Raw genomic sequence first — 57,438 nt, 5'->3', positions numbered from 1 at the left:
TCCCGATCGATCGGCCATCATCGCCGACAACACGCCGACCCGCTACTTCGCGAAAGCGTTGATGGCCGCACGGCCGGCTGGCCGGACGATCCGCGAAGTCAATGCAGCCGTCGGCGGTTCATTCGACGACCAGACTCCCAACCAATATGCCGGCGTGGCAGGAAAGCCATACGACGTCGTTGTCCTCGGTCTCGGGATGAACAGCGGGTCGGCGTATGGCGTGCACGGCCGCGGACCAAATGCTGCTTATACCAAGGAGCGGCTTCGACCGCTTCTGCGCGAGATCAAGACGACGGGTGCCGTGCCGATCGTCTGCAACACGATGCATCCCTGGCCCGAAAGGACTACGCCAGCGTCAATTCGTAACGCGCTGAACGAAGGAATCGCATGGCCAGCCGAGCAGGAAACCCTGCGTTACGGGGGGACATTGGCGTTTGACCGAGAGGCCAATACGTTCGGCTCACCCCTTCTGGGTGTGGATGGGCAAGGGCTATTCGAGCGCGCCGGGGGGCAGGCAATACGCGCCGGTAGCAAATTACGTATCGACGACCGCACCGAGCAGAACGCTGGGCAAAACGCTGGACCAAATGCTGGGATCGTCATGACGGTGACCCGCAGGGTTGGCGGCAATACGGTGCAGGTCGAACCTGGATCGATCCAGGAAAGCGGTGTCTTCAATAGTGTCGTTCGCCACTTCGATCCGCCGATCGACGAATTCCTGGTCCCGCCTTCCACGCAGCAGGTTCAGAAGCGCGATTGGACTGGGGGCGGCGTGATCGTCGACGGCTTGGCAACCTATGCGACCTGGAACGGGATACTTGCGGACCTTGCCCGCGAGGAGGACGTCAAACTGATCGACTTCGAATATCGCGGGTTCAAATGGGTGGAGCGACGCGGCGGTTGGCCCAGCGTTTATACCTCCACCCATCAAGGCGTGGTGTTCGAGACCTATAATCACCCGCAGTTGGCCGCCCAAAGCGTCATCTACGGAGAAATGATGACGTGGCTGGCAGGCGTGCTCGATACGAATGGGCTGAGCGGCGGCTTCGAACGGCTTATAGGCCCGCCCATACCCTGAAAACGCGATCGGATCTGGTAGAGCATGGGTGGCCGATCAGGCAGCGGTTGTAATACCGCGCCCACCTGATTGGTCTCGTTCCAGGAACCCTTAACGGTTGCAATCGTTTGGGCGGGGCAGCCGAACTGGCTGATACCTGGGAGTGACCTATGATTAAGAAACTGACCCTGGCCGCATCGGCCATTGCCCTGACTGCATTGCCAGTCGCAGCAAGCGCCGCCCCTGTTGCAAGCTCGGCTGGGTCGCTCTCGTCGGTTCGTGCAGGCACGCCTACGTCGAAGTCCAGCAATCTCGCTGGTCTCCAGGATTCGAGCATCGCTCCGATCGTCATCGGTATCGGCATCCTCGCGGGTGTGACGTACCTGATCATCGATCATGAGAACGATGACGACTCGGACAGCAACTGATTGAAATGGGCCGGTAATTCCGGCCCATTTTTACAAGAGGCACAGTTTTCACAAAAGGCCTTGCGGCGTATCGCGACGATATGAACCCGCTTAGTTGAAGCGATCAACCGCCAACCGCATCCGGTTGCCGGGTTATAGCAAACCCGATTTAGAGGTTTGCTGTTTATCTGGCCTTGACCCGTCGGGCTTCGAACCCGATCGAGGGGTCTGGCTGGGCTCGGACGTTGTTTTTCCCAACGGCTTTCCCGGGGAAGATGCATCGCCGCCCACCTTCGCCTCCAATGCCTCCACACGATTGGTCAAAAGTTCGAGATCGAGCTTTTCCGGTGTCGCCTGCAACGCACCGACTTCTCGCTCTAGTTCATCGATCCGCTTGTTGGCAGCGGCGATACGTATCCCGGCTTCCATCCGGTCGACGTCGGCCGCTATCGGATCCTCCGCCGCCTTCGCCGCTTTGGGCGTGGGCGTCGATGCCTGATCGCAACCTGCCACAAGGATCAGGCATGCCAGCGACATGATGGTTTTACTGAAATTTGTCATGCTCTCTGCCTACGCCTTTGCCAGCGCGTAATCCTGCACCAACACCTTTTCGGGAACGTGCCACGCTCCGGCGATCTTGCGGATCATCGGTAGGGTAAGCGCACGGTGACGCGCCAGTATCTCGGTCGCACGCGACTGCCCGATCAGTGCGGCGAGTTCGGCGCGGGTGTAGCCGTTCATCTCCATCGCCGCCTCGATCGCGCGCACCGGATCCAGCGGCTCGATCGGCCAGCGCCGGCTTTCATAGGTCTCGACCAAGGTCGCTAGCACGTCGAGCCGATCGCCCGCCTCGGTGCCATCTTCCGCGCCCCACAGCGCCTCGATCTCGCGCAGCGCCGTTTCGTGATCCTGGTCGGTCCGGATAGGACGAATGTGCATCGCGCCACCTCCAATTGGCATACTCAAAACAGGCTCACCGTCAGCGCATCGATCTTGTCGTAGTCCGCATGCGTGCCGACGAACTTGATGAAAGCGATCGACCGCTTCCAGTCGAACGCGACCACCATCCGATAGTCCCCGCCGGCAACCTCGAACCGCACCCGCTCGCCGTCGAGCGACTTGGCTTTCGAAAAGTCCGCGACGACCTCCAGCGGACTCTTCCACGCAGCCGCGTTGGCGACCTCATGCCAATGCCGCAACGAGGCTTCGGTCGTCGGATGCCTCGCCCAGAACGCGATCAACCTGTTCCTGGCGATGATCCTCATGTCGGACGAGCTAGCATTTCCCATGATGGGAAGCAAGCCGTTTTCCCGCCATGGGAAGCATGGGGCTTCGTGCCTCGTATATATAGACATATATATAAGGCCGGATCGCTACCGCTTCGCCGCTACAAAAAGCGTTCGCCGGCATGGTCGCGGAACAGCTCGTGGTTGCGGACATAGTCGGACAGGATCTCGAGCGACTTGTGCCGGCTGACTTCCTTCATCTTGAACACCGTCGCGCCCTGCCGCGCCGCCTCGGTCAAAAAGCCGGCCCGTAGCGAGTGCCCGGCAACCTGCGCCGGGTCATAGCCCGCGGCCGCGGCGCGCGCCTTGACCACCAGCGCCACGCCGCGGTCGCTCATCGGCTTCGCCGTGATCCGCCCCTGCGGCGTCAGCTTGCGGAACACCGGGCCGTCACCGAACCCGGCGCAGGCGATCCACGCCAGCAACAACGCCTTGGGTCGGATCCGACGCCCTTCCGGCACCGCGATCGTCGCGCCTTCGCCCTCCTGGTCGGTCTTCGATTTGCGGATCGTGATCAACAGCCCGTCAGGCGTGATCGCGACATCGTCGATATCCAGCGCAACCAGCTCGGATCGCCGCAGGGCAGCAGCCATGCCGATCGCGAGCAGCGCGCGATCACGCACCGCACGCACGCTGTCGCCCTCGCAGCCACGCAGCATATCGCGCAGCATGTCGCCGTCCGCCGCCCGCTTCTGGACCTTCTTGATGCCGTGGGTGCGCCGGATCCCGGCGACGACATTGCGGATCGCGACCGCGCCCGGCTGCTGCTGCGGCGGATCATACCCGGCCTGCGCATGCATATAGCCGATCGCCGCCAGGCGCCGCCCGATCGTCGATGGTCGTACGCCGGCGTCCGCTTCGGCCGACAGGAAGATCGCCACCGCGCCGGGCGCGGCGGGCAAAGGCTCGATCGCCCGCGCCGCGCACCAGGCGAGGAATATCCGCCAGTCCGATTCATACGCACGTCGCGTCGCCGGCGCCCGCGCCGCAGCGACATAGGCGCGTGCCGCCTCGATCTCGTCGTCCAACAGCAACGGGATCAACGGTGTCGACGCAATCCGCGTGAGCGCGGTGTCGTCGAGGTCGTCGGTCATGGGTCGTTGCTCCAACAGTTCGGACGAGCCGAAATTCCCGCAATGGCCAAAATTCGATCGGACCAAATTCGACCGAACGGCCTGTGATGCACCGGACACCGCATGGCAATTCCACCACGCCGAACCGATGATTCTTTATTCCGAGAATAACATTTATCGGAATAAACCGTCGATCCCTATTATCGGAGCGAGCGCTCGCACATTCCAAAGCGCCTGCCGCGTCTTGATCGCGAAAATTATCGATGACGGACACGCTCCCACAAATCCGTTCAAACTCTTTTGCAGAGCGCTCGGCCATATTCTGTAATTAACGCAACTTGTCGTTACCTTGGTTGGCGGTAAGACCCCGATTTTGATGGAACGGGCAAAGGTGTCGCACATGGCCGGAAACACGCGCGTAATAGTGGTCGGGCTCGGCTATGTCGGGTTGCCGCTCGCTGTCGCGCTGGCCAAGTCGTTCGAGACCTGGGGGCTCGATGTCGATGCCGGCCGTATCGCCGAACTCGAACGCCGGCATGACCGCACCGGCGAAATCGACGCGGATCGTCTCACCGCATCGACCTTGCAGCTGACCACCGATCCCGCAGCCTGTCCGGATGCCGATTTCTATATCGTCACCGTGCCGACCCCGGTCGATGCCGACAACCGTCCCGATCTCGGCATCGTGATGGCCGCGACGCGCACCGTCGGCAGCATGCTGAAGCCGGGCCGGCGCTCGATCGTCGTCTATGAAAGCACCGTCTATCCCGGCGTCACCGAGGATCTGTGCGGTCCCGAGTTGGAGCGCGTCAGCGGGCTCGTCTGCGGCGAGGACTTCTTTCTCGGCTATTCGCCCGAACGGATCAATCCGGGCGACCGCGAGCATACCGTCGACCGGATCACCAAGGTGATCTCCGGCCAGACGCCCGAGGTCCTCGAGGCGATCGCAGACCTGTATAACAAGGTGACGACGGGCGGCGTGTTCCGCGCCGCTTCGATCAAGGCGGCCGAGGCGGCCAAGGTGATCGAGAACGCCCAGCGCGACATCAACATCGCCTTCGTCAACGAAATCACGCAGATCTTCGCGAAGATGAACCTCTCGGTGTGGGACGTGCTCGCCGCGGCAGGCACCAAGTGGAACTTCCTTAAGTTCGAGCCGGGGCTCGTCGGCGGGCACTGTATCGGCGTCGACCCCTATTATCTCGCCCACCGCGCGACCGAACTCGGCTGCGATCCGCGCATCATCCTGGCAGGTCGCGACATGAACGACGGCATGGCGGCTTGGGTGGCGAAGGACGTGCACGACTGGCACGCGGGTTCGGGCGACGCGCGCGCCTGCAAGGTGCTGATGCTCGGGCTGGCGTTCAAGCAGAACGTGCCCGACCTGCGCAACTCGAAAGTCGCCGATCTGGTCGCCGCGTTCCAGGGACTCGGCCACCATGTCGACGTCCATGATCCGCTCGTCTCAGCGCTCGAAGCCCTGCACGAGTACGGCCTGGAGATGGTTGCAGTACCCGACACCGCGTACGACCTGATCGTCCTTGCCGTGCCGCACCGTGAGCTGATCGAGGATTTCGCGCGCTTCGCGACGCTGCTGGCACCGGGCGGCGGGATCGTCGATCTGAAGAACGCACTGGCCGGTTCTGAACGGATGCCCATCGGAATGAAGCTATGGACGATGTAGCGAACGCGCCTACAGGCTGTCGGGACGGTCATCGTGCGGCCGCCTGGGTTTGCGTTCGAGGGTTTCGTGTTTTCCAAGCTGTTCCGCCGCATGTCGGCCAACCTATCATCGACGCGCAGCTTTGCCGGCCCCAGCGGCAAGCGGCTCTATGCGATCGGCGACGTCCATGGTCGCCTCGATCTCGTCGATGAACTCCTCGGCCGCATCGAGGACGACATCGCCGACCGCCCGGTCGAAACCGCGGCGGTCGTCTTCCTCGGCGACCTGATCGATCGTGGTCCCGATTCCGCAGGCGTCATCGAGCGGTTGCAGAGTCTCCGGCATTTTCCTGCCAAGACCTTGTTCCTGCTCGGCAATCACGAGGAATTCCTGCTGCGCGCGCTGGCCGGCGAACCCGGCATCGCGCATGACTGGCTCGGCTTCGGCGGCGATGCCTGCGCGGAAAGCTATGGTATTGCGCCGTCCGCATTGAAGGCGATAGACGAACGGCGGATCGCCGAGCTGCTGCATGCCGCGATCCCGGTCGCACATGTCGAGTTCCTGAAGACTTTCGGCGATACCTTCGCGTTCGGCGACTATCTCTTGGTCCATGCCGGTATCCGGCCGGGCGTGCCGATCGAACAGCAACAGCCCCGCGACCTGCGCTGGATCCGCCAGCCCTTCCTGTCCGATGCGCACGATCATGGCTGCATGGTGATCCATGGCCACACGATCAGCGACGGCGTCGATCAGAGGCTCAACCGCATCGGCATCGATACCGGCGCGTATCGGACCGGGATCCTCACTGCCGCGGTAATCGAGGAAGAGGATCTTCGCTTCTTGGCGACGGGAACTTCGCAGTAATATGATCCGATTTTCTATTTTCACCAATTTCACGGTTATTAAGATTTAATTCAACGCAAGAAAGACTTCCTCACCTTTCTACTTGCCACTCTTCTTGAAAAGAACACCATCGCCATCATTAGCGTAAAAGGAAATAGCCAGATATAATTTGAAAGAAACTTAGTTATATCTTGGAATAATAGTCCCCTGTAAGGGCCTCTTCCGTTTATATCGATAATCTTTATCTTACCCTGCTTAGCCAGGTCGTAAAATTCTTTACCGATCTTATTCGAGTCCCAACTCTTATCTTGGTATATGCTCAGAAATCTATCGGTTTCTATGAGTTGCCTGAACGGCACGCCTTGTTCGACCGCCTCGTATGACGCATCATAATACCGCCATACCCCATCCGGCCTTGCCGCCACTGCAGAGTGAGGCGGCGGCCCACCTACGTTAAATCTGACAGTGGCGTATTCTATGCCTTTTCTTCGAAATAATTCTTGGAGAATCAAAGATACCTGCGAACAATAGGCTATATTGTCCTTAATTAGATCCTCAGGTCGCATCCGGCCGGAAAATGATGAATTTGGAATACCAAATTTATCGATTAAGTTTGCTATCCAATTTTCTCTCCAACTCTGCCTCGAAATTCCATGGATCGTATGGAGCTGGACAACTTCGGCTAAAGCACGAGCATAATCTCTGTCGGGATTTCCAGTATCCTTTATATATTTCGGAACAGCTTTTTCAATTCCGTCCAAAGTATCTAATCGGCCGATCTCTTTATCGAATTTGTCGCCAATTAATCCAGTTGCTACAGAGCCGCCCTCGACAGGCAAGAATGGCATTAATAACAAAATAAATGCCGCTGCTCCCAGCAGCCAAATTAATAGTTTGTTAGCATTTAAGTTCATTTTTGTACGCCGCGAAATTTCGAAAGTATTGATTAGACACCGCACATCAAACGCGGCGAATTACCGAATGGGTAATTAGCGCAACCGCACGACCTGGGATGTAGTTTACCTTAACGACATATATTTTAACATTTGTCAAGTTTATCGGCGATGCGTAATTTACAATTCTGTCGGACCTACAGCTTCCCATTCAATGTCCGCATCTTGCACCTGTGCTCATCTCCGCCTGGGGGTAGGGGAAATTTCCGGACTGATGGCTATTAACTGGGGGAGCGATATATCGCCGCTTCGCATTAGACATTGTGTGAGACCGGAAGATGTACTTCGAGAATATCAGCCGAGCCTGCCCTAGCGCGCGTAGTTTACGCTACGGTGATAGCTAAAGCTTGCCGCGCTAGTTTTGGGAGATATGTCATTACGGCCAGCGCAATGGTCCTCTTATATCACGTCTGTAAGTAGCGGCCGGCTTGCGACAGTCCGGGGTTAATTGTAGATGAGCACATTGGCATCACAGCGATGCATTTCGGTTGCAGGGCGATGACATGATAAAAATCGGATCGACGAGCCGGATGGTTATCATCGGTCTAGCCTTGCTGCTGGCCGCCTGCGCCTCGACGCGGGGCGGCAAGATTTCCTATGACTCTAGCAATTTCGGTGCGCCGGACGCGCCGAAGATCGTTGCGGTCGACGATACCTACAAGCTGGCACCGCTCGATACGGTGAGCGTTATGGTATTCCAGGTCGCCGACCTCAGTCGTGATTACGATATCGACCAGAGCGGACGCCTCACCCTGCCGTTGATCGGTCGCGTCGATGCGGTCGGGCTCAGCACGACCGAACTCGGCACCATGATCGCGCGCCGGCTGGACGAGAAATATCTGCGCAACCCGAGCGTGACGGTCTCGCTGAAGGCGTCGGCCAGCCGTGTCGTCACGGTCGACGGATCGGTCCGTCAGCCCGGCATCTATCCTGCAACCGGTCCGCTTTCGCTCGTGCAGGTCGTCGCGCTCGCCCGCGGCACCGACGATCTGGCCAATCCCCGCCGGGTCGCCATTTTCCGGACGATCGGTGGAAAGCGCATGGCAGCTGCATTCGACCTGACCAGCATCCGTCGCGGTGAGGAACCGGATCCGCAAATCTATCCTGGCGATACGGTCGTCGTCGACGGTTCGGCCGTCAAGAAGACGCAGCGCGACCTGATGCAGAGCCTGCCGCTCGCTTCCATCTTCATGGCGCTTTGACGCCCCGCCTTTAGGACCTTTGTACATGGCAAGCCCAGGGGCCGCGGGTCCCACGAATCTGACCGTGCAACCGGATCAGCGCCGCGATCTCGCCCCGATGTCCCCGGAAAGCGGTTACGGCAGCTATGGGACTGTGGGTGGCGGACGTGAACTGTCGCTGTCGCTTCTGTGGCGGATCGCGTTCGAATGGCGATGGCTGATCCTCGCCGCGGTCGGCACCGGGATCGCGGCCGCAGTCCTCATCACGCTGCTGACGCCGCTCAAATACCGCTCCACCGCCTCGCTGGAACTCAATCCACCCGAGGTGGAGATCATGGTCGACGAGGGCAGCAAGGGGGGCAGGCAAAGCAGTTCGCGCGGCGATGCCAGCTTCGTCGGTACCCAGCTTGCGTTGCTCGGCAGCCGGGCCTTGGCAGAACGCGTCGCGCAGAATTTGAACCTAGCCGCGGATCCGACGATCGTCGGCGAGGGCACCGACCGCACCACCAACACCGCGACCGCGGCAAGCTTCGTGCAGGGCGGAACCCAGGTGCGCCTGCAACCGCAGAGCATGATCGTGACCGTATCGTTCGTCGCGCGCGACCCGCAGATCGCCGCGAAGATCGTCAACGGCATCACCGACGCCTATATCGCCACCAATCTCGAACGGCGTTACCAGTCCTCGTCCTACGCGCGCGACTTTCTCCAGCGGCAGATCGCCACCACGCGACGCGATCTCGAGCGCTCGGAACGCCAGCTGACCGCTTATGCGCAACAGGAACGCCTGATCAGCACGGGCAGCAGCGAGGAAGGCGGCGACACCAATTCGCTGACCGGCAGTTCGCTGGTATCGCTCAACACCGCGCTCGCCGCCACGCAGGCGCGTCGTATCGCGGCCGAGCAGAAGTATCGCGAAGCCGCCTTGGGCGGCGCCACGACCGAGGGCAGCAGCAACGCGGCGCCGTTGCGCGCACAGATCGCCGCGCTCGATGCCGAATACCAGCAGAAGCTCCAGGCCTTCCGCCCCGACTATCCCGAGATGGTCGCGCTGAAGGCGCGGATCGATGCCCTGCGCGCCTCCGTCGTCACCGAGACGCGCACCGCCAATTCGGATCGCATCGGCACGCTTCGCCAGGACTTCCAGGCGGCGCGCGCCGAGGAAGACCGGCTGCGCTCACAGGTGGCAGGGCTGAGCGGCACGGTGCTCGATCAGCGCGGTCGCCTGATCAAGTATAATATCCTCAAGCGCGACGTCGACACCAATCGAACACTCTACGACGCACTTCTGCAGCGCTACAAGGAGATCGGCGTCGCCGGCGGGATCGGCACTGCGGTCGCATCGGTGGTCGATCGCGGATTGGTGCCGAAGGGTGCGTTTTCGCCCAATCTCTACTTCAACCTCCTGATCGGAGCGCTGCTCGGTTTGGTGATGGGCATGCTCGCGGCGATCGCGCTCGAGTTCATCAACGACACGATCAAGTCGCCCGACGATATCCGCGACAAGCTGCAACTGCCGTTCCTGGGCGGCATCCCCACCGCCAAGACTGCCAAGCCGATCGACGAACTGCGCGATACGCTGTCGCCGGTCGCCGAAGCCTATCTGTCGACCGCCTCGGCGATGCAGTTCATCACCGAGGGCGGCGCGCCCAAGACTCTGCTGGTCACCAGCACGCGTCCCGCCGAGGGCAAGTCGACCTCGGCCTGGGCGCTGGCCTACAGCTTCACCCGCCTCGGCAAGTCGGTGCTGCTGATCGATGCCGACATGCGTCGCCCCGCCTTCGTCACCGGGCGCGAGAATGTCGGGCTGTCGCACATCCTCACCAACACCGGATCGCTCAGCGAGCATGTCCTGCAGACCGATATTGACGCCTTGTGGGTGATGCCATCGGGCACCATTCCGCCGAGCCCGCCAGAGCTGATCGCATCCGCGCGTTTCGCCGCGCTGCTCGCCGATGCGTCCGCGACGTTCGATGTCGTCGTCATCGACGGTCCGCCGATCCTCGGCCTTGCCGACTCTCCGTTGCTGTCGTCGATCGTGCAGGCGACGCTGATGGTAATCGAATCCGGTCGCACCCGGACACGCGCGGCGGTGGAGGCGCAGAACCGCATGCGGACCGCCGGCGCGCACATGGTCGGCGCCATCCTGACGCGCTACCAGCCACAGTCGTCCTACGGGTACGGTTATGGCTACGGCTATGGGCAGAACAAGGACCAGTATCGCTATGTCGCGGACGGCAACGAGAAGAAGCGCCGGATCATGCTGACGATGCATGACGAGCCCTGAACGATGAGCCCTGAACGATGAGCCGTAAGCGGCGCGAGCCCAGCCGCAGTGCAAGCCGCGCCGAGGGCCGTAGCGAACGCGGGACCCCACCCCGCGGGGGCCTGGGCAGCGTTCGCGGCTTTGCGTCCGCTGCGATCCTGGTGGTTGCCGGCGTGTCGGTGGGCTGGCTGTCCTTCCAGGCGGCGATGGTGCGGACGTTGCCGGCGACTGCGCCGGCAATCGTGCGGTTCGCGCCCGATTACCCCGACGCCGTGCTTGCCAGGACCGCGGCGATGCTCGTGGCGCAGCGCGGTCTGCTCGACGCCGCCACGCTCGACGCCGTCCGGCGCGCGGCTGCGGCTGCGCCGCTCGATGCCCGCGCCTATCTGATCCTCGGCCACCAGCAGTTGCTCGACCGCATGCCCGACCGTGCCGTCGCGACACTGGAGGCCGGACAGCGGCTCGATCCCCGCCAGCGGCTGATCCACCTGCTTCTGCTCGATCGCTATCTGCGCACCGCGCGCTACGCCGATGCCGCGGCGCAATTCTCGGTACTGGCGCGGATTCTCGGCGCAACCCAAGCCCCGATCGCGACCGCGATGGCGAAGATGACGATGGCGCCCGAAACGCGCGACGCGGTCCGCCATACGCTCGCCACCGATCCGGTGCTCGAACGTGGCGTGCTGACCGCGCTCGCCAAGTCCGACACCGCGCCCGCTGCGATCTTCGCGCTCGCTAGCCCCGCTGCGCGCGTCGATGCGCGCGCGAAGGATAGCTGGGGTCCGGTCCTGGTGAACCGCCTGGTCGCCCGCGGCCAATATCCGGTCGCGCGATCGGTATGGCAGCGCATCTACGGCGTCGCGCCGGCGCAGTCCGCAGCACTCATCACCAATGCCGGTTTCCGCAAGACCGCCGCGTCGCCCCCGTTCGACTGGACCCTGACCGCCAGCGGCCTCGGCGCAGCCGATATCCGCAACAATAGCCTGATGGTGGACTATTACGGCCGCGACAGCGGCGACCTCGCGCGCCAGTTGCTGGTCCTGCAACCGGGACGCTACCGGTTCGCGTTCACCGTCGACCCCGGCAAGACCGACGCGGCTGCCAAGCTATATTGGTCGCTCGCCTGCGGCACCGTGGCGTCGAGCGACCAAAACCAGCTGATGAACGTCGCCGTGACCGCGACAGCCAAGCCGCACCGCGTCGCGACCGAGATCGTCGTTCCGGCCAGCTGCCCGGCGCAGACGCTGACGCTGCGCGGCGAGGCCGGCGATTTCCCCTCCCCGCTGGGCGTGACGTTGCGCGACCTCGATCTCCGCACCCTGTCAGGTCCGGCATCGGTAGGCCCTCGGGAAACCACATCGGCTCCCGCATCGGAAACCACGCCATGATCCGCCATGCGGTCGTCCCCGTCTATCTGCTCGCCTGCCTGCTGCTCGGGGGTGCGAGTGCGGCGGGATTCATCGCCAATTTCATGCTCCAGATCGCCAGCCTGCCGCTGATCGGCTGGGCTTTGTGGCAGATGATGCAGGAACGCCCCTCGGCACAGATCCGGGCGCCGCTCGGCCTGCTCGCGATCTTCCTCGTCATCGCGCTGCTCCAGCTGGTGCCGCTGCCGCCCGAACTCTGGACCATGCTGCCCGGTCGCAGCGCGGTGGTCGAGGGCTATCGCCTGCTCGGCATACCCCTGCCCTGGCTGCCGCTGACGCTGGCGCCCGACGTCGCGCTGTCGAGCATCCTCTGGCTGCTGCCGGCGTTCGCCGTGCTGCTCGGTGTCGTCGTGCTCGGCGCGTTCCGTGGACGCGGTATCGCCACGGCGATCGTCGCGGTCACGCTCGCCTCGGTCGCGATCGGCGCGCTCCAGGTGATCGGCGGGACCGGCGCCTATCTCTACCGGATCACCAATTACGGCGTCGCGGTCGGATTCTTTGCCAACGCCAACCACAATGCGACGCTGCTGCTGGTCTGCATCCCGTTCCTTGCGGCGCTTCAGGCGACCCTGCTGCGACGCAGCGGATCGCAGCGCAGTGCCTCGGCGATCCGCCTGCTGGTCGGTGCCGCCTATGCGATCATCTTCGTCGGCCTGCTGATCAACTCGTCGCTGGCCGGCATCGGCCTCAGCGTGCCCGTGGCGCTCGGTTCCTGGCTGGCCTTCGGGCACCAGCGCCCCGCTCTCCGGCGCGGGATCGTCGTCGCGACCGTCGTCGTATCGCTCGCAGCGGTCGTCACGATCGTGATCGGCCCGTTCGGCAATAACCTGTTCGGCGCGCAGACGAGCAACGTCGAGCTGTCGCGCCAGACCTCGTTCGCGCTGACCCTGCGGGCTGCCCGCGACTATTTCCCGATCGGCTCGGGCACCGGCAGCTTCCAGCCGGTCTATCACATGCAGGAGCCGCTTGGGTCGGTCACCACCACCTTCATGAACCACGCGCACAGCGACTGGCTCGAACTGCTGCTGGAGACGGGCATCGTCGGGGTCGCGTTCGCCGCGCTGTTCCTGGCTTGGTGGGTCGTCCGCCTGCGCGCGATCTGGCGCGCCGAGGAGCCCGATCCGTTCGCGCAGGCGGCCGTCATCGCGACCGCGGCGATCATGCTGCACAGCGTGGTGGACTATCCGCTGCGTACCGCGGCGCTGTCGGCGGTGTTCGCGGCCTGTCTCGGCCTGATGTCCGGCGTCCGTCCCTATACGCAGCGCAGTCGCCAACCGTCCTCGGCGCGTCATCTGACGCTCTAGTTCTGGATAGCGTTGGGTAGCTCTCTGGGTAGCTTGGGCGCCCGCTACGCCGTCGCCCGCGCGATGGCGTCGAGATAGCGGGCCTCGACGACCGAGACGTCGAACTCGCGCTCAGCGATCTCCCGGCTGCGCCGCCCCATTGCCGCGCGTCCGTCCGCGCTCAGATCGAGCAGTCCGAGCATCGCGTCGGCCAGCGAACGCGCGTCGCGCGGCGCGCACAGGAAAGCGTTTTCGCCGGCGCGGGCGATCTCGGTGCAGCCGGGCACGTCGGTGGCGATCAGCGGGCGTCCCATCGCGGCCGCCTCGAGCAGCGACCGCGGCATGCCCTCGCGGTAGGACGGCAGCACCACCGCGGTCGCGCGCGCCAGATACGGCCGCACGTCGTCCGCCTCGCCGAGATAGTGCAGGATCCCCGCGCGCTCCCACCCCTCGACGGTGTCGCGGTCGATCGCGGTGCGGTTCTGGACGTCTAGGAAGCCGAGCAGTTGGAACCGGACGTCCGGCCGGATCTCGCGAACGATCCGCGCGGCGTCGGCGAACTCGACCACGCCCTTGTCGCGCAACAGCCGCGCGACCATCAGGAACACCGGCGTTGCAGCCTCGCTCGCGGGATCGGGCACGAACTGGCTGAGGTCGATCCCCGAACCGGGCAACAGCGCGGTGCGCGGTGCACGCACCAGCCGCTGCGCGACGAACAGGTCGCGATCGTGGCGGTTCTGGAAGAACACCGTCGCCGACCGTGCAAGCGCCGTACGATAGAGCATCCGCACGATCCGCGTCAGCAGACCGACCTTGATGAACGCGGTACCGAGCCCGGAGATGTTGTTGACGACCGGGATACCGAGGGCATGGGCGGCGAGCGAGCCATAGACGTTGGGCTTGATCGTCCAGCCGAGGAACGCGACCGGACGCAAGCGTTTCAGGATGCGATAATAGTGCGCGGCAAGCTTAAGGTCGCGAACCGGCGACAGGCCCTTGCTGTCGATGTCGATCGGAAAATAGCGCACCCCCATCGCGACCAGCGCGTCGCTATGCGCATCGCGCGGCGCCAGCGCGACGACGTCATACCCCTCGCGCTGCAACCGCACGATCAGGTTGCGACGGAAATTGACGATGTTCCAGCTGGTATTGATCGACAGGACAATCGTCTTGCTCATAAGCTTGGCAGACCCTCTCCGAGGTGAGCGGCGCTTTATGCGCTGGACCGGGCCATGGCGAGCGCTATATCGCCAACCTTCCGCAGACTAGCGGTACATTACGCGATAGGAATGTTTTTGCTACCGTATTGGCTGATGTTCATACTGTGGGCGGCCGGTGCCGCGCAGGCAGAACGGCGCAAAGCCAACGACGCAAGAATTTTCTTTTTCATTCCGTTGGTAATACTGACCACGCTAATGATTGGCCTCCGCTTCGAGGTAGGCGGAGACTGGGGTTCGTATATGATATTGTACAATTCCATATACTTCCTTTCTTTACCAGCATCCTTCTCGATAACCGATCCTGTTTATGCCATGTTCAATTGGCTATCAGCCGCCTTTGACTTAGGTATCTCCTTTGTTAACCTGTGTTGCGCTGCTTTATTTATGGGCGGACTTGCTCGGCTGGCATGGAAACAGCCAAATCCAGCCCTCGCCATTTTGGTCGCAGTACCGTATCTTATTATCGTGGTTGCAATGGGCTATACCCGGCAGGCCGCAGCGATCGGTGTGATATGTTTCGCGATTGCAGATGCCTCGGAACGCCATTTGATCAAGCTGGTGGTGCTGATCGGCATCGCCGCGTTGCTTCATAAAAGCGCGATCCTGATTTTGCCGATCGCGTTGGTTCCCATTTTTCGACGCAATACCCTTCTTGGCATTATCGGCGCATTATTGTTTGTTGTGCTGTTTGTTCTCGTTCTCCGAGACACCTCGGATATCCTCGTCAAAAATTATGTAACTGGTAATTACGATTCACAAGGGGCGACAATACGCGTCGCCATGAATGTCGTGGCTGCCGTGCTCTTCTTACTTCTCCGTAAGAGAATCGACCTACCGCCATTTCTCAAGAGCTTTTGGACAAGCTGCGCCGTCCTCGCCCTGGTATCGGTTTTTGCCTTGGCCGCGTCGTCGGCATCATCCGGCGTCGATAGGATATCGCTTTACCTCATACCTCTTCAAGTAATATGCTATTCCCGCCTACCCTATTTGCTGAGCAATACCAAAAAGGCACTGCCGTCCGTACTGATCGGCGTGATAGCTTATAGCTTTTTCGTTCAGTTCGTCTGGCTTAACTATGCAGACAATGCCAATTATTGGATTCCGTACAAAATTTCGCTGTAGTTTTAGCATTGCCGCTAATGACATGCAGTTTAGCTACAGGGATTAAATGGTTCTGCATGGATACGAGATGTGAGAGGCACGATATTCGTACAAATTTTCGCCGAATTCGAATGTTTGTGAGGAATTTACAATTACCTCTCGCATGCCCGCGTAACTGACGCTGATTGGACACAGTTGCAATTCCCACAATCGCTTGGGCAGGGATAAGGTTGGGTTGAGGTTACCGCGCGACTACTGCTAAGCGAACCCCCGGCAACGCCGATCCAGGCAAAGCCTCTCGATCAAGGGCAAAGATGAAAACGATCATTGACGAGGTGGCGGCGACCGTCACCGTGACCGATGCTGCAGGACGCGATGCCACCTATGCGATGGCAAGCGCCGAAGGTTTCAAGGCCGCGTCCGATGCTTGGTTACGCGTGGGTTGGGATGCGAAGCACGTCTACTCCTTCACGTGGATGGGCCGCCCGATCATCCAGTTGCCAGAAGACATGGTAAGGTTGCAGGAAGTAATCTGGTCTCTGAAACCCGATGTGGTGGTCGAGACCGGCGTCGCGCATGGCGGTTCGCTGATCTATTACGCGTCCCTGTTCGAAGCGATGGGCAATGGTCGCGTCATTGGCATCGACATCGAAATTCGTCCGCACAATCGGGAAGCGATCGAGGCGCATCCGATGTTCAAGCGGATCGATCTGGTCGAGGGATCGTCGACCGCGCCCGAGATCGTCGATCAGGTAAAGGCCTTGATCCGCCCGGACGAGCGCGTGCTGGTCATTCTGGATTCGAACCATAGCTACGATCACGTACTGAACGAACTCCGCGCTTACGCCGACCTTGTGCCCATCGGCAGCTATATCGTCTCCACCGACGGCATCATGCAGCAGGTCGTCGGCGCGCCGCGCAGCCAAGCTGACTGGGCCACCAACAATCCCCAAGAGGCGGCTCGCGATTTCGTCGTCGAAGATACCCGCTTCGTCATCGAAGAACCGGAATGGCTGTTCAATGAAAGCGTGGTAACCGAACGCGTGACCTATTGGCCGTCCTGCTTCGTCAAGCGGGTTCGCTAGACGCCAAGGGCTGATTGAGGGGACGGCACGTGAAAGTGGTGCTTCTGGCGGGCGGTCTCGGATCGCGCCTTTCCGAGGAGACGCATCTGCGTCCCAAGCCGATGGTCGAAATCGGTGGCAATCCGATCTTGTGGCACATCATGTCGATGTACGCCCGCCACGGCTTCGACGATTTCATCGTCTGCCTTGGCTACAAGGGCTATTACATCAAGGAGTATTTCACCAATTTCGTGCTGCATCGTTCCGATCTGACGGTCGATCTCGCGAGCGGCTCGATCACCTATTCGCGTGGCGAAGACGTCCCCAAGTGGAAGGTGACGCTGGTCGATACCGGCGCGGAGACGATGACCGGCGGACGACTGAAGCGTATCCGTCATTTGCTGCCGGACGACGAGCCGTTCTGCATGACGTATGGCGACGGCGTGTCCGATGTCGACATCGGCAAATTGGTAGCCTTCCACAAGGCGCATGATCTCGATGCCACCGTCACCGCCGTGCGCCCGCCCGGTCGCTACGGGGCGACGGTGATCGAGGACGACCGCGTGCTGCGTTTCGAAGAAAAACCGGCCGGCGACGGTGGTCGGATCAATGGCGGTTTCTTCGTGCTCGAACCCCACGTGCTCGACCGGATAGCGGGCGATGCCATGCCCTTCGAAGCCGAGCCGCTCACCGGGCTTGCTGCCGATGGCCAACTCGCGGCCTTCCTCCATAACGGGTTCTGGCAACCGATGGACACGCTGCGCGACCGGACCCAGCTCGAAGACCTATGGGCAGGCGGGCAGCCGCCCTGGAAAACATGGTGAGCGCAGACGGACAGCTCGATCCCGGGTTCTGGCGCGGTCGCCGCGTGTTCCTGACCGGGCATACTGGATTCAAGGGCGCATGGACTGCGCTGTGGCTGTCCCGCCTGGGAGCGCATGTTCATGGCTATGCGCTGTCGCCAGAGACCGATCCGGCGTTGTGGCCCTTGCTGAGCGACGATCTTCTGGCGGGTGAAACCATCGCCGACATCACCGACCGCAGCGCGCTTGCCGCGGCGATCGACGCAGCGCGGCCGGAGATCGTGCTCCACCTCGCGGCACAGGCTCTGGTCCGGCGCAGCTATGCCGACCCGCTGGCGACGATCGCGAGCAACACGATGGGCACCGCCTGCCTGCTCGATGTCTTGCGCCATGTGCAGGGGCTGGCAGCGGTCGTCATCGTCACCACCGACAAGGTCTATGCCAACAACGATGGCGGGCGCGACTTCGTCGAGGACGATCCGCTGGGCGGACACGATCCCTATTCGGCCTCCAAGGCCGCGGCCGAACTGCTGACCCGCAGCTTTGCCGCATCCTATTTCGACAAGGCCGGCGTTCCGGTCGCGACCGCGCGTGCGGGCAACGTCATCGGCGGGGGCGACTGGTCGGCGGATCGGCTGATCCCCGACATATGGCGCGCCATGCAGGCCGATCGCCCGCTATTGCTGCGCTATCCCGACGCGACCCGCCCTTGGCAGCACGTGCTCGAGCCGATCCGCGGATATCTGCTCCACGCGCAGGCTCTTGCGCGCAATCCCGTCGCGCCGCGTGCGATTAATTTCGGCCCCGTGCCGGGCACCGCGATGACCGTCGCGCAGGTTGCCGATACGATGACCGCTGCGATGCAGGTCACACGCGCCTGGCAACGCGACGATGGCGATCATCCGCCCGAGATGAAACTGCTGTCGCTCGATCCGGCGCTGGCCCGTCATGCGCTCGGCTGGCGCCCTCGGCTCGACGATGCCGCGGGCGTGGCATGGACTGCGCGCTGGTATTCCGACTTCGCCGGGGGCGCCGATGCCCGTGCGCTGTGCGAAGCGCAAATCGATCAATACGAGGCTCTTCCATGACGTCCGACACCCCGTCTTCCGGTCACCCGTCTCCCGGCCAAGCGGCCATCTGCCAGGGCTGCGGCGCGATGCTGACCCGCACCATGGTCGATCTGGGCCTGCAGCCCCTGGCCAACAGCTATATCCCGCCCGAACGCGCCGATGCACACGAGCCGGTCTATCCGCTGCACGCCCGGGTCTGCGATGCCTGCCTGCTGGTCCAGGTCGATGCGGTCGCGCCGCCCGAAGACATCTTCGTCGATTATGCCTATTTCTCGTCCTTCTCGGATAGCTGGCTGGCGCATTGCAAGCGCTATGCCGAGGATATGGCCGCGCGCTTCGCCCTCGATGCGCAGTCGCGCGTGGTCGAGATCGCCAGCAACGACGGCTACATGCTCCAGTATTTCGTCGCGATGGGCGTGCCCGTGATGGGCATCGAGCCCGCCGCCAACGTCGCGGCGACCGCGATCGCCAAGGGCGTACCGACCGAGGTCGCGTTCTTCGGCGAGGCGACCGCACGCCGGATGGTCGAGAGCGGCTGGGCGGCCGATCTGCTCGCCGCCAAGAACGTTCTTGCGCATGTTCCCGACATCAACGATTTCGTCGCCGGCGTCCGCGAGATGCTCAAGCCCGAAGGCGTCTTCACGGTCGAATTTCCGCATTTGCTCAACCTGATCCAGCAGGTCCAGTTCGACACCATCTATCACGAGCATTTCACCTATCTGTCGCTGCTCGCGGTCAGGACCATCGCCGAGCGCCAGGGCCTGCGCATCTTCGACGTCGAGAAGCAGCCGACGCATGGCGGCTCGCTGCGCGTGTTCATGGCTCGCCCCGACAGCGCACATGCGGTGACGCCCAACGTGCAGGTGGTGCTCGACGAGGAGATCGCGGCCGGACTCGATCGCCCCGAAGGCTATGAAGGTTTCGACGCACGCGTCCGCGCGGTACGCGAGGGACTGCTCGGCTTCCTCGCAGGGGCGAAGGACAAAGGCGAACGCGTGGTCGCCTACGGGGCGGCCGCCAAGGGCAACACGCTGCTCAACTATTGCGGTGCTACCGCAGCCGACATCGACTTCGTGGTCGATCGCAATCCTGCCAAGCAGGACCGCCTGCTGCCGGGTAGCCGCATCCCCGTGCGCGCGGTCGAGGCGCTGGTCGAGGCGCGTCCCGACCATGTCCTGATCCTGCCGTGGAACATCAAGGACGAGGTGATCCGCCAACTGCCGGAGGTCCACGCATGGGGCGGCGACTTCGTGATCGCGGTACCCGAAATCCGGGTCGTGACCGGTGCAGTTTGAACGTACGCGGATCGACGGCGTCGTCCTGATCAGACTCGACGTGAAGAAGGACGGACGGGGGGCTTTCGCCCGGACATTCTGCACGAACGAGATGGCGGCAGCGGGGCTGCGGTTTGTGGTTGTTCAGACCAACATATCGCGCAACATCGCACGCCACACGTTGCGCGGGCTTCATTATCAACGTGCACCGCACGGCGAACCCAAGATCGTGTCTTGCCCGCGAGGCCGGATATGGGACGTCGCGGTCGATCTGCGCGAGGACTCGCCGACCTATCGCCAGTGGCAGGCGTTCGAACTCTCCCAGGACAGCGACAGCGCGGTGCATCTGCCGGCAGGCGTCGCCCACGGCTTCATCACGCTGGAAGCCGACAGCGAGGTCCATTACCTGATGGGTGCCGCCTATGTGCCGGGCGCCGCTACCGGCGTGCGCTGGGACGATCCGGCGATCGGCATCGACTGGCCGGCGGCGCCTGCGGTCATGTCCGACGCGGACCAGGGCTATCCGTTGTTGCTCTGAACGTCCCGCGCGCGCGCAGGCATGCCGATCACGGTCGCGCCGTTCGCGACGTTACGCGTAACGAGCGCTCCAGCGCCGATCATGGCACCATCGCCGATCCGTATACGCGGCAAGATAATGCTTCCCATGCCCACAAAGACGTTCCGGCCGACAACGACTTCGCCCGCGATTGTAGCGCCCGGCGCAATGTGGCTGCCTTCACCCACGATCGTATCATGATCGACCGACGCGCCTGTGTTGACGATTACGTTCGCGCCGACCTGCACTCCGGCACAGATGCGCGCGTGCGCCAGCACTTGGCAGCCTCTTTCGAGCGTCGCATTGCGTGCAATCCATGCCGTGTCGTGAACGAGCGTCACAAGCTCGACACCCAAATCCTCGAGCATGCGGCCTAGCGCAAGCCGCGCATCCGAAACCCAACCGATGGCCAAGGTTCCCGCTGCACCGCTGGAGCGAGGATCACGTCTCATCCAGTCGGCAAGTTCGCTCGCATCGCGCAGCATCGCCGCACCAGTAACCGGCGGCTCCGATACAGTCCGATCCACGAACGCGACGGGATCGTAATCCTGTCCCATAACCAGTTCGCATAGAACGCGCGCCTGCCCGGAAGCGCCCCACATGATAAGCCCGCGCCTCTCGGTCATGATACTCAGGAGTGCGAAAGGTAACTGCGCACCACGCCGCAGACCCGTTCGACCTCATCATCGGTCATACCCGCGAAACTCGGTAGATTGATCGCCCGCGGATAGACGGAATAGGCAATCTTGTTCTCCGGCCTTGCTTCGAACATGTCGAGCATCGAAAGCGGCCAGAACACTATTCGACTCTCAATATCGGCGTCGGCAAACGATCGCAGCAAGTCGTCGCGGTCGAATGGAACGCCTTCATCGACGATCATGGACGGCATCCAAAATCCGTTCTGCGTTCCCTCGGGTTCCGGATTGAGTTGCAACGGCAAACCAGCCAACCCCCGTTTATATGCAGCGAACACCCGTCGCTTGCCGTCGACCAACTCGTCGATCCGGTCGAGCTGACCACAACCAATGGCAGCCTGAACATTGGATATCTTGTATTTGTAGCCAATGACTGCAGGCCAGAACTGCCGGTTCTCGCCCTGTTCCCGCCCATGATTCGAGAGCGTGCGCATGCGTGCATACAGTTCGGCGTCGGAGGTAACGAACATGCCGCCCTCCCCCGTGGTCATCGTCTTGCTACCGTGAAACGAGTACACGCCGAATACGCCCAATGTTCCTGCCCGTTTACCGTGCCAGATCGATCCGATCGCTTCGGCCGCGTCCTCGATCACCGGTATGCCATGGCGCTCACCGATTCGTAGCAAGGCATCGATGTCCGCGAGATTGCCGTACAGGTGCACCGCGATGATCGCCTTTGTCCGCGGCGTGATCGCCGCCTCGACTGCTGCGGGATCAAGGCACCAGGATACCGGATCGATATCCACCAGAACGGGCTTGGCGCCCAAGTACGTCACCGGGGCAACCGAGGCGATCCAGTTCATATCACCCAGAATCACCTCATCGTCGACGCCGATTCCGAGCGCTGCCATTCCCATGTGAAGCGCGCCGGTCGCGCTGCTTGTCGCGATCACATAGGGCGCACCGATAAATTGTGCGAACCGCTCTTCGAAGAGGTCGATATACTTGTAGCAGTTCGTTCCCCAACCGTGCCGGACCGCGTCGATGGCATAATCGACTTCGTGTTCCCCGACATTCGCTTTGACATAGGCAATACGCGACATTTCAATCCTCAAAAGGCTGCAATCGACGTCCGAGTACTAGTTAGGATGTTTTCCGTGCAGCTATATCGTGCCGAATGTAAAATTCAGACACTAATAATTGCAGTTATAAAACATGATCATGCCGACTTGTTCTCTACTCATACGGTCCTAACCGCTACGACCTAATTATGTATAGGCCTTGAGAAGTTTTTTCGATACGCGCCTGGTTCCCTTCCCGCAGGACCGAAATTCCATGAGTGCCCGCCCAATCCGGCCGTCCAGTATGTCCCGCGACGTCATCGCCACCTATGGGACCCAAGCCTGGACCGCGATCATGGGTATCGCATTCGTGCCGGTTTATATCCGTTATCTGGGGATCGAGGCTTATGGCATCATCGGTCTGTTCGCGACCCTGCAAAGTATGCTGGTCATTCTCGACTTGGGCATGACGCCGACGCTGACGCGGGAGATTGCCCGATTTTCCGGCGGGGAACGTGACTCGGCTGAACTGCGCGATCTTCTTCGCAGCGTAGAAATTTCTGCCTCGCTGATCGGCCTTACCGCAGCGGTGGGCATCTGGGCCGCCTCTGATTGGCTAGCACATTCATGGTTGCAGTCGCAGTCGATACCGCCGGCCGAAGTTGCGCAGGCACTTGCCATTATGGGGGCTGTTTCGGCGCTTCGCTTCGTCGAGGGGATATTTCGAGGCGCGATCCTGGGGCTTCACCGGCAAGTTCTGTACAACGGCATCGTCGTCGTAACATCGACGTTGCGCGGCATCGGCGCGATCATCATTCTCGCGAAGATTTCACCGACGCTCGAAGCCTTTTTCGTTTGGCAAGGATTGATCTCGATAACGACGGTAGCCGCGCTGGCATGGGCAACCTATGGCGCGCTGCCCTTTAGCGAACGCCCCGGGCGTTTTTCCTGGTTGGCATTGAAATCGGTGTGGCGGTTCGCCGCAGGCATGCTGGGCATCTCTCTTTTAGCGCTTTTGCTGACTCAAACCGACAAAATCCTGCTTTCTCGCCTTCTGAGCCTGTCGGACTTTGCCGGATACATGCTGGCGACCGTCGTGGCAGGGGCCCTCGAACTGGTCATCTCCCCTTTGTTTCAGGCAATCACGCCAAGAATGTCGAGACTACATGCCGCTGGCGACGGAGCGGGCTTCGTCAATCTTTATCATCTGGGCGCACAAATCGTCACCGTGACGGGTGGCGTCGCGGGGTTGATGCTGTTCGCCTTTCCAGATTGGGTCATACTGGCCTGGACTGCGGATACCGCATTGGCAGCACGTGTTGCACCCATTTTGCGGTGGCTTGCATTGGGATACGTCTTCAATCTTCTCATGTGGATGCCTTATCAGGCACAGTTGGCCTATCGGTGGACCGGCCTCGCGCTTCGGATAAACCTGGTTGCCGTCATCGTTCTCGTGCCGGTGCTTCTATGGACAGTCCCTAGATTTGGACCGACGAGCGCGGCAATGATATGGGCGGCCCTGAATGCATCTTACGTGCTGATCGGGCTCCATCTGATGCACCGACGCATCCTGCATGCCGAGAAGTGGCGCTGGTACATACAGGACGTGACCATTCCCCTAGCCTACGCCGGCGCCTGGATCGGCACGATACGCTGGCTGGTCACTACCCCGCCATCCAGCAGGATAGGACTTGCCGTCCTGTTGGCTGGGATCGCTGCCCTTGCATTTGCAATGGCCTGTGCGGCAGCGTCGCTTCTACGGCCCGAGGTGCTTGCGTTCTGGCGCAAGCGCATGCTGTCGTTGCAATGAAACCGCGTCCGGCCGACACGCGATTTTCACCTGCTCGCCTCGCATGGTCAATTCCCGTGCCTCGCAATGTGCCGGCAATCGCGCATCGCGAGGTGGTTTTGGTTTCATCGCTCGCCAAGCCGTAATCCACCGCCGGATAACGGAACCATTGGCGATCCGCCTGAGAGTACGACGCCGATCAGCTTGTCGCATCATACCGACTTCGTTCGCATATACGCTGGCGGCAAGGCGACTGGCCTCCTGCGCGTCCAGGCCGATCACCTCGACCAGGAAGGAGCGTGTACACCGATCCAGTTCGACGATCGCCGATTCATGGTCCGCCAAGCTCATCGGATCCACGCGCCAGCTCTGTTGTGCCGGATCTATATCCTCTTGCCGCGCCAAGAAGATATGTGGCGAGAAAAGTGTCCGACCGAAAGCTGCCTGGGCTACCGCATAATATCTTTCGAACAGAAGAAGTGGTAAATCGAACCGAGCGCTATGATCGAGGATACGGGTCAAAACATGGGTACGATGCAACGCATACCACGTCATGATCTGAATACCGTTTGGATTAGCGCCCAGCTCGCCCAATCGATCGGCCGGCGTCTTGCCACCCAACCAGGGTATCTGGAATTTTTCGGGACCGCCATCGGCAACAGTAACGGTGTCGGAAAACGCGGCAAAGCCACCCAATCCAAAAGTTAGATAGTTACCTATCGCCGCAACAAGATCGTCTTCACTATCGAACTCGGCAACGATATTCGACACCCAGTCCAGGAAGTAAAAGTCATCGTCGGCTGCCAGCATGACGAATTCCGTCTCGACGGCTGCGCAAGCTTTTCGCAACCGCGTCAGAAAACTGACATCGGACGGGCTCGTGTCGATTTGGTATTCGACGGAAAACTGCGCATTGCGCATCATCGAATCGAAAACATCACGGTTCTCGGGTGTACTACCGTCCGCAATCACAAGCGTGCAGGCATCTATTCCCGGCGCTTCGGAATAATAGCGCAATAGTCGATAAAGCTGATCTGGGCGATTGGCCGAATGCACCAAGATGGTGACGCGGGACAGCGGACTATTGGACCCCGCCAGAGGCGATGCAAGATACGGAATAATCGCGTCGGACATGATACCAGTTTTCAGAAAAATATGGTGATAGCCGCCTATGATATGCACCAGATCGATGCAAGCCGCCCAATCTGGTGAACTGAGGATTGATGCACTAAGAAGCGCCGAAGTTCATCAAGGAGTTTGGCATGTTGAAGCCGATCATCAAAAGAGCGCTGCGTAAGGCGGGGTATCAGCTTTCGGCCCGCAAACCCGGGTTTGCCGATCTCATGCGGCATCATGGCATTGCAACCGTTCTGGATGTCGGTGCGAACGAAGGCCAATATGCCGCAGAATTGCGCGAACATCGGTTTGCGGGCGATATCATCTCGTTCGAACCAATTGCCGCGGTGTATGATCGTCTCAAGTCACGCGCGGCCCGCGATCCACGGTGGACAACAGTGCACAAAGGCGTTGGCGACCGGGACGAGCGGCGGTCGATCAATGTCTCGGACGCAACCGTCTTCAGCTCGTTCCTAGGCCTCTCCACATATTCCGCAGACAAGTTCGAAACGGCGCGCACCCTGCGTACCGAGGATGTCGATGTCGTTCGTCTCGATACCTATCTCGCGCAGGCCCCGCTGCCACCTGGCCCGGCCTATCTCAAAATCGACACGCAAGGCTTCGAAAAGGAGGTCCTCTTCGGAGCAGGCGACAGCCTTGGCCAGTTCAAGCTCGTTCAGGCCGAACTCGCGGTGCGACAGCTCTACCAGGATCAGGACGACTGGCTGTTCATCATACGCTGGATGGAGGAACGCGGCTTCCGCGTCGTGGCGGCGAAGGAAAACGGCTTCGATCACGACCGTGTCGAGCTGCTCGAGCTCGACATCGTTTTTCTCAACGCTCGCTAGCGTTACAATCATACTATGCGCCTGATATTCGTCACGCCTACCGACATCGCCGATCCACAGGGCGGTCGTGCGATGCTGGCGCGCCTGCACCGCGATGCGTTGCAGGCGCTGCTCGGCGATGATCTGCGTGAATACCGAGTGACGGGTACGGCAGGCATGCTGGCGAGCCTCGCCGGGCAGGTCGACGGCGCCACGCCCGCGCAGGCCGAGGCGATCGTCGCGGCGATCGACGCGCATGGCGCGGACGCGCTTTGGCTGGACGGCTCCAACCTCGGCCATATCGCGCGTGCGGTAAGCCGGGCTCGGCCCAACGTGCGCATCGTCACCTTCTTCCACAATGTCGAGGCGCGTTTCTTTTGGGGAGCGATGCGTGCGCGGCGCAGCTTGAAATCGGTGGCGGTGCTCGCGGCGAACTGGCTGGCCGAGCGGATGGCGGTGCGACGTAGCGACGTACTCGTGACGCTCAGCGATCGTGACTCAGCAGGGTTGCGCCGCCTCTACGGCCGCGGTGCCGACACGGTCGCGCCGATGGTGCTGGAGGACCGGGCACCGCCCGCGCCTGCCCCCGCCCCGCCCCACGACCCTGCCCACGCGCCCGCAGTCTCTGGCGGCTATCTTCTGTTCGTCGGCGGCGGCTTCTACGCCAACATCGCCGGCATCCGCTGGTTCGCGCAGCAGGTGGCACCACGGATCGCTCTTCCCGTGAAGGTCATCGGACGCGCCATGGACGAACTCGCCGGCGAGTTCGCCCCGACTGATAACGGGACTGATAACGCGGCTGGTAACGTCGAACTGATCGGCGCGGTCGACGACCTCGCGCCGTGGTATGCCGGCGCGACGCTGGTGATCGCACCGATCTTCGACGGGTCGGGGATGAAGACCAAGGTCGCCGAGGCGCTGATGCATGGCAAGCGGATCGCCGCCACGCCCGAGGCCTTGTCGGGTTATGCCGACGATGTTGTCGCCGCGAGCTGGTGCTGCGCGGACGCCGATGCCTTCGTCCGTGCCGTGGCCGAGGCGGCAGCCGCGCCGCCATTACCCTATGATCCGGCGATGCGCGCGCTGTACGAACGCGACCATTCGCCAGCGGCGGGTGCTGCCCGGCTCGCGCGGATCATGGCGCGATAGATCGACACGACACTTGCACAATGTTCGACCGTCACGCACTGTTCTTGCATGCTCTTCGCCGTAATTACGAACGGCCGGGCGGCAAAGCAGTTTGCAAAGAGTAAAAACAAGAAGATGAAAATCTGCGTCGTCACCCCGGTCTGGGGCATTGCCGGGGTGCCGCTGGCACAGCGACGTCTAGCGCTAGCGCTCGTCGCGCGCGGGCATCAGGTCGACTTCATCATCGGCTGGCGTGATCCTGCGCTGACCATCCCCGATACGCCGGGGGTGAACGTCATCGCGTGGAACGTCTCGGGTATCCGCTATATCATCCCGCCGCTGATCCGCTACCTCAAGACCGCAAAGCCCGACGTGGTGTTCTCCGCCGAGGATCACCTCAACGGCGCAGTGCTGGTCGCAGCGATGCTGGCGAGGTCGAAGGCCAAGATCAGCGGCTCGTCCCGGGTACCGCCCAAGGACAGCTACTCGAACACCCCCTTTACCAAGGGTTGGCTGCGCAAACAGACGATGCGCCTTGCGATGCGTCGCGCCGACGCACTGACCTGCGTGTCCGAGGACATGGTGACCAACTATCGCACCTATTTCCCGGACGGACCCCACGTCGCCGTCCACAACATCATCGACGACACGACCACGCGCGCGCGTGCGGCACAGCCGGTCGACCATCCCTGGTTCACGCAGCGCGATCTGCCGCTGGTGGTGGCGGCAGGGACACTTACCGGGCGCAAGAACTTCAAAATGCTGGTCGCGGTCATGGGCGAACTTAAGCGTCGTGGCCGTGACGTACGGCTGGCGCTGTTCGGCGAGGGCTATCGCCGGCCCGAACTGGAGGCGCAGATCGCCGAACTCGACATCGTCGACCGATGCTGGTTGCCTGGGCGGGTCGACAATCCACTCGCGTATTTCGCACATGCCGACGTGCTGGCGCTGACCTCCTATGCCGAAGGACTGCCCAACGTGCTGGTCGAGGGGATGGTCGCCGGCTGCACGCCGGTAGCGACCGACTGCCCGACAGGTCCGCGCGAGGTGATCGAGGGCGGCGGGGTCGGCTATCTGGTGGCAATGGACGATGTGCCGGCGATGGCCGACGCGATCGAGCGTGCCCTCGCGGCCCCGGCGACCCGCGCCGCACTCGACCGCGCCATCGCCTCGTTCCGCGAGGAGGTGGTGATCGCTCGGCACTTCGACATTCTGGGCATCAGCGGACCATAGAGTTTTACTTTGGGCAGCTTCGATCCATGATGACGCTAGCACCCACAATGTATCGGTGATCAGGCAGGAGAATGTAGTGGGTATAGCGTATCACGAGCTCAAGTTCTTGCAGATGGTTGCCGCGACCAGGGGGTTGGGTGCCGTGGTGACGTTCGCGCGTCAGAACCTCAACATGTCCCGTTCCGAACTGCGCCGGGAATATGGCGACGAGCCCGAATTACCTGGTAATTCGGAATTCATCGAAGACCTGCTTACCCATAGGATGGGTGCGACATCCGTGGCGTCGATCGACCGGTCGAACTTCGAAGGCGCGACGCACATTCATGACCTGAATGACGCGGTGACGACGATGCCGCAGTACGACACCGTGCTGGATTTTGGGACATCCGAGCATATCTTCGATATCGCGCAGGCTTTCCGTAACGCGATCGCCCTGTGCAAGGTCGGTGGCCGGATCGTTCACGCATTGCCCTCGAACAGCGAATGCGGCCACGGCTTCTATCAGATTTCGCCCGAGCTGCTCCTCTCCCTCTACAGCGAGGGTAACGGCTTCAGGAATACGGAAGTCTACATAGCCAAGATCATGGACGAGAAAACATGGTATCGGGTCGTCCCCGATACGGCCGGGGGGCGGATCACAGCGAACTCACTGTCGGCCACCTACGTGTTGAGCGTCACCGAGAAAGTGGCGGAAGTCGACCACCTGCAGGTACAGCAATCCGACTATGTCGCGGCATGGAATGCGGGGGTGGCGACGCGCCAAGGCCCTAGCCGCCTGAAGGACAAGGTCCGGTCGATGCTGAAAGGCTCAATCGCGGCGGGGGCGGCAACGACCGTCTACCGGAGTTTGTTGGCGCCAACCGGTCTCACGCCGATGAACCGGAACCTCCGCAAGGTCCTCATCCGGGACAAAGCTCGGCCCGCCGGTCGCTAAACCGACGGGGAAATGCCGAGGGGGGGGATGCCGCGACCTTACCTCCAGCGCATCCGCTGGAGCGTCGTCCCGCCCCACTTCACCAGCCGGACTCATGAGTCGCTCATGGACACCAATGAAAGCGTGTGATCCGTCATGCGCTTGATGGAGTAATCAGGAAAATCTCTCATATCGGGCCTCGCCTCGACCGAGAGAATTTGCGAACTCCAGTCCGCTGGATCGAATGTCTCGAAACCCAAATCTATGAATTCTTCTGGAACCTCAAGGTTTGCGAGGGCGCAAGTCGTCAAGCCAGCCAGCTTTGCCTCCAGTAAGGCAAAGGAGAACGATTCCTTCAAAGCCGTATGGATATAGATATTATGCTTGGGAAGTTCCTTGAGAACCTGCTCATGGGACAGTCGGCCCAAGAATGTGACGTTTAAGTTATGCTCCGCAGAGTATCGTTTCAATCCTTCACGATCGGGACCATCTCCGACAATCGTAAGGGCTGCCATAGGATCCGCAGCCAGGATACGGGCGAATACCTCGAACATGAAATATACGTTTTTTCGAGCTTCCAAAGACCCACAGTATATCAGTGAACGAATGCCATTCATTTCAATCTGCGCAGCCCGCAGACTCTCAATATTCACATCAAGACCTAGCTCTACTACCTTTAGGTCCCTGATCCCCATATTATGCAAGTGCACCTTTTCTATGAAGTTCTTGTAACGGCTTGATACCGTTATAACTTCATGCGATATATTTTTTATTGCAGCGACTTCTTTACGCTTCAACCTGTCTATCTTGTGATCGGTCAAATTATATGCCTGAAGATTGTCGCTCCAAACTGCATGCAAAATACTGACCGATGGATTTTTTGAGTTCCATGCCAGATAGATATCTTCAAAAACTAGCAAATCATTCGGTTTGCGCTCGATAAAATGCTTATACAATAACTTAGTAACGCGGCCCTTGTAGTAAAAACCAAGGGGAGGGAATAGGACGTTTATCAGCTTCTCTACGATGTGAGGCAGATAACGGACAAGCAAAGGTAGGCATTCCAGTGTAATCGTGGTGACCGACCACCCACGAGCGCGAAGCCCTGCCGAAAAGGTCGTCGTATGCATGAAGGCGCCGCCCGCCTGGGATGCGAAACCGCCATAAAACAAGATCGCGCTCTTAGGACTTACCGTACTAGCCATCATTACGAACAATCACCGTCATTACGTGCACGTGCCTCTTTATAGTATGTCCGAACCGGAAATTTCGTCGTGCATCGGCCGAGCCATTGAGCGGGATCGATGTGCCGAATGCCTTGAAAACCCCGGCAGCGACCGATGAATCGTTCGGCGCGACGGCCTGGCATGGCCAATTCATTACGAGCCGAGCGCCGGATTCGAGCGACACGGCACGAAGCCCTGGCTGAAAATCCCTAGCGGATCGCCATGTCATGCCGATGTCACGCCTTGCGCCCGCAGGCGACCCAATACGGCACGCCATCGCGGAAGCCGATGTCGATCAGCCCGCTGCGCTCCATCATCCCCTTGATCTCGGACCGGGTAAACCGCTGTTCCAGCCGCGTGCCAAACCGGTCGAGCGCATCGGTACGCATCGTGTAGAAGCTGTAATGCCGATAGGGGGCAAGCGGCAGGTTGTCGACATTGACGCCAAGCCGCTCAGCCCCCAGCGCGACGCGCGTAAGCGGCCAGTATACCGTAGCGGCAAGCGCGGTGGTACAGGCCTTGCGCGCGCCGAACGGCAGGCGCGCAACGACCTTGCGGATTTGATCGCTCGCCTTCCAGACGCCGCGGAACCACAGCGGCTTGTTGTCGAAACGATAGTAGAGATAGACGAGGAAGGGTGCCCCCGGCTTTAGCTTGGCGACGCAGTCCTTGAGCGCTGCCTCGGTATCCGGGATGTGGTGCAGCACGCCTAGCGAGTAGCCGAAATCCTGACTGCCGTCGGCTAGCGGAATGCTGTCCACCCCCGACAGGTGAAAAGTGACGTTGCCGCGCGCGGCCAGACGGCGGCGTGCAACGCCCAGCGCCTTTTCCGACGGATCGATGCAGTGAAGCCTGCCGACATGTTCCGCCATCAGGTCCGCCCAACGGCCCGACCCGCAGCCAAGATCGAAGCCTTCGGCGTTTGCAGGGAGTTCGGCAAAGGGAAAGACCGAGAAATAATCGTTGAAGATGCGGCGTTGTTCGTCCGCCGGCAAGTCGGTCTGGTCAAACGCGGCCCATTCCTCGCCGAACCCGTCGACAGTCTTGCGATCGATATTGCCCGTGTCAGTCATGCGCTTTTCTCCGGCCTGTTCGGGCGTCCGCCCCTTTACCTTGGGCACGCAATCGCACAACAGCGTGTACTAGGCACGCGTCTTAGAAGAGCAAGTATAGTATGTGCGGAATAGCCGGTTTTTGGAGTAAGGCGGGCGGGCTGCTCGACGCGACCCCGATGGCCGATGCCCTGCTGCATCGCGGGCCCGACGCGGGCGGCGCGTGGAGCGATCCGGAGGGAGGTATCGCGCTGTCGCATCGACGGCTTGCGATCATCGACCTGTCGCCGGCGGGTGCGCAGCCGATGGCCTCACCCGACGGGCGCTTCGTGATCGTGTTCAACGGCGAGATCTACAATCACCTCGATCTGCGCACCGAACTCGAACAGGCGGGGCCGATCCCGTGGCAGGGGCATTCGGATACCGAGACGCTGGTGCACGGCATCGTCCGCTGGGGGCTGGAGGCAACGTTGCAACGCGCCGTCGGCATGTTCGCGCTGGCCGTGTGGGACCGGCAGGAGCGCACGCTCGCCCTCGCCCGCGACCGGATCGGCGAGAAGCCGCTATTCTACGGCTGGGGCCGCGATGGGCTGATCTTTGGGTCGGAACTCAAGGCGCTGCGCCAGGCACCTGGATTCGACAATGTGGTGAACCCGGACACGCTGTCGCTCTATCTACGCTTCAACTACGTGCCCGCGCCCTGGTCGATCCTGACCGATATCTACAAGCTGGAACCCGGCGTGATCGCGACGTTCGCACGCGACGCGCTCGACGGCGCGCCCCCTGCCCCGCCGGTCGCCGACGGCGTGGCGTATCGGGGGATCACGGTGCGGCGCTACTGGTCGCTGGCCGAGGTCGTCGCGGGCGGTGCCGACGACAGGATGACCGAGGCAGAGGCGCTGTCCGGCCTCGAGACGCGCCTGTCGGAAGCCGTGCGGCAACAGGCGATCGCCGACGTCCCGGTCGGCGCGTTCCTGTCGGGCGGCGTCGATTCCTCGGCGATCGTCGCGCTGATGCGCAACGTCACGCAGGCGCACGTAAAAACATTCACGATTGGTTTCGCCGAGACCGGGTTCGACGAGGCCCCCTATGCGCGCGCGGTCGCCGAGCATCTTGGTACCGATCACCACGAGATGTACGTGGGTGCCGAAGACGTCCGCGACGTGATCCCCGATCTTGCGCGGATCTACGATGAGCCGTTCGCGGATTCGTCGCAGATCCCGACTGTTCTGCTCAGTCGCCTGACGCGCCAGTCGGTGACGGTCGCCTTGTCGGGTGACGCCGGGGATGAGTTGTTCTGCGGCTACAACCGCTATCTCATTTCGCGCCGCACCTGGGACAGAGCAGCGCGTATCCCGGGGCCGGTCCGCCGCAGGCTAGGCAAGGCACTCACGTCGGTGTCGCCATCGCGCTGGGACAGCCTGACCACGCTCCCTGCGGTACCGAACATTTCTCAACTTGGCGACAAGATCCACAAGGTCGGGCGGATGCTGCAGACCCCATTGGGCATCGCCGACATCTACCGCGCCTCAAGCGAGGAATGGGCCGGCAGGCTGCCGCTGGCATCAGCCGCGCGGCTTGCGGCCGGAATCGATACCCCGCCCATGCTGCGCGACACCGCGCAGGAGCAGATGATGCACTGGGACATGATGTCGTACCTGCCCAACGACATCTTGGTGAAGGTCGACCGCGCGGCGATGTCGGCGAGCCTCGAGACGCGCGTGCCCTTGCTGGATCACCGCGTGGTGGAACAGGCATGGGCGACCCCGCTCGAGTTCAAGATGCGTGGCGGGCAGGGCAAATGGGCGCTGCGGCAGATATTGTACCGTTATGTGCCCAAGGCGTTGATCGAGCGCCCCAAAGCGGGGTTCGCGATCCCGATCGGCACCTGGTTGCGCGGGCCTTTGCACGACTGGGCAGAAGACCTGCTGTCGGCCCGGGCGCTGGCCGAGCAGCCTGCGCTCGATGCCGCGGCGATCCGGCAGCGCTGGGCCGAGCATCAGGCCGGCACGCACGACCGCACCGCATCCTTGTGGGGCGTACTGATGTTCCAGGCGTGGGCCAGGGAATGGGAGCGGCCGTTATCGGCCTGACCATGGGGTCGGGCACCATGCACTCCGCTGCGTAGCCGACAGCGACTATCGGACTGACAATGGCAAACCTCGACCTTATGTACAGGCCGAGGCCAGAGCGGGCCAACCGAGAAACGGCGCTTACCGATCCTTGCGCCGAGCTCTCAATTCGCAACGAATTTTAGGAAGTTGAACATGCGCGTTCTCGTTACCGGCGCGGCCGGGTTCATCGGCTTCAACGTCAGCCGCCATCTGCTAGCCCGCGGCGACACGGTGCTCGGCATCGACAGTCTCAACGACTATTACGACGTCACACTGAAGCATGCGCGCCTTGCCGAGCTCGAAAAGCTGGGGGCCGGCTTCGCGTTCAAGCAGGTCGATTTCTCCGACCATGTCACGCTCGATGCGGCACTCGACGGCGAGCAGTTCGACCGGATCGTACACCTGGGCGCGCAGGCCGGCGTGCGCTATTCGATCGAGAACCCGCGCGCGTATCTGCAGGCCAATCTCGCCGGCCACCTCAACATGATCGAGATCGCCCGGCACCGGAAGGTCGAGCATATGGTCTATGCCTCGTCCTCGTCGGTCTATGGCGGCAACGACACGCTGCCGTTCCGCGTCGAGGACCGCGTCGACCAGCCGCTGTCGCTCTATGCCGCCACCAAGAAGGCGGACGAGCTGATGAGCGAGACCTATGCACATCTGTACCGGATCCCGCTGACCGGGCTGCGCTTCTTCACCGTCTATGGCCCTTGGGGTCGTCCCGACATGGCGATGTGGCTGTTTACCAAAGCGATCTTCGAGGGCCGACCGATCGACGTGTTCGGCGAGGGCCGGATGCGCCGCGACTTCACCTATATCGACGACATCGTCGCCGGTATCGTCGCCTGCGTGGACAACCCGCCCGCCGACGACGGCGCGCTCAAGGCAGGCGGCAGCGTCAGCCCGCACCGCATCTACAATATCGGCAACAGCCAGTCGGAAGATCTCGGCGAGATGATCTCGCTGATCGAGCAGGCCTGCGGTCGTCCCGCCGAGCGCCGTCTGCTGCCGATGCAGCCCGGCGACGTCCGCGATACCTTCGCCGACATCAGCGCGATCCAGCGCGACCTGGGTTTCGCGCCGCGCACCACCATCGCCGACGGCGTGCCGCGTTTCGTACAATGGTACCGCGAGTATCACGGACTCTGAGGCCGCGGACGGGCAGAATCGATTGGCGCAAACCTACGCCGAATACTGTCGAGGTGGCGACGAGGCGGTCGTTTTACCTCGGTGGAGGCGGATGGGAACTTGGTTACGGAAGTCCCGGGTTACGCGGTTGCGTGTCGAAGATTTCCAATACCGTGATGTCGCGGTGATTTTTCGTGACAATGCAACCTATTCCGGTTTATGCCGTTCGCGATATTAGGTTCTCTGGATCCTAAAAAGGGGATGACGGCGTGAAATTGAAGAGTCTTTATACGGCTATGGCGGCGCTTTCGCTCGTCGCAGCGCCAACCATCGCAGCCGCGGCACCCGTTGCCACGCCGCTGACCCAGCCTGCGACCGAGTCGGTCGATGGCGATAACGCACTTGCCGGTGGCGGCTTCCTGATTGCTGCGCTCGCAGTCGTCGCGATCGGCCTCGGCATCTATGTCGCTGCAGATTCGGACGATTCGCCCAACAGCCCGTAAGCCTTCTGGTCATCGGTATAGAAACGGCTCGGATGGTATGCCATTCCGAGCCTTTTTTATGATCTGTCCACGCCCCCAACGATCGGCCGACAGCTATGGCTGACGCTCTGCTTGCATTCGGTTTGCTGGCACAGATCATGCTCGGTTCGACGGGTTCGATGGCCACGACCGGCAAGCTGCAAGCTGAGAGCAGCACCGCTGCGCGCGTCGTACCGGTCACGACCGCTCTGCCTGGTCGCGAAGAGGATGGCCGGGTCGCGGACATCGCATTTCGTCTCGCGGTAGCCGGCAGCAAATGGTGCGAAGTGACCGAACCCACGCTCGGGCTCGTGCTGCAGCATCTGTCGCAATTCGAGCCGGGCGACCGTGCCGGGCTGGTGACGGGCTATGCACTCGACCGCGGACCGGGCGTCATCGTCGTCGTGCCAGCCGGCCCAACGGCCGGGATCGTAGAGCCCGGCGACGTGCTGCTCGCGATCGACGGCACTGCGCTGCCACCTGAAGTCGACCTGCCCGCACGCTTCGATGCGCGTATCGCGCATGCCCGTGCCGATGCGATCGCCGATCCGCTCGCCGCCAAGACCGCCCCCTTCACGATAACGCTGCTGCGGCGGGGCGTCGTATCCACCGTTCGAGTCACGCCCGTGTCCGGCTGCCCGTCGTATGTCCACTTGGCGCGTTCGAGACAGCGCAACGCCTATGCGGACGGACGGCATGTCTTTCTTACCACCGGACTGGTTGCGAGGATGCGCGACGACGACGAGCTTGCCTTCGTCGTCGCGCACGAAATGGCGCACAACATCCTGCGCCACGCGACCCTCATGCGCAGCGACAGCGTTAAGCATGGCCTCGGCCATACCCTTGGGACCAGTGGCCGGATCGTGCGCCAAGCCGAACGCGACGCCGACACTTTGGCCGGCGCACTGATGATCGACGCCGGTTTCGATCCGGTCAGGGGAGCGGCCGTGCTCGCGCGGCTCGGCAACGATCTCGGTCTGTTCGCCGCGCACGATTCCGCCGGTCGGCGGATCGCGGCGATGCAGGCGCTCGTAGCGGCGCAACGCATGCCATGACACAACGCGATTTCTATCAGGTGCTCGGCGTCGTTCGCGAGGCGACGCCCGCCGACATCCGCGCGGCGTTCGTCCGGCTGGTCCGGCATCATCATCCAGATCATGCGCCGACCGTCAGCGACCTTACGAACCGTCTGGCCGACGTTCAGGAAGCCTATCGCTGCCTGTCCGATCCGGACGCGCGCGAACGGCACGACCGCGCCTTGGAGGACAATGAACGACGGCATTTCGCGCGGCAACGCAGCGTCCAGCGCCGCCTGCGCAGGTACGATATGCGACATCCCCGCCTGCAGCCGACTTCTTATCGCCGGTTTCGCTGGGGGCCCCTGCTGATCGCACTGGTAAGCGCCGCGATCGTTACGCGAATAACTCTGACATTCATCGGCTAAGGCCGGTCACGCAATCAAGGATCTCACCCGATGCGCGTTCTTTCAGTATTCGGAACCCGTCCGGAGGCCATCAAGATGGCCCCCGTCGTCAACGCGCTGGCCGGTGCGGACGGCGTAGAGGCGCGCGTGTGTGTCACCGCCCAACACCGCGAGATGCTCGACCAGGTTCTTGGACTGTTCGACATCCGACCCGACTATGATCTCGACTTGATGAAACCCGGTCAGGACTTGACCGATATCACTGCCAACGTGTTGCACGGCCTGAAACCGATCCTGCTCGATTTCCGACCCGACCTTGTGCTGGTCCATGGCGATACCACCACCACGCTCGCGGCCACGCTTGCGGCCTATTACCAGCGCATCCCTGTCGGCCATGTAGAGGCGGGCCTGCGCACGGGAAATATCCTGTCCCCCTGGCCCGAGGAGGTAAACCGCAAGGTCGCTGGTGCGATTGCCTCGCTCCATTTCGCTCCTACCGAACGTTCGCGTGCGAACCTGGTCGCCGAGAATGTGGCGGTCGACAATATTCATGTTACCGGCAACACCGTGATCGACGCGCTTCAGCAGGCGGTCTCCCTCATTGGTGCCGACGCAACGCTGGAGCGCGATCTGGCGAACAGGTTCGCGCTCGATCCCACCAAGCGCATTATCTTGGTGACGGGGCACCGCCGGGAAAGCTTCGGTGACGGGTTCAATCGGATTTGCGCAGCGCTCGCCCGCCTCGCCGCGCGCGACGATGTCGAGATCGTCTATCCGGTGCATCTCAACCCTAACGTCAAGGGCCCGGTTTCCGACACGCTAGGCGACCTCGGCAACGTCCATTTGCTTGAGCCACAGGATTATCTACCGTTTGTCTATCTGATGAACCGGTCGCATCTCATCCTAACGGATTCGGGCGGTGTCCAGGAGGAAGCGCCGTCGCTCGGCAAGCCGGTGTTGGTAATGCGCGAAACGACCGAGCGGCCGGAAGCGGTCGAGGCGGGAACCGTCCGCCTAGTAGGAACCGACACCGACCTGATCGTCGCGACCGCAAACACGCTTCTAGACGACGTTTCGGCTTATGACGCTATGAGCTTCGCGCACAATCCCTATGGCGACGGACGGGCGGCCGCTCGAATCGCCCGGATCGTCCAAGACATGGCCCGGGGCACAAACAACCATTGAAGCAGTCGGCAGTCCCCGACGTCTTCTTGCGCTAGCGCCTGCGTGGCCACTATTTCGCGCCGAACCCGGTCACCATGATCCCGACGGTGCGAAGCGCGATCAGCAGATCGAGCCACGACGAGAAGAACTTGATGTAATAGAAATCATAGTGGAGCTTGACGTGAACGTCGTCGAGCCCGGCGACGTGCCCCTGGTTGACCTGCGCCCAGCCCGTGATCCCCGGCCGGACGATATGGCGATAGGCATAAAAGGGCAGCTCGCTCTCGTACCAGGTCGATAGCGTCACGGCCTCGGGGCGCGGCCCGATCCAGCTCATCTCGCCCCGCAGGATGTTGATGATCTGCGGCAGTTCGTCGATCCGCGAACGCCGCAGGAAGCGCCCGATATCGGTGACGCGATCGTCGCCATCGCGGGTCATCGCCGAGTGGCGTGCCGCGGCGTCGTCGATCGTCGTCGCCTGCTCCACCATCGTCCGGAATTTGATCATGTCGAAGGGTATGCCGCGATACCCCATCCGGCGCTGGCGGAACAGGATCGGCCCAGGCGAGCTTGCCCGTACCAGAAGCGCCACGACGATCAGCGGCAGTATCAGGATCGGCAACAGCACGATGCTCGCGACGATGTCGATCGTCCGCTTGACCCCGCGATAGCCGAGTGCCGGCAACAACGACCCGAAGCTGTTCTCCGACAGATGCTCGATCTGGACGCGCCCGGTCAGCGATTCACGCAATTGCTTGGTGTGATAGACGGGTATCCCGGCGAGCGCGGCCTGCGCCAGCATTCGCTCCCACTCGGGCGAGTGGCTCGAGCGGAGATCGACGACGATCGCGGCATGGGGATCGTCCGGGACGACCGGTTCGATCATTCTGACCCAGTCGACGTCGGGGGCGTCGTTGACGATGCCGGTCTTGCCGGCCGGGACATAGTACATCCGCGTGGGTTCGGCATGCTGGTTGAAATAGCCGAGCAGGAACGTGACGCCCACCGACGCGAGATAGCCGGCGAGCAGCATCGAGCCGCTGTAGCTGATGCGCGACACCAGCAGCGCGGCCGCGGCGACACCGAAGGTCGTCGAAAAGGCCGGCAATATGAACCCGAACGCCCGAGCACCCGGGTAGATCGTCACCCGGCGAAAGACGAGCAGCGCAACGATGGCGGCAATCAACGAGGTAAGCTGAGTATTTACGGTACTCGGGAGGTCCAGAGAGAGGGTGTCGGACGCTAGCAAGGGTGAAACAAGCGGCACGAAATACGATGCCGTCGCCACCATCAGAAGCGGTTTCAGCAATCGAACGCTCGTGTGGTTCGCGCGCGTCGATCTTCCATGAACACCGTGCAGCAACACAAGCCACCCCATACCAGCCCTCGGCTCTAGCCATCTCTTCGTCAGGAGCTGCGGCCAGGCCAGCTTACATATTGCGCGAACCGGCGAACTATGCCGGACACCGCCCAAGAGCAAGCCATGGAAATTTACAATTATTCTTGTTGCATAACCAACTGCAATCGACTGGATCGAAAACGGGTTGGATTGCGAAAGACGTTTTCAACCGCTGCTGCAGACCGCTCGAACGCGTGTCATCTAAAGAATGCGAAAACGATTTTCTATCGCCCGGGGAAATGCTGCGCCTTGGTCCGACGCCGCATCTTTCCTTTGGCGTCGATCGGCTTTTGGCATGTTCGACGGACTGAGAAGTCGGCAGCGAGCAGCATAAGCGGCTTCCCGATGCGATCGTATCATAACCGATATTATTTTGGTCGACGTCTTGATCGGGGTGGTGGTAGCAGACCGACAACGACGCGTATCGCGTTGTATGTACCGGGGGGTTTCAAATGGTTGGTAAGCTTGCGCCGTGGCCGATGCGGTCGCGCTTGGTGTCGTTCGCGCTCGGCAGCAGCGTCCTCGCGATCGTCGCAGGCGCCTCTCCCGCCTCCGCGCAGTGCGCGCCCGATCCGACCAGCGTCAACGGAACCACCAACTGCAGCGGCGTCGATAGCGACGGCCTGAACGTTCCGACCAGCGGCACCCGCGTCGTCGTCCAGCCGGGTGCGACCGTATTCGCCGGCAGCAACGGGGCGGGCATCGCGACCTCCGGTAGTAGTTCGACGCTGACGATCGGGGGCAGCGTCGTCGGTGGAAACCGGCCAGGCATCAGCGTCACGAACGACAGCTCCTATTACGGCTATCTGGGCCCGTGCGATCCCTATGCTGGCGCGACCGTCACCGTGTGTGGGAGCCCTTACGGCTATGTCTACCCCTCGAACGCGACTGCGATCGGCGTCGACGCAGCCGGCGTGGTCAGCGGGAGTTCGGCAATCCGGTTGCAAGCCAATCCCAACAATAGTGCGGGTACGCTTACCGCGACGATCGTCAACGCGGGCACGCTGAGCGGCAGCGCCGGCGCAGCGCTGGTCGCCGATACCGGGGCTTATTTCACGCAGATCACCAATCAGGCCGGGGGCACGATCGGCGGGATTTCCGGCGTGTCGCGGACGATCGTCAACGCAGGAACGATCAATGGGGGCATCATCACAAGCACCCCGACCGGTTTCGCGCCGGGCACCGTCATCACCAATTCCGGCGCGATCAATGGCGGCATCTCCGCGGTGATCCAGTCGATCGCCAACACCGGCTCGATCGATGGCGGTTCGGGTTCCGCGATCGGGGCAAACACCAACGCCGCACAATATGTCTCGATCGCCAATAGCGGGCAGATCGTGTCGAACGGCAGCGCCGCCACGTTCACGACGCCGGGATACGCCTTCATCCAGAATAGCGGCTCGATCGTGAATGCGGGCAGCGGCAGCGCAATCGAGGTAGGCAACAGCCTGACGCTGACCAATGCCGCGGGCGCGACGATCGGCAGCGCCGGCCCGGTCGCGATCCGCGCTGGCGTCCTCAGCCTGACCAATGCCGGCACGATCAACGGATCGGTCGTGTCGACCGGCACCGCCAACCAATACGGCATGGTCGACATCACCGCCGGCACCATCAACGGCGACCTGTTGCTCGGCGCGAGCAACGACACCGTCGCCGCACGGTTCGACATCGCCGCTGGCCGGATCGCCGGCGTCAGCGGTACCATCGACGCAGGGTCCGGGATCGATACGCTCGACCTGTCGATCGACGGTGACGCGACGCTCGGCGCCGGTACGATCCCCGCCAGTTTCGAGCGGCTCGGGCTCGACCTCACCGACGCCACGGTGACGCTCGCCAATGGCATCCAATTGCCCAACGGCGTGTCGGCGACCGGCACCGGAACACTCGTCAACGACGCGACGCTGGCGACCACGGGTCAGGCGATCATCACGTCCGCCGGCTATCCCGGCACTTTGTCGGTGGTGAACACCGGATCGATCACCGCGAACCTCGCCAACAGCTATGGTTCGGCCGTGTCGGTCAATCTCGGCGCCCTGACAAACAGCGGCACGATCACCGCGCTTGGTGGCAGCGGCGTCAGCGTCACCAACTATGACGGGACCGCGCTGACCAACACCGGCACGATCACCGCATCGGGCTTCGGCGCGCTGGTCTATTCGGGGCCGCTGGTGAACAGCGGCACGATCCGCTCGACCGGCAACATCGGCGCGATCATCAGCAGTTCGCAGTCGAATGCCACGCCGTCGAGCAACAGCGGCCTGATCGAAGGCGCGACCAGCGGCGTGTCGCTGTCCTTCGGGCGCTTCGTCAATACCGGCACGATAATGGGCGGAGCCACGGGCACCGGAACGGGCGTCGACATCACCTATTACGGTATCGTCGACAACCAGGCGGGCGGGACGATCACCGGCGCGACCGGGATCAGCGCGCGCAACGGCTATAACAGCATCGTGCTGAACGCCGGGACGATCAACGGCGGTGTGAACTTCGCGAGCGGATCGAGCTACGACCAGTCGCCCGACGTTTTCGTCGATACAGGCGGCGTGGCGAACGGCGCAGTCCGGCTCGGCGGAGGGGACGACCTGTTCGTCACCGACCTGGTGCAGCCGGCCGAGCGCGCCTTGGGCGGTGCGACCGGGGGAGTCGATGCCGGCGACGGCTATGACAGCATCGTCTACCGCGTCGGTGCCGACGCGACGACGCAGATCGCACGGCCGACCGGCTTCGAGGGGGTCGGTTACGAGCTGGCGAACGAAGCGGCGCTGACGCTGACCGCAGCAAGCCCGCTGGCGAATACGCTGACGCTGTCGGGCGTCGGCAAGGTCGATCTGACCGCGGACATCACCGCGGCGGACCGGACGCTGATCGACATGACCGCGCCGACCGTCGCGCAACGGATCGGCGATCCGGATGCGGCGGCGAATGCGCTCGACGTGATCAGCCGCGGTACGCTGACGGCCTCCACCACCGGCGATGGGTATTATTATAGCCAGATCTCTGCGGTGAACGCGGGCGAAGGCCGGTTCGAGAATGCCGGGACGATCAACGTCACGGGCTTCGCGTCCGACTATTATTACTATTACGCGCCGCTGGCGATCGTCGGGAACGGCGCCGTCGTCAATTCGGGGACGATCAACCTCGCGGGTCCGTCCTACGGCATCAGCGCGCCGACGGTCGTCAATTCCGGCACCATTCTGGGCGCGATCGGCGCGCAGACCTACGGCGTGGTCGGTGCACAATCCGTCCAGAACAGCGGCAGCATAATCACCGACGGCACGGCGATCGCGGGCGCCTATTACGCCCCCAGCCAGATCATCAACACCGGGCTGATCGAAAGCCGCCAGGATACCGCGTTGGTCTTCTACGAGGGGGCCGACATCCTCAACGATAGCAGCGGCGTCATCCGTGGCGCATCGCAGGCGATCACCGCCTACGGCAGCACCGTCGTCAACCGCGGTACGATCGTCGGCGACGTCTATCTCGGCAGCTACCCCGGTTACAGCATGTCCAGCTATACCGCCGATGGTGGCACGCTGGCCGGCGACCTGGCGTTTGGCGAAGGCGACGACGTCTTCGTCCAGACCGGCGCGACCACCGGGATCAGCGGCGTGATCGATGGCGGCGACGGTACGAATGCCGTGATCCTGCAGCGTAGCGGTGCCGGCAGCTTTACCGGCGCGACCAACTTCGCGACGCTGGCGGTGAACGCCGGCACCTGGACGCTGACCGGCGCACAGACCTATGCGGGCGGCACCACCATCGCCGCGGGCGCGACCGCGATCGGCAGCGGCGCGGTGTTGAACGGCGCCTTCGCCAATGCCGGTGCGCTGGTGTTCGACCAGTCCGTCGACAGCGGCTTTACCGGTACGATCACCGGCAGCGGCAGCGTCACGAAGGCCGGCACCGGCACGCTCACGCTGGGCACGCAAACCTATACCGGTGCGACCAACGTGACCGGGGGCACGCTCGCGCTGACCGGTACGCTGGGCAGCACGACCTATGACGTGGCGACGGGCGCGACGTTGACCAGTGGCAACGCGGCGACGATCGCCTCGACCGTATCGGCGCTGTCGATCCGCAACGCCGGCACGATCGAGAGCACAAGCGGCGCGGCGATCGCGCTGGGGCTTGGCGACGACCTGATCGTCAATGCCGGGCGGATCGTCGGCGCCAACGGCATCGCGATCGACATGGGGGCGGGCAACGACACGCTCACGCTGATGCCGGGCTCGACGATCGTCGGCCGCGTCGATGGCGGCGCAGGCACCGACCAGGTGATCCTGGGCGGAACGGGAACCGGCAGCTTTGCCGGCGCGGTCAATTTCGAGCGGCTGAACGTCGCCTCGGGCAACTGGACGCTGGGCACCGCGTCGAGCTTCGCGAACGGCACCGGCATCGCCGCAGGCGCGACGCTGACGGGCACCACGACCACGCTCACCGGCGGGATCGCCAATGCCGGCACGCTGCGTATCGACCAGGCTAGCAACGGCGCCTTCACCGCGACGCTGACCGGTACGGGCACGCTGGTAAAGGCAGGCACCGGCAATCTGACGATCGGCAACCAGCTCGGCTTTACCGGCGCGACCAGTGTCCAGGGCGGTCGCCTCACGCTTGCCGGCACGCTGCCGTCCGCGGTGACGGTCCAGTCGGGCGGCACGCTCGGGGGCAATGGCAGGATCGCCAGCGCGACGATCGCCAGCGGCGGGACGATCGCACCGGGCAACAGCATCGGTACGATCGTGATCGCGGGCAATCTCGTCCAGCAGGCGGGGTCGACCTATGCGGCCGAGATCGACGCGGCGGGTCGGTCCGACCTGATCGCGGTCGGTGGCACCGCGACGCTGCAGCCCGGCGCGCAACTGGCGCTGTCGGGTACCGCCGGCGGGATCGGCACCCGCTACACCGTGCTGACCGCGGCAGGCGGGATTTCGGGCAGCTATACCGTCATCCAGCCGATCGGCACGGTCGCCGGCACCGAGGTCCGTCTCGCCAATACCGGCACGACGCTGTTCGCCGACGTCGCCCGCAGCGGGGCCGGCCTGGTCGCACTGGCTGGTACCGGCACGGCCAACCAGCGTGCGGTGGCCCCTGCCTTCGCCGCGCTGGGCACCGGCAACGCTGCCTATAGCGCGCTGACGTTGATCCCCGACAACGCGACCGTCACACGCGCATTCGACCTGCTGTCGGGCGAGGTCCACGCCTCGTTGCGGACCGCGATGGTCCGCGATGCGCAGTTCGTCCAGGGCACCGTCCTGGCGCGCACGCTGGCGGACCAGCCGAGCGGCCTGTGGGGCACGCTGCTCGCCAACAGCGGCGACGACGATGGCGGCCGCAATGCCGGCGCAGTCGATCGCACCACGCTGGGTGGCGTCGGCGGATTCGATATCGATCTGGCCGGCGCGGATGCCGGCCGCGTCGGCATCGCCGGAGGCTATACGCGCACCAAGGCGTCGATCGACGCGCGCGCCAGCGATGCGAAGGCGAAGACGGTGCATCTGCTCGGCTATGCGGGGGGTGCCTATGGCGCGATCCGCATCCGTGCCGGGCTCGGCTATGCCTGGTCGAACGCGCGCACCGACCGGTTCGTGGCGTTCCCCGGGTTTGCCGATCGCCTGCAGGGCGACTATGACGGCAACAGCGCGCACAGCTTTGCCGAAGCAGGCTATGCGCTGCCGCTCGGCGGAGGCACTCTCCAGCCGTTCGGCGGACTCCAGGCGTTCCGGATCCACACCGACGGGTTCACCGAGACGGGTGGCGCGACCGCATTGACTGTCGCCAAGCGGACCGAGTCCTTCGCCTTCGCGACCGCCGGCCTGCGGTTCGACACGCCGATCGTCGAGGGTCTGTCGGCCCGCGGCGTGACCGCGTGGCAGCGCCGCATCGACGGCAGCGCACCGACCAGCGCGGCGCGGTTCGCGACCGCCGCCACGACGTTCGACATCGCCGGCGCACCGCTGTCGCGCGATGCGATGACCGCCGGGCTCGACCTCGTCTGGGCACCGGCCGCGAACATCCGGATCACGTCGAGCTACGCCGGCCTGATCGGCAGCCAGGGCGAAGACAGCAGCTTCAAGCTATCCGCCAGCATCGGCTTCTGATCCCGGGGGCTTATCGTGATCTTGTGTTGAAACGCCCCCGATCCGCCGATGATTTCGGCAGATCGGGGGCGTTTCACAACTAACAAAACCTCGCGGGATCGCCCCGTGCGCCCTTACTCCGTAATGGCGTTGAGGATCGCGCGGCCATAGGCGGTCTTGCTGAAGCGCTCGCCGGCCGCGCGGGCCTGGTCGATCGTGATGAAGCCCTGCTGGTAGGCGATCTCCTCCAGGCAGGCGACCTGGATGCCCTGGCGGTTCTGGAGCGTGCGGACGAACTCCGAGGCCTCCAGCAGGCTGTCATGCGTGCCGGTGTCGAGCCAGGCATAGCCGCGGCCCATCTGTTCGACGAACAGGTCGCCAGCGTCCATGTAGAGGCGGTTGAGATCGGTGATCTCGAGTTCGCCGCGCGGCGACGGCTTGAGGTCGCGGGCAAATTGCACGACGCGGTTGTCGTAGAAATACAGGCCGGTGACCGCATGGTGCGACTTGGGCTTTGCCGGCTTTTCCTCGAGGCTGATCGCCTTTCCGCCTTCACCGAACTCGACCACGCCGTAGCGCTCGGGATCCTCGACGCGGTAGCTGAACACCGTGGCGCCGCCCTTGCGCGCGACCGCGCTCGCCAGCAGATCGGTCAGGTGTGCGCCGAAGAAGATGTTGTCGCCGAGCACCAGCGCGACGTCGTCGTCGCCGATGAAGTCCGCGCCGATCGTGAAGGCCTGGGCTAGGCCCTCGGGCTTGGGCTGTTCGGCATAGGAGATGGCGAGGCCGAACGCCGACCCATCCTCGAACAGCCGACGATAATTGTCGATATATTCGGGGCTCGAGATGATCAGGATGTCGCGGATGCCGGCGAGCATCAGCACCGACAGCGGGTAATAGATCATCGGCTTGTCGTAGACCGGCAGCAGCTGCTTGTTCACGGCGAGCGTCGCCGGATGAAGCCGCGTGCCCGAGCCGCCTGCGAGAATGATACCCTTCATTGGGAGATGTCCTTCTTGGGGGCCCCGAGCAATTCGTCGAGGATGTTGCCGAGCGCGGTCTGCCACGCCGGCGGATGGATGCCGTAGTCGCGCGTGATCGCGTCGTGGCTGAGCAGTGAATTGGCGGGGCGCGTCGCCGGTGTCGGATATTCGGCGGTGGTGATGCCCTGTACTTCGGCGCTGGCCCCTCCACGTGCAGCGCTCTGCGCGAAGATCTCGCGGGCAAAGCCTGCCCAGGTGACTGCGCCGGCGTTGCTGAAATGATAGGTGCCTGTTGGGGCAGCAGAATCCTCGACGAGGCGCATCGTGATCTTCGCCAATGCAGCTGCGAGATCGGTCGCGGACGTCGGGCTACCATGCTGGTCGTCGACCACGCGCAACGTCGGATTGGTCGCGCCGACGCGGAGCATCGTCTTGATGAAGTTGTTGCCGTGTGCGCTGACCACCCAGGCGGTCCGGACGATCGCGTGGCGTGCGCCCGAGGTGCGGACAGCGAGCTCGCCCCCGAGCTTGGACGCGCCATAGACGCCGAGCGGTGCGACCGGGTCGGTTACGTCCCAGGCGCCATCGCGCGCGCCGTCGAAGACGTAGTCGGTCGAGACCTGGACGATCGGGATACCGGCCTTAGCGCACGCCTCCGCAAACGCCGCGGGCGCCATTGCGTTCACCGCCCAGGCGGTGACAATGTCGCTCTCGGCCTTGTCGACCGCGGTATAGGCGCCGGCCGAGATCACCGCGGCCCATGACTCGGACGCGACCATGGCCGCGATCGCGGCGGTGTCGCGCAGATCGAGTTCGTCGATATCGATCGCGGTGACCGCCCAGCCCTCGGGCCAGGCATAGCGCTTCAGTTCGGTGCCGAGCTGGCCGTTCCCGCCGGTGACGAGGACGTGTTTCACCCCATCGCTCATACCGACAGCCCGCGGCGCTGGTCGGCCTTGTGCTCGGCGACGATCGCCTGCCACCAATCCTGGTTGTCGAGATACCAGGCGACGGTCTTCTCGATGCCGGTCTCGAACGTCTCGGCCGGCTCCCAGCCGAGCTCGTCCTTGATCCGGCTCGCGTCGATCGCATAGCGCTTGTCGTGGCCGGGCCGGTCGGCGACATAGGTGATCTGCGTCGCGTAGGATTGGCCATCGGCGCGCGGGCGCAGCCGATCGAGGATCGCGCAGACGGTCTTCACGACCTCGAGGTTCTGCTTCTCGTTGTTGCCACCGACATTATAGGTCCGGCCGGGCTCACCCTTTTCGAACACCGCGTGCAGTGCGCGGACATGATCCTCGACGAACAGCCAGTCACGGACCTGATCGCCCTTGCCGTAGACCGGCAGGTCGGCACCGGCGAGCGCCTTGACGATCATCAGCGGGATCAGCTTTTCGGGGAAGTGATACGGCCCGTAATTGTTCGAGCAGTTGGTGATCAGCACCGGCAGGCCGAAGGTGTGACCCCATGCGCTGACGAGGTGGTCCGAGCCTGCCTTCGACGCCGAATAGGGCGAGCGCGGATCGTACGGCGTCTCTTCGGTGAACAGTCCGGTATCGCCGAGCGACCCGTACACCTCGTCGGTCGAGATATGATGGAAGCGGAACGCCGCCTTCGCCTCGTCGTCGAGCCCGAGCCAATAGGCGCGCGCTTCGCTCAGCATCGTGAAGGTGCCGACGACGTTGGTCTGGACGAACGCGCCGGGGCCGTCGATCGAGCGATCGACATGGCTTTCGGCCGCGAGATGCGTGACGATCTCTGGCTTGAACTCGGCGATCGCGGCCTTGACGGCGTCCGCGTCGCAGATGTCGCCCTGGACGAAGCGGTAGCGGTTCGAGCTTGCGACGCGCTCGACGGTCGACAATGTGCCGGCATAGGTCAGCTTGTCGAAGTTGAGGACCTCATGGTCGGTGTTCTCGATCAGGTGCCGGACGAGGGCCGAACCGATGAAGCCGGCCCCGCCGGTGACGAAGATACGCATGGGTCTGTCCTTCAGACGAGCGGGCCGAGCGGGCGGCCGTCATAGGGGAATGGGCTGTCGAAATCGGCGAGTAGCGGCTGAACCTGGTCTTTCGCGCTCAGTTCGGGGGCGGTGCCGGCCGGCATCGGCCAGTCGATGCCTCCCGTGCCGATCGCGGGGTCATCCCAGCGGATACCGCCATCGGCATCGGGCGCGTAGGTGTCGGAGCATTTATACGTCACTTCGCAATCGGGCTCGAGCGTCACGAAGCCGTGCGCGAAGCCGATCGGGATGAAGAGCTGGTGGCCATTCTCTGCGGACAATTCGGCGCCGACCCACTGCCCATAGGTCGGCGAGCCGTTGCGGATATCGACTGCGACATCGAAGATCCGGCCGCGGATGCACCGCACCAGCTTGTCCTGCCCGCGCGGGGGAGTCTGGAAATGCAGCCCGCGCAAGGTGAAGGCGGGGACGGACAGCGAGTGATTGTCCTGCACGAAGGTGCAGGTGATGCCCAGCTTGGCGAACGCCTCGACGTTGTAGGTTTCGGTAAACCAGCCGCGGGTATCACCGTGGCGCCTGGGGCGGATCAATTGAACGCAAGACATGGGCAGGCGACATAGCCCTGCACTCGGCAAGGAGCAATCGGGCGAGCAGCTCGGGTTCGCAGCGCGCCGTTCGCCCTCGACGACTATGCGACCCGACGCACCCGCACCAGATATTGCATGATCATGAACCGGCCCAGCATGCCGAAGCTCAGCGCATTGAGCAGGCCCTTTTTCCTGCCGAGATACCCACCGACGGTTTCGAGCTTCAGCCCCGATTTCGTCATCATCTCGACCGCACTGGCCTTGGTGAACCAGCGCAGATGCGTACGATCGAGCAGCCCTGCATCCTGCAGTTCATACCGACCGCGAAGAACCAACGGCAGCACCAGGCTGTGATGATTGACGTTCGGAATGCTCGCGACGACGACCCCGTTGAGTGCCAGGCCCTTGTGGAGTTCCTCGACCGTCGACCACGGATCCCGCAGATGCTCGAGCACGTCGAGGCACAGGATCGTGTCGAACGGTCCATGGTCTTCGAGAAGCTTGCGCAGGAAGGTCGGGTCTTCGAGGTTCCCGCTGACCGCCACGTCGACGCCGTCTGCGGTATCTCCAGCGACCAGATCGGCCACCACCACGAACGTCGCGCCGCGCGTACGCTTCAGTGCGGCGCCGGTCGCACCGACCCCGCCCCCGAGATCGAGAACACGTCCGGCCGGCTCCGGAACGATGTCGAACACGTCGCTCCGAACGTGTTTATGGTATTGATCTACAGCCTCGACCATCGTCGCACTCCCGTTTGCCGGGCGGCAGTATCGGATAGCATGCCGCAACGCAATCACCTGCCGTAGCGGCATATGGTTGCGCAGTTGATCCATCACCAAATAGAAGTATAAATATCTATTATCGAACTAAGCGCATATATTACCTGGCATACACATAGAGCGCGCTCGGTTTATTTTTCTGCTTTATCTCTTATACGGAAATATATGTGTTTTAGATCGAATTTCGTGCCACCGTTATACTTGCCGAGATCGGCATATCGACAAGGATTTTGGCATGCGTTGGCCATATCCGACGCGACAAGCTTCGAACCGATCGAGCATCGCGCTTGTCTGCAACGCCCTTTCGCGTCAAAGACGCTTTCAGTCTTGCGTCGCGCGGAACGATAAACCGGATCGGCGGTGAACCCATATGCCGGATCACAGGCGTTGGTCCTGCGCTCCGGCGATCGGGTGCGTGCCGATGCGGCGCCTGCGAACGACGCACTACGGCATCGTCGCGAAGCGGTGCGACGAGACACCATAGCGAGCCGACAACGCCGCTGGCAGGAGACAGATATTGCGAGATGGTATCGATCGGCGATGGATGATGGGCGGCACGTTGCTGGCCATGGCATCCGCAGCGTGTGGGCAGACCTCGAAGTCGAACGACACCGGGAGCGGCGCCGGTAGCGTCCGGGCTTTCGGTGCGCGGGGTGACGGGGTCACCGACGATGCGCCGGCGATCCAGCGTGCGATCGATGCGGCCGCGAAGGCCGGCGGGGGCGTGGTGACGCTCGATCCGGGCACATACCTGCTGCGCTATCGTCCCTCGGACGACGGCGATGGCGGCAGCGCCTTGACGTTGCGATCGGGCGTGACGCTCGAAGGGACGGATCGCGCGCGGTGTATCCTGAAGCTGGCCGACGCGCAGTTGGGCCCCGGCAGCTACGCGCGGATCATCGCCAGCAAGGGCGAGATCAGCCGCGCCGTACTCCGCGGCTTCACGATAGACGGCAGCCGCCAGGGCCAGGGACAGTTTCGCGACGGGTTCGGCGGTGCCGCTGTGCTGCTCGGCTGGAAGGGGCGCTGCGTCGACGTGACGGTCGAGAATCTGAACGTTCGCGATGCCGTCGGCCAGGGCATCATGCTGCAGGGATCGATCGAGTCCCTATCGCGCAACCTGCGTATCGCCAACAACCTGGTCGAGCGGACCAGCTTCATCGGCATCCAATGCTCGCAGTTCGATGGTGTCGAGATCGTCGGCAACCGGATCAACGACTGCTACGACAATGCGATCGACGTGTATGGCGACGACACTGCCGGCCATTCCACGGTCGCCACGTCGCATCGCGCGACGATCACCGACAACCAGATCCGCGGATGCAGCATCGGCGTGTTCCTGGAAACCGTTGCGGACTGCGTCGCCGCCCGCAACGTGATCGCCGACTGCAAGATTGCGGGCGTACGCGTCAATCGCATCCACGGCGAACCCCGTAACCTGACGATCGAGCGCAACAGGATCAGCGGCACGCCGATCGGCGTCGCGATGGGCGGGGATACGGGCGGCGTCGTCATCCGTGACAACGACATTCGCAGTTTCGCAAAGGCCGGGATCGAATTCAGCTATAATGTCAGCCGCGTGACGGCGACCGGAAACCGCTTCCTGCCCGAGAACCGGACGACCCCGATCATACTCGGCCAGCCGACAAAGCTCGGTTCCACGCCCGAGGAGCAGCTCGCGCATATCCGTGTCCAGGACAACCGCGTCCCGCGCGGGCACGATCCGCAAAAGCTGTTCGTCAACCGGTATCGCCGCATCGCCGAAGTCGAGGTCGGCCGGTTCGCGAGCCAGTGACGACGACGCACCAGCCGAGGTGAACCGGCGGGCGGACGCGCGCCCACACGGCGCGGCATTCGTCTGTGCCGATGCAGAACCCGGTGATTTGAGGAGGCGGGGCTCGCCCGCGGGCAGTCCCGCTTCCGATCGATGATCCGCATGGGGGCCGCACCGATGACCCGCCGGCCTGTCTTGCGACCGTAACCTTGCCGATGCTAGGCGATCGAATGCATTGGTTGATTGGACAGGCTTCTCGCCATCGCGCACTCGCGGTGGGTCTCACGGCACAAATCGTCCAATACGGGTCGGCCTTGCTGCTGGTCCCCTTCATGGTGACGCGTTTGTCGGCCCCGACGATCGGCATCTGGTACATCTTCGTGGCGGTGCAGTCGCTCGCCATGGTCTGCGATTTCGGATTTCAGCCAAGCTTCACGCGGGCGATCGCGCTGGCCTTGTCGGGCGCCAAGAAGCTCGAACGCTCGGGACTGGGCGAGGTCGTGCCGCAGGGTCAGGCCCCCAACTACCGTCTGGCTGCCGAAACCGTGGCTGCAGCCCATCGCTTCTATCGGTTGCTGGCGATCGGCGTCTTGGTGCTCCTGCTCGCATTCGGCCTGCCCTACGCCACGACGCTGGCGCGCGCAGGTGGCGTACCCACGGGATCCGTCCAGATCGCCTGGCTGATCCTGTGCCTGAGCATCGCCCTGACGCTCGCCTTCCTGTGGATCAGTCCGGTCCTCATGGGATCCGGTCGGGTGGAGCAGAACTATCTCTTCATCATCGCCAACCGCGCAACCTTCTCGATCCTGGGAATACTGGTCCTGGTGGCGGGAGGCGGGTTGATTGCCCTGTGCGTGACGTTGATCGTCACGCAAGTTTTCGCGCGACTGGTCGCACACCGGTTCCTGCGCGGCATATTGGGCGACCATGCCGATCGCCCCGCCGATCCGCGTGCGGTACGCGAGGTGCTGAGCATGATCTGGCCCAATGCCGGGCGCATGGGCGCGGTTGCGATCGGCGGATTCCTGATGACGCGCTTCAGCCTGTTCGCCATTTCGAGCTTCGTCGGGGTGGTCGCAGGCGGCGCCTATGCCTTGTCGGTGCAGCTGCTGATGGCGCTATGCGCAGCCGCCCAGCTGCCGATGCAGGTCGCGATGCCACGACTGATCGCAGCGCGGGTTGCGCATGACGGGCCCGGACTGCGACGCCAGTTCGGTGGCGCGATGGCGCTCTACACGGCAATCTTTCTGACCGGTGCGGCCGTCATCCTGTTCGCCGTTCCTGCGTTTCTGGCGCTGATCGGCAGCCATATCGCTCTGCTCGCGCCATTGACCTTGGCCTTGCTGGCGGTGGTGCTCTTCCTGGAGGGATTTCACTCGAACGCCGCCTTCTTCATCACCACAGCCAACAACGTGCCGTTCCTCCGCCCCGCTTTGCTGTCGGGCATAGCCGTGGCGATCGGAGCGACGCTGTTCGGCTGGAGCGGCGCGGGGATAACGATGATCGTCCTGTGGCAGGGGATCGTGCAGCTGTCCTACAACAACTGGCGCTGGCCATTGATGGCCTGGCGGGAGATCGCACGTACATGACCCGGGACACCCCGAACGCCGACGGCGGTTTCGTCTGGCGCCCCGAACCCGATGCGCCGATCGCGGGACTGAGCAGCGAATGCCTGTTCGAAAGCACGGTGCGCATCGATCCTCGGGGCCCGAAACCGACGCTCACGATCGCCATCCCGACGTATCGACGCCCCGGCTTGCTCGAAGAGACCGTGGCGAGCGTGCTGGCCCAGACCGATCTCGACGGCGTCGAACTGGTCATCGTCGAGGACGATCCCGGATCGGCCGATGCGGACCGGCTGCTCGCCGCGCTGCCCGGGCTCCGCGACATCGCCTTTCGCTATTACGGCAATGCCATCAACGCCGGGCTGTTCGGCAACTGGAACAGGAGCCTGTCGCTCGCACGCGGCGAATGGGTCACGATCCTCAACGACGACGACCTGCTCGACCCTGTCTTCGTCGCGACGATGCGCCGGACGCTGTCCGCCGATCCGGCGATCGACGCGGTCGCGTGCTCGCTGCGGTTTCTCGACCAGCGTGCTGGCGTGGGTGACCCCGCTGCGCCGCTGTCCCGCGCGGAAAAGCTGCGCAACCTGTTCCGCTTCGGACTTGGCAAGACGCGCCGCCTGCCCCCTGCGCATATGTTCTTCGGGAGCCTCGCCGGAAGTGGCCTGGGGCTCATCGTCCGTACCGAGGTGATCCGGGCGCTCGGCGGGTACCGCGCCGCGGATTATCCATCGGCAGACTATTTCTTCATGACGCGGCTCGCGCGCTATCACCGCTTCGTCCAGCTGCGGGCACCGCTCGCGATCTCGCGCGTCGATACCAACGTTTCCTCGCGCCCGGAGACCCAACTGGGCTTCCTGCGCTGCCAGGCCCGGCTCCAGGATGCCTTGCTCGACAGCGGCATCGCGCCGCGATGGTGGCGCCATATCCAGGCGTCGACGATGGGCATCGCCTTGCGCCATACCAACCGGTACTGGAACCAGGCTTTCGATCGCGAGGATGTCGCACGGGCGATCGATGCGAAGATCTCGTTTCGCCATTTGCGCCCCGTGCGGTGGTACCGCCTGCTGATCGGCGCAGTATGAACGCCGCCATGACGACCGCTACAGCCCCCTCCCCCACGCTCGATCCGGTCGATCGGCCGCTGCGCATCCTGAACGTCAGCCAGAATTATTACGTCCGCGGGGGGATGGACGTCGCGATGTTCCGTCTCGAGGACATATTGAAGGCACACGGCCACCAGGTCATCCCTTTTGCCGGCGCCGACCCAGCGAACCGGCCGAGTGAATACGCACGCTATTTCCCGCCTGCACCGCCCACCAGCGATACCGGCTCGGCCGATCTGCTGCGGACGCTCTACTCGCCGGCCGCGCGGCGCGCGATCGGTCTGGTCCTCGACGAACAGGCGATCGACCTCGTCCACCTCCACAGCTATTTCAAGCGCCTGACACCCGCCATCCTGCCGGAGATCGCACGGCGCGGCATTCCGATCGTGCAGACCATGCACGAATATCGCGCGGTCTGCCCGATCTCGCTGCTCTACCGCGACGGCCATGTCTGCACCGACTGCCACGATCGCCGCTACACGCAGGTGGTGCGGCATCGCTGCGCCGGGGGATCGCTGACCCGGTCGCTCTGGAACATGGCGGAGATGCGGTTGTCGGACATGCTCGGTCACAAGCGCGACATCGCCCGCTACCTGTCGATCAGCGACTATCAACGCGATCGCCTGATCGAGATGGGCATGGCGGGCGAGCGCATCGAGACGATCCATCATCCGGTGACCTTGCCGCCTGCGGCCGCGGAAACGTCGCGCGACTATGTGCTCTTCGTCGGACGGCTGGAACGCTACAAGGGCATCTTCCCGCTGGTCGACGTGGCGCGCGCGCTGCCCGCCATCCGCTTCGTCTTCGCAGGCGAAGGTCCAGACGGCGATGCGGTGCGTGCCCATGCTGCCGGCCTCGCCAATATCGAATGGCGTGGCAATCTGGACGGTGCCGCGTTGGCGACCGCGAGGAACGGCGCCTTGTGCGCGGTCGTCCCGTCGCTCGGGCCCGAGCCGTTCGGGCTCACCTCGATCGAGGCACTGGCGCACGGCACCCCGGTGATCGCATCGGCGATCGGTGGGGTCGCCGAGACCGTCCGCGATGGAATCGACGGTTTCCACGTCGCTCCCGGCGACCGCGATGCGCTGATCGACCGCATCCTGCGCTTTGCCGACGCCCCTGACATGGCGCGCCGGATGGGGTTGGCGGGCCGCGCCCGCGCTGCCGAGGACTTCTCGCCCGAGCGCTATTATCAACGGACGATGGCCGTCTATCGGCAGGTCCTGTCGGCAACACGGAGTGACGCGGCATGATCGCAAACGTGATCGCAAAGCTTACCGGGCGGACCTACGCCATCGATGCCGGCGACATCGGCTATCTCGTCGCGAAAGGCGGCATCCCCTTCCTGCGCGGCCTGATGTGGAGCCTGGTCCGGCTGCGGCGACCGAGCGGCCTGTTGCTCGGCCCCGGCATCCAGTTCGTCCAACCCGGTCGCCTGAGGCTCGGTCGCGGCGTCGCGATCGGTGGCTATGGCTATGTCGACTGCGCCGCGAAGGACGGGCTGTCGCTCGGCGACCGCGTGACGTTGCGCGAACGCGTGTGGATCCAGAGCCGCAGCGGCCTCAACAGGCGTGCGGCAAGCCTCACGATCGGCAAACGAAGCTATATCGGCCCGAACGCCGTCATCGGTCTTGGCGGTCCGGTGGTGATCGGCGAGGACGTCCAGATCGGCGCCGGCCTGACCATCACCGCGGAATCTCATGAGGCCGGTCCGGACGGCAGCTTCGTCTCGGGCGCGGTATCGCGCAAGGGCGTCACGATCGGTCGCCGGTGCTGGCTGGGCAACAACGTGTCGATCCTCGACGGCGTCACGATCGGCGAAGGCGCGGTGATCGGGGCGGGCTCGGTCGTGACCCGCTCGATCCCCGCCTTCTCGGTCGCGCTCGGCGCACCGGCGCGCGTCACGCGATCGATCGGCCCTGCAGATCAGCTCGGTCGGTAGGACGGCGCCCCCACGCGCGGACCCGCTTGCGGCCCAGCTTGCGGCCCCACGCCTGCCGCCATACCGACACGCGCAGGGTGTGGCGCCGGCAGCCGGCGCTTGCCACGCCGGAACAGCGCCTTCGCCTGTCGGAACGCGAAGGGATGACCGGCATGTTCCAGCGCGAGGAACGCCCAGAGGATCGGCATCACCTTCGACGAACTGAAGATGTCGATGAACACCGCAGCCACCACGAGCATCACGAGCGAGAACTTGCCGATGCTCCTCTGCTTGAGCGCGCGCAGTGAAACCACGATCCAGCCAAGGAACAACACGACGCCGATCAGCCCGGTTTCCCCGAACACGCGCACGTAATACCCGTCGACCGCGTTGCTCCACGCACCCGGTCCCCAGCCGACGAACAGCGTGACCCAGGTCGCGGCGGTCGACTTGATGATGATCGGCCAGCGGACGGCACGGTATTTGAAACTCAGATCGCCGCGCGTGTTGGGCATGTAGCGGAAGATGAGGATGCCGTTCAGGAACCGCTCGCGATAATAGCTCGGTCGCGGCACCGTCGGAACGCGCTTCCACGTATATTTCAGCAGGCTCCCCATCGCCAGCGGCGTTTCCGATTCACCAAGACGCGACTTGCTGATCGCCGTGTACAAGGGCTGTGCGGCGACCGTCGCGACGACCGCACCGGCAAACCCGATCGCCATCGTGCGGCCAGGGCGTGCAGCCGCAAAGCTGACAAGGATACCGAGCAGCGTGACGCGCGCCTGGGTCAGGAAGATGAGCACGATCATGAACGGCGTGAGCCACAGGGCCGGTGCCGCATAGGCCAGCATCGCCAGCATCGCCGACGTTTCGAACGGTCCCGAGGTATTGATCGTCAATCGTTGCGATGCGCCGGCAAACTTGCCGATCCGCCCGATCACACCGAAATATTCCGCCCCGCCCCATATGATGAAGACGCTACAGACGATCAGCAGCGCGGTCCGCAACGCGCGCGTGCTCAGCCGCGGCGCAGCCTCGTAGATAATGAAGAACCACGTCATGTATTGCGCCAGCCGCAGACCATAGACGATCCCGACAAGCCCACCCTGGGCGATGTTTATGACCGCGGTGAGAAGCCCGAAACCGATGAAGATGAGGTACGCGCGGGCATAAATGGGGATCGACAGGCGCCGGCGCGCGGTGACGATATAGATGAAGAACGCGAACGCACTGATGAGGTCTTCGGGACGGATGGCGGCGGCGCCGATCGCGTACAGGTCGATCTTTGGCGCCAGAACGTACAGCGCGAAAAGGACCAGATAGATATTCATCGCACGGTTCCGGGGTGAAGGACGCCAACGTCGGATCGGCTGGGCGACAGCGGCTATGTCACAGGCGATCCGCTGCTGGCAACTCCGCCGAACGGGGCC

General features: G+C 63.0%; 50 protein-coding genes (1 of these 50 cut by a window edge). 31 read left to right on the top strand and 19 right to left on the bottom strand.

The window, feature by feature from the left end; all coding sequences use genetic code 11:
- On the top strand, positions 1–1,078 hold a 1,078-nt coding region (locus tag H8S47_RS06450; RefSeq protein WP_187503098.1), incomplete at its 5' end, for an SGNH/GDSL hydrolase family protein.
- A gap of 149 nt (positions 1,079–1,227) precedes the next feature.
- Positions 1,228–1,485 carry a hypothetical protein gene (locus H8S47_RS06445; protein WP_187503097.1) on the top strand — a complete coding sequence of 86 codons (258 nt, stop codon included), beginning with the start codon at positions 1,228–1,230 and terminating at the stop codon, positions 1,483–1,485.
- Between the two features lie 132 nt (positions 1,486–1,617).
- Here the strand turns inward: H8S47_RS06445 and H8S47_RS06440 are convergent, their stop codons facing one another.
- From H8S47_RS06440 to H8S47_RS06425, 4 genes are all read right to left on the bottom strand, one after another.
- On the bottom strand, positions 1,618–2,025 hold the full coding sequence (locus H8S47_RS06440) for a hypothetical protein (RefSeq protein WP_187503096.1): 408 nt from the start codon (positions 2,023–2,025) through the stop codon (positions 1,618–1,620).
- A 9-nt stretch (positions 2,026–2,034) separates the two neighbouring features.
- Positions 2,035–2,403, bottom strand: coding sequence for a helix-turn-helix domain-containing protein (locus tag H8S47_RS06435; protein WP_187503095.1), 369 nt, complete (start codon positions 2,401–2,403; stop codon positions 2,035–2,037).
- A 23-nt stretch (positions 2,404–2,426) separates the two neighbouring features.
- Complete coding sequence (locus H8S47_RS06430; protein WP_187503094.1) at positions 2,427–2,729, bottom strand: type II toxin-antitoxin system HigB family toxin; 303 nt, start codon at positions 2,727–2,729, stop codon at positions 2,427–2,429.
- Between the two features lie 122 nt (positions 2,730–2,851).
- Complete coding sequence (locus tag H8S47_RS06425) at positions 2,852–3,844, bottom strand: site-specific integrase (protein WP_187503093.1); 993 nt, start codon at positions 3,842–3,844, stop codon at positions 2,852–2,854.
- 379 nt (positions 3,845–4,223) lie between these two features.
- On the opposite strand from H8S47_RS06425, the gene H8S47_RS06420 reads away from it, so the two are divergent.
- Complete coding sequence (locus tag H8S47_RS06420) at positions 4,224–5,507, top strand: nucleotide sugar dehydrogenase (RefSeq protein WP_187503092.1); 1,284 nt, start codon at positions 4,224–4,226, stop codon at positions 5,505–5,507.
- A gap of 90 nt (positions 5,508–5,597) precedes the next feature.
- Positions 5,598–6,350, top strand: coding sequence for a metallophosphoesterase family protein (locus tag H8S47_RS06415; RefSeq protein WP_214654974.1), 753 nt, complete (start codon positions 5,598–5,600; stop codon positions 6,348–6,350).
- 50 nt (positions 6,351–6,400) lie between these two features.
- On the opposite strand, the gene H8S47_RS06410 is transcribed toward H8S47_RS06415, so the two are convergent.
- Entirely contained in the window at positions 6,401–7,243 is an 843-nt protein-coding gene (locus H8S47_RS06410) for a hypothetical protein (RefSeq protein WP_187503090.1), read from the bottom strand.
- 569 nt (positions 7,244–7,812) lie between these two features.
- On the opposite strand from H8S47_RS06410, the gene H8S47_RS06405 reads away from it, so the two are divergent.
- The 4 genes from H8S47_RS06405 to H8S47_RS06390 all read left to right on the top strand — a co-directional run bounded on the left by H8S47_RS06405 (position 7,813) and on the right by H8S47_RS06390 (position 13,457).
- Complete coding sequence (locus H8S47_RS06405) at positions 7,813–8,484, top strand: polysaccharide biosynthesis/export family protein (RefSeq protein ID WP_187503089.1); 672 nt, start codon at positions 7,813–7,815, stop codon at positions 8,482–8,484.
- A 64-nt stretch (positions 8,485–8,548) separates the two neighbouring features.
- On the top strand, positions 8,549–10,747 hold the full coding sequence (locus H8S47_RS06400; protein WP_328805446.1) for a GumC family protein: 2,199 nt from the start codon (positions 8,549–8,551) through the stop codon (positions 10,745–10,747).
- 17 nt (positions 10,748–10,764) lie between these two features.
- Positions 10,765–12,114 (top strand): hypothetical protein, encoded by a 1,350-nt coding sequence (locus H8S47_RS06395; protein WP_187503087.1) that lies wholly within the window; start codon positions 10,765–10,767, stop codon positions 12,112–12,114.
- The gene (locus H8S47_RS06390) at positions 12,111–13,457 is read left to right on the top strand and encodes an O-antigen ligase family protein (protein ID WP_187503086.1); all 1,347 of its coding nucleotides are present in this window, start codon (positions 12,111–12,113) and stop codon (positions 13,455–13,457) included. Before H8S47_RS06395 ends, H8S47_RS06390 begins: the two co-directional genes overlap by 4 nt.
- A gap of 44 nt (positions 13,458–13,501) precedes the next feature.
- Here H8S47_RS06390 and H8S47_RS06385 read toward each other — a convergent pair whose 3' ends face one another.
- Entirely contained in the window at positions 13,502–14,614 is a 1,113-nt protein-coding gene (locus H8S47_RS06385; protein ID WP_187503085.1) for a glycosyltransferase family 4 protein, read from the bottom strand.
- A gap of 135 nt (positions 14,615–14,749) precedes the next feature.
- On the opposite strand from H8S47_RS06385, the gene H8S47_RS06380 reads away from it, so the two are divergent.
- The 6 genes from H8S47_RS06380 to H8S47_RS06355 all read left to right on the top strand — a co-directional run bounded on the left by H8S47_RS06380 (position 14,750) and on the right by H8S47_RS06355 (position 20,506).
- Positions 14,750–15,778, top strand: a complete 1,029-nt coding sequence (locus tag H8S47_RS06380; protein WP_187503084.1) for an EpsG family protein — start codon at positions 14,750–14,752, stop codon at positions 15,776–15,778.
- A gap of 314 nt (positions 15,779–16,092) precedes the next feature.
- Positions 16,093–16,842 carry a cephalosporin hydroxylase family protein gene (locus tag H8S47_RS06375; protein WP_214654973.1) on the top strand — a complete coding sequence of 250 codons (750 nt, stop codon included), beginning with the start codon at positions 16,093–16,095 and terminating at the stop codon, positions 16,840–16,842.
- A gap of 29 nt (positions 16,843–16,871) precedes the next feature.
- Positions 16,872–17,645, top strand: coding sequence for a glucose-1-phosphate cytidylyltransferase (gene rfbF / locus H8S47_RS06370; RefSeq protein WP_187503082.1), 774 nt, complete (start codon positions 16,872–16,874; stop codon positions 17,643–17,645).
- A complete protein-coding gene (rfbG, locus tag H8S47_RS06365) occupies positions 17,642–18,712 on the top strand; it encodes a CDP-glucose 4,6-dehydratase (RefSeq protein ID WP_214654971.1) in 1,071 nt (356 codons plus the stop codon). Before rfbF ends, rfbG begins: the two co-directional genes overlap by 4 nt.
- Positions 18,709–19,989 (top strand): class I SAM-dependent methyltransferase, encoded by a 1,281-nt coding sequence (locus tag H8S47_RS06360; protein ID WP_187503080.1) that lies wholly within the window; start codon positions 18,709–18,711, stop codon positions 19,987–19,989. Before rfbG ends, H8S47_RS06360 begins: the two co-directional genes overlap by 4 nt.
- Positions 19,979–20,506: a dTDP-4-dehydrorhamnose 3,5-epimerase family protein gene (locus H8S47_RS06355; protein WP_187503079.1), complete on the top strand. Its 528-nt coding sequence runs from the start codon at positions 19,979–19,981 to the stop codon at positions 20,504–20,506. The genes H8S47_RS06360 and H8S47_RS06355 overlap by 11 nt, the downstream gene beginning before the upstream one ends.
- Here H8S47_RS06355 and H8S47_RS06350 read toward each other — a convergent pair.
- Both H8S47_RS06350 and H8S47_RS06345 read right to left on the bottom strand, forming a co-directional pair.
- Positions 20,488–21,150: a NeuD/PglB/VioB family sugar acetyltransferase gene (locus H8S47_RS06350; RefSeq protein WP_187503078.1), complete on the bottom strand. Its 663-nt coding sequence runs from the start codon at positions 21,148–21,150 to the stop codon at positions 20,488–20,490. The genes H8S47_RS06355 and H8S47_RS06350 overlap by 19 nt on opposite strands.
- Before the next feature lie 5 nt (positions 21,151–21,155).
- Positions 21,156–22,262: a DegT/DnrJ/EryC1/StrS family aminotransferase gene (locus H8S47_RS06345; protein WP_187503077.1), complete on the bottom strand. Its 1,107-nt coding sequence runs from the start codon at positions 22,260–22,262 to the stop codon at positions 21,156–21,158.
- Between the two features lie 232 nt (positions 22,263–22,494).
- Between H8S47_RS06345 and H8S47_RS06340 the strand changes: the two genes are divergently transcribed.
- Entirely contained in the window at positions 22,495–24,030 is a 1,536-nt protein-coding gene (locus tag H8S47_RS06340) for a lipopolysaccharide biosynthesis protein (RefSeq protein WP_328805447.1), read from the top strand.
- Here the strand turns inward: H8S47_RS06340 and H8S47_RS06335 are convergent.
- Positions 23,977–25,143, bottom strand: coding sequence for a TIGR00180 family glycosyltransferase (locus H8S47_RS06335; protein ID WP_187503075.1), 1,167 nt, complete (start codon positions 25,141–25,143; stop codon positions 23,977–23,979). The two genes, H8S47_RS06340 and H8S47_RS06335, sit on opposite strands and share 54 nt — an antisense overlap.
- A gap of 128 nt (positions 25,144–25,271) precedes the next feature.
- Here H8S47_RS06335 and H8S47_RS06330 point away from each other — a divergent pair, with 128 nt between their 5' ends.
- From H8S47_RS06330 to H8S47_RS06315, 4 genes are all read left to right on the top strand, one after another.
- Entirely contained in the window at positions 25,272–25,973 is a 702-nt protein-coding gene (locus H8S47_RS06330; protein ID WP_187503074.1) for an FkbM family methyltransferase, read from the top strand.
- A gap of 15 nt (positions 25,974–25,988) precedes the next feature.
- A complete protein-coding gene (locus H8S47_RS06325; protein WP_187503073.1) occupies positions 25,989–27,101 on the top strand; it encodes a glycosyltransferase in 1,113 nt (370 codons plus the stop codon).
- 114 nt (positions 27,102–27,215) lie between these two features.
- The gene (locus tag H8S47_RS06320) at positions 27,216–28,313 is read left to right on the top strand and encodes a glycosyltransferase (protein WP_187503072.1); all 1,098 of its coding nucleotides are present in this window, start codon (positions 27,216–27,218) and stop codon (positions 28,311–28,313) included.
- A 76-nt stretch (positions 28,314–28,389) separates the two neighbouring features.
- Complete coding sequence (locus tag H8S47_RS06315) at positions 28,390–29,247, top strand: class I SAM-dependent methyltransferase (protein WP_187503071.1); 858 nt, start codon at positions 28,390–28,392, stop codon at positions 29,245–29,247.
- Positions 29,248–29,339: 92 nt separating this feature from the next.
- On the opposite strand, the gene H8S47_RS06310 is transcribed toward H8S47_RS06315, so the two are convergent.
- On the bottom strand, positions 29,340–30,431 hold the full coding sequence (locus H8S47_RS06310) for a glycosyltransferase family 4 protein (RefSeq protein ID WP_187503070.1): 1,092 nt from the start codon (positions 30,429–30,431) through the stop codon (positions 29,340–29,342).
- A gap of 257 nt (positions 30,432–30,688) precedes the next feature.
- Positions 30,689–31,525 (bottom strand): class I SAM-dependent methyltransferase, encoded by an 837-nt coding sequence (locus H8S47_RS06305; protein ID WP_187503069.1) that lies wholly within the window; start codon positions 31,523–31,525, stop codon positions 30,689–30,691.
- A 101-nt stretch (positions 31,526–31,626) separates the two neighbouring features.
- On the opposite strand from H8S47_RS06305, the gene asnB reads away from it, so the two are divergent.
- The 6 genes from asnB to wecB all read left to right on the top strand — a co-directional run bounded on the left by asnB (position 31,627) and on the right by wecB (position 37,875).
- Entirely contained in the window at positions 31,627–33,597 is a 1,971-nt protein-coding gene (gene asnB / locus H8S47_RS06300; protein ID WP_187503068.1) for an asparagine synthase (glutamine-hydrolyzing), read from the top strand.
- 174 nt (positions 33,598–33,771) lie between these two features.
- Complete coding sequence (locus H8S47_RS06295; protein WP_187503067.1) at positions 33,772–34,767, top strand: NAD-dependent epimerase/dehydratase family protein; 996 nt, start codon at positions 33,772–33,774, stop codon at positions 34,765–34,767.
- Positions 34,768–35,042: 275 nt separating this feature from the next.
- Entirely contained in the window at positions 35,043–35,249 is a 207-nt protein-coding gene (locus tag H8S47_RS06290; protein WP_187503066.1) for a hypothetical protein, read from the top strand.
- Positions 35,250–35,344: 95 nt separating this feature from the next.
- On the top strand, positions 35,345–36,322 hold the full coding sequence (locus H8S47_RS06285) for a M48 family metalloprotease (protein WP_187503065.1): 978 nt from the start codon (positions 35,345–35,347) through the stop codon (positions 36,320–36,322).
- Entirely contained in the window at positions 36,319–36,711 is a 393-nt protein-coding gene (locus tag H8S47_RS06280) for a J domain-containing protein (protein WP_187503064.1), read from the top strand. The genes H8S47_RS06285 and H8S47_RS06280 overlap by 4 nt, the downstream gene beginning before the upstream one ends.
- Before the next feature lie 30 nt (positions 36,712–36,741).
- The gene (gene wecB / locus H8S47_RS06275) at positions 36,742–37,875 is read left to right on the top strand and encodes a non-hydrolyzing UDP-N-acetylglucosamine 2-epimerase (protein ID WP_187503063.1); all 1,134 of its coding nucleotides are present in this window, start codon (positions 36,742–36,744) and stop codon (positions 37,873–37,875) included.
- Between the two features lie 49 nt (positions 37,876–37,924).
- On the opposite strand, the gene H8S47_RS06270 is transcribed toward wecB, so the two are convergent.
- On the bottom strand, positions 37,925–39,001 hold the full coding sequence (locus H8S47_RS06270; protein WP_328805443.1) for a sugar transferase: 1,077 nt from the start codon (positions 38,999–39,001) through the stop codon (positions 37,925–37,927).
- Between the two features lie 704 nt (positions 39,002–39,705).
- On the opposite strand from H8S47_RS06270, the gene H8S47_RS06265 reads away from it, so the two are divergent.
- Positions 39,706–45,351: an autotransporter domain-containing protein gene (locus tag H8S47_RS06265; RefSeq protein ID WP_187503061.1), complete on the top strand. Its 5,646-nt coding sequence runs from the start codon at positions 39,706–39,708 to the stop codon at positions 45,349–45,351.
- 113 nt (positions 45,352–45,464) lie between these two features.
- Here the strand turns inward: H8S47_RS06265 and rfbA are convergent, their stop codons facing one another.
- The 5 genes from rfbA to H8S47_RS06240 all read right to left on the bottom strand — a co-directional run bounded on the left by rfbA (position 45,465) and on the right by H8S47_RS06240 (position 49,558).
- Positions 45,465–46,331 carry a glucose-1-phosphate thymidylyltransferase RfbA gene (gene rfbA, locus H8S47_RS06260; protein ID WP_187503060.1) on the bottom strand — a complete coding sequence of 289 codons (867 nt, stop codon included), beginning with the start codon at positions 46,329–46,331 and terminating at the stop codon, positions 45,465–45,467.
- On the bottom strand, positions 46,328–47,242 hold the full coding sequence (rfbD, locus tag H8S47_RS06255) for a dTDP-4-dehydrorhamnose reductase (protein WP_187503059.1): 915 nt from the start codon (positions 47,240–47,242) through the stop codon (positions 46,328–46,330). The genes rfbA and rfbD overlap by 4 nt, the downstream gene beginning before the upstream one ends.
- Positions 47,239–48,294, bottom strand: coding sequence for a dTDP-glucose 4,6-dehydratase (gene rfbB, locus H8S47_RS06250; RefSeq protein ID WP_187503058.1), 1,056 nt, complete (start codon positions 48,292–48,294; stop codon positions 47,239–47,241). The genes rfbD and rfbB overlap by 4 nt, the downstream gene beginning before the upstream one ends.
- Positions 48,295–48,305: 11 nt before the next feature.
- A complete protein-coding gene (gene rfbC / locus H8S47_RS06245) occupies positions 48,306–48,881 on the bottom strand; it encodes a dTDP-4-dehydrorhamnose 3,5-epimerase (RefSeq protein ID WP_187503057.1) in 576 nt (191 codons plus the stop codon).
- A gap of 83 nt (positions 48,882–48,964) precedes the next feature.
- Complete coding sequence (locus tag H8S47_RS06240) at positions 48,965–49,558, bottom strand: class I SAM-dependent methyltransferase (RefSeq protein WP_187503056.1); 594 nt, start codon at positions 49,556–49,558, stop codon at positions 48,965–48,967.
- A gap of 601 nt (positions 49,559–50,159) precedes the next feature.
- Here H8S47_RS06240 and H8S47_RS06235 point away from each other — a divergent pair.
- The 5 genes from H8S47_RS06235 (at position 50,160) to H8S47_RS18645 (ending at position 56,029) form a co-directional block, all read left to right on the top strand.
- Positions 50,160–51,437, top strand: coding sequence for a right-handed parallel beta-helix repeat-containing protein (locus tag H8S47_RS06235; RefSeq protein WP_214654970.1), 1,278 nt, complete (start codon positions 50,160–50,162; stop codon positions 51,435–51,437).
- Positions 51,438–51,631: 194 nt separating this feature from the next.
- A complete protein-coding gene (gene wzx, locus H8S47_RS06230) occupies positions 51,632–53,005 on the top strand; it encodes an O-unit flippase-like protein (protein ID WP_328805441.1) in 1,374 nt (457 codons plus the stop codon).
- Positions 53,002–54,066: a glycosyltransferase family 2 protein gene (locus H8S47_RS06225; protein WP_187503054.1), complete on the top strand. Its 1,065-nt coding sequence runs from the start codon at positions 53,002–53,004 to the stop codon at positions 54,064–54,066. The genes wzx and H8S47_RS06225 overlap by 4 nt, the downstream gene beginning before the upstream one ends.
- Positions 54,067–54,074: 8 nt before the next feature.
- Positions 54,075–55,340 carry a glycosyltransferase family 4 protein gene (locus H8S47_RS06220; RefSeq protein WP_187503053.1) on the top strand — a complete coding sequence of 422 codons (1,266 nt, stop codon included), beginning with the start codon at positions 54,075–54,077 and terminating at the stop codon, positions 55,338–55,340.
- Entirely contained in the window at positions 55,337–56,029 is a 693-nt protein-coding gene (locus tag H8S47_RS18645) for an acyltransferase (RefSeq protein WP_214654969.1), read from the top strand. Before H8S47_RS06220 ends, H8S47_RS18645 begins: the two co-directional genes overlap by 4 nt.
- Here the strand turns inward: H8S47_RS18645 and H8S47_RS06210 are convergent.
- Complete coding sequence (locus H8S47_RS06210) at positions 56,014–57,339, bottom strand: hypothetical protein (protein ID WP_187503052.1); 1,326 nt, start codon at positions 57,337–57,339, stop codon at positions 56,014–56,016. The genes H8S47_RS18645 and H8S47_RS06210 overlap by 16 nt on opposite strands.
- A gap of 53 nt (positions 57,340–57,392) precedes the next feature.
- Positions 57,393–57,438 carry the final stretch of a glycosyltransferase family 4 protein gene (locus H8S47_RS06205; RefSeq protein WP_187503051.1) on the bottom strand. The gene runs 914 nt beyond the window's last position, so only the last 46 of its 960 coding nucleotides appear in the window; the start codon falls outside the window, past its right edge; it ends in the stop codon at positions 57,393–57,395.

Source organism: Sphingomonas albertensis (assembly GCF_014358075.1).
Lineage (GTDB): Bacteria > Pseudomonadota > Alphaproteobacteria > Sphingomonadales > Sphingomonadaceae > Sphingomonas > Sphingomonas albertensis.
The sequence above is the reverse complement of the archived record's forward strand: the minus strand, read 5'-3'. Positions and strand labels throughout refer to the sequence as shown.

Coding starts and splice junctions, on each gene's coding strand:
- H8S47_RS06445 (WP_187503097.1), top strand. CDS start 1,228: ATGATTAAGAAACTGACCCTGGCCGCATCGGCCATTGCCCTGACTGCA.
- H8S47_RS06440 (WP_187503096.1), bottom strand. CDS start 2,025: ATGACAAATTTCAGTAAAACCATCATGTCGCTGGCATGCCTGATCCTT.
- H8S47_RS06435 (WP_187503095.1), bottom strand. CDS start 2,403: ATGCACATTCGTCCTATCCGGACCGACCAGGATCACGAAACGGCGCTG.
- H8S47_RS06430 (WP_187503094.1), bottom strand. CDS start 2,729: ATGAGGATCATCGCCAGGAACAGGTTGATCGCGTTCTGGGCGAGGCAT.
- H8S47_RS06425 (WP_187503093.1), bottom strand. CDS start 3,844: ATGACCGACGACCTCGACGACACCGCGCTCACGCGGATTGCGTCGACA.
- H8S47_RS06420 (WP_187503092.1), top strand. CDS start 4,224: ATGGCCGGAAACACGCGCGTAATAGTGGTCGGGCTCGGCTATGTCGGG.
- H8S47_RS06415 (WP_214654974.1), top strand. CDS start 5,598: ATGTCGGCCAACCTATCATCGACGCGCAGCTTTGCCGGCCCCAGCGGC.
- H8S47_RS06410 (WP_187503090.1), bottom strand. CDS start 7,243: ATGAACTTAAATGCTAACAAACTATTAATTTGGCTGCTGGGAGCAGCG.
- H8S47_RS06405 (WP_187503089.1), top strand. CDS start 7,813: ATGGTTATCATCGGTCTAGCCTTGCTGCTGGCCGCCTGCGCCTCGACG.
- H8S47_RS06395 (WP_187503087.1), top strand. CDS start 10,765: ATGAGCCGTAAGCGGCGCGAGCCCAGCCGCAGTGCAAGCCGCGCCGAG.
- H8S47_RS06390 (WP_187503086.1), top strand. CDS start 12,111: ATGATCCGCCATGCGGTCGTCCCCGTCTATCTGCTCGCCTGCCTGCTG.
- H8S47_RS06385 (WP_187503085.1), bottom strand. CDS start 14,614: ATGAGCAAGACGATTGTCCTGTCGATCAATACCAGCTGGAACATCGTC.
- H8S47_RS06380 (WP_187503084.1), top strand. CDS start 14,750: ATGTTCATACTGTGGGCGGCCGGTGCCGCGCAGGCAGAACGGCGCAAA.
- H8S47_RS06360 (WP_187503080.1), top strand. CDS start 18,709: ATGACGTCCGACACCCCGTCTTCCGGTCACCCGTCTCCCGGCCAAGCG.
- H8S47_RS06350 (WP_187503078.1), bottom strand. CDS start 21,150: ATGACCGAGAGGCGCGGGCTTATCATGTGGGGCGCTTCCGGGCAGGCG.
- H8S47_RS06345 (WP_187503077.1), bottom strand. CDS start 22,262: ATGTCGCGTATTGCCTATGTCAAAGCGAATGTCGGGGAACACGAAGTC.
- H8S47_RS06340 (WP_328805447.1), top strand. CDS start 22,495: ATGAGTGCCCGCCCAATCCGGCCGTCCAGTATGTCCCGCGACGTCATC.
- H8S47_RS06335 (WP_187503075.1), bottom strand. CDS start 25,143: ATGTCCGACGCGATTATTCCGTATCTTGCATCGCCTCTGGCGGGGTCC.
- H8S47_RS06330 (WP_187503074.1), top strand. CDS start 25,272: ATGTTGAAGCCGATCATCAAAAGAGCGCTGCGTAAGGCGGGGTATCAG.
- H8S47_RS06325 (WP_187503073.1), top strand. CDS start 25,989: ATGCGCCTGATATTCGTCACGCCTACCGACATCGCCGATCCACAGGGC.
- H8S47_RS06320 (WP_187503072.1), top strand. CDS start 27,216: ATGAAAATCTGCGTCGTCACCCCGGTCTGGGGCATTGCCGGGGTGCCG.
- H8S47_RS06310 (WP_187503070.1), bottom strand. CDS start 30,431: ATGGCTAGTACGGTAAGTCCTAAGAGCGCGATCTTGTTTTATGGCGGT.
- H8S47_RS06305 (WP_187503069.1), bottom strand. CDS start 31,525: ATGACTGACACGGGCAATATCGATCGCAAGACTGTCGACGGGTTCGGC.
- asnB (WP_187503068.1), top strand. CDS start 31,627: ATGTGCGGAATAGCCGGTTTTTGGAGTAAGGCGGGCGGGCTGCTCGAC.
- H8S47_RS06295 (WP_187503067.1), top strand. CDS start 33,772: ATGCGCGTTCTCGTTACCGGCGCGGCCGGGTTCATCGGCTTCAACGTC.
- H8S47_RS06290 (WP_187503066.1), top strand. CDS start 35,043: ATGGCGGCGCTTTCGCTCGTCGCAGCGCCAACCATCGCAGCCGCGGCA.
- H8S47_RS06285 (WP_187503065.1), top strand. CDS start 35,345: ATGGCTGACGCTCTGCTTGCATTCGGTTTGCTGGCACAGATCATGCTC.
- H8S47_RS06280 (WP_187503064.1), top strand. CDS start 36,319: ATGACACAACGCGATTTCTATCAGGTGCTCGGCGTCGTTCGCGAGGCG.
- wecB (WP_187503063.1), top strand. CDS start 36,742: ATGCGCGTTCTTTCAGTATTCGGAACCCGTCCGGAGGCCATCAAGATG.
- H8S47_RS06265 (WP_187503061.1), top strand. CDS start 39,706: ATGGTTGGTAAGCTTGCGCCGTGGCCGATGCGGTCGCGCTTGGTGTCG.
- rfbA (WP_187503060.1), bottom strand. CDS start 46,331: ATGAAGGGTATCATTCTCGCAGGCGGCTCGGGCACGCGGCTTCATCCG.
- rfbD (WP_187503059.1), bottom strand. CDS start 47,242: ATGAGCGATGGGGTGAAACACGTCCTCGTCACCGGCGGGAACGGCCAG.
- rfbB (WP_187503058.1), bottom strand. CDS start 48,294: ATGCGTATCTTCGTCACCGGCGGGGCCGGCTTCATCGGTTCGGCCCTC.
- rfbC (WP_187503057.1), bottom strand. CDS start 48,881: ATGTCTTGCGTTCAATTGATCCGCCCCAGGCGCCACGGTGATACCCGC.
- wzx (WP_328805441.1), top strand. CDS start 51,632: ATGCTAGGCGATCGAATGCATTGGTTGATTGGACAGGCTTCTCGCCAT.
- H8S47_RS06225 (WP_187503054.1), top strand. CDS start 53,002: ATGACCCGGGACACCCCGAACGCCGACGGCGGTTTCGTCTGGCGCCCC.
- H8S47_RS06220 (WP_187503053.1), top strand. CDS start 54,075: ATGACGACCGCTACAGCCCCCTCCCCCACGCTCGATCCGGTCGATCGG.
- H8S47_RS18645 (WP_214654969.1), top strand. CDS start 55,337: ATGATCGCAAACGTGATCGCAAAGCTTACCGGGCGGACCTACGCCATC.
- H8S47_RS06210 (WP_187503052.1), bottom strand. CDS start 57,339: ATGAATATCTATCTGGTCCTTTTCGCGCTGTACGTTCTGGCGCCAAAG.